General features: G+C 42.2%; 34 protein-coding genes (1 of these 34 running past the window's edge). 21 read left to right on the forward strand and 13 right to left on the reverse strand.

Annotated features, from left to right (window positions below; translation table 11 throughout):
- Positions 1–500 carry the start of a chromosome segregation protein SMC gene (gene smc, locus G9Q97_RS22235; protein WP_166151053.1) on the reverse strand. Its footprint begins 3,061 nt before the window's first position, so the window shows 500 of its 3,561 coding nt (coding positions 1–500); it begins with the start codon at positions 498–500; its stop codon lies beyond the left edge, outside the window.
- 139 nt (positions 501–639) lie between these two features.
- Positions 640–1,068 carry a response regulator gene (locus tag G9Q97_RS22240; protein WP_166151055.1) on the reverse strand — a complete coding sequence of 143 codons (429 nt, stop codon included), beginning with the start codon at positions 1,066–1,068 and terminating at the stop codon, positions 640–642.
- A gap of 655 nt (positions 1,069–1,723) precedes the next feature.
- On the opposite strand from G9Q97_RS22240, the gene G9Q97_RS22245 reads away from it, so the two are divergent.
- A complete protein-coding gene (locus G9Q97_RS22245) occupies positions 1,724–2,191 on the forward strand; it encodes a bactofilin family protein (protein WP_166151057.1) in 468 nt (155 codons plus the stop codon).
- A 26-nt stretch (positions 2,192–2,217) separates the two neighbouring features.
- Here G9Q97_RS22245 and G9Q97_RS22250 read toward each other — a convergent pair whose 3' ends face one another.
- Positions 2,218–2,760 carry a hypothetical protein gene (locus tag G9Q97_RS22250; protein ID WP_166151059.1) on the reverse strand — a complete coding sequence of 181 codons (543 nt, stop codon included), beginning with the start codon at positions 2,758–2,760 and terminating at the stop codon, positions 2,218–2,220.
- Positions 2,761–3,039: 279 nt separating this feature from the next.
- Between G9Q97_RS22250 and G9Q97_RS22255 the strand changes: the two genes are divergently transcribed.
- From G9Q97_RS22255 to G9Q97_RS22270, 4 genes are all read left to right on the forward strand, one after another.
- The gene (locus G9Q97_RS22255) at positions 3,040–3,540 is read left to right on the forward strand and encodes a hypothetical protein (RefSeq protein WP_166151061.1); all 501 of its coding nucleotides are present in this window, start codon (positions 3,040–3,042) and stop codon (positions 3,538–3,540) included.
- A gap of 54 nt (positions 3,541–3,594) precedes the next feature.
- Positions 3,595–4,791 carry an Nramp family divalent metal transporter gene (locus G9Q97_RS22260; RefSeq protein ID WP_166151063.1) on the forward strand — a complete coding sequence of 399 codons (1,197 nt, stop codon included), beginning with the start codon at positions 3,595–3,597 and terminating at the stop codon, positions 4,789–4,791.
- Positions 4,792–5,246: 455 nt separating this feature from the next.
- The gene (locus G9Q97_RS22265) at positions 5,247–6,263 is read left to right on the forward strand and encodes an NAD-dependent epimerase/dehydratase family protein (protein ID WP_166151065.1); all 1,017 of its coding nucleotides are present in this window, start codon (positions 5,247–5,249) and stop codon (positions 6,261–6,263) included.
- A 3-nt stretch (positions 6,264–6,266) separates the two neighbouring features.
- A complete protein-coding gene (locus G9Q97_RS22270) occupies positions 6,267–7,346 on the forward strand; it encodes a dihydrodipicolinate synthase family protein (RefSeq protein WP_166151067.1) in 1,080 nt (359 codons plus the stop codon).
- Here G9Q97_RS22270 and G9Q97_RS22275 read toward each other — a convergent pair.
- On the reverse strand, positions 7,331–9,139 hold the full coding sequence (locus G9Q97_RS22275) for a GDSL-type esterase/lipase family protein (protein ID WP_166151069.1): 1,809 nt from the start codon (positions 9,137–9,139) through the stop codon (positions 7,331–7,333). The two genes, G9Q97_RS22270 and G9Q97_RS22275, sit on opposite strands and share 16 nt — an antisense overlap.
- Positions 9,140–9,363: 224 nt before the next feature.
- Here G9Q97_RS22275 and G9Q97_RS22280 point away from each other — a divergent pair, with 224 nt between their 5' ends.
- The gene (locus tag G9Q97_RS22280) at positions 9,364–11,496 is read left to right on the forward strand and encodes a hypothetical protein (RefSeq protein ID WP_166151071.1); all 2,133 of its coding nucleotides are present in this window, start codon (positions 9,364–9,366) and stop codon (positions 11,494–11,496) included.
- Between the two features lie 98 nt (positions 11,497–11,594).
- Here G9Q97_RS22280 and G9Q97_RS22285 read toward each other — a convergent pair whose 3' ends face one another.
- The 3 genes from G9Q97_RS22285 to mtaB all read right to left on the reverse strand — a co-directional run bounded on the left by G9Q97_RS22285 (position 11,595) and on the right by mtaB (position 15,843).
- Positions 11,595–12,299 carry a 3-keto-disaccharide hydrolase gene (locus G9Q97_RS22285; protein ID WP_166151073.1) on the reverse strand — a complete coding sequence of 235 codons (705 nt, stop codon included), beginning with the start codon at positions 12,297–12,299 and terminating at the stop codon, positions 11,595–11,597.
- Positions 12,300–12,333: 34 nt separating this feature from the next.
- The gene (locus G9Q97_RS22290) at positions 12,334–14,424 is read right to left on the reverse strand and encodes a BNR-4 repeat-containing protein (RefSeq protein WP_166151075.1); all 2,091 of its coding nucleotides are present in this window, start codon (positions 14,422–14,424) and stop codon (positions 12,334–12,336) included.
- 96 nt (positions 14,425–14,520) lie between these two features.
- The gene (gene mtaB / locus G9Q97_RS22295) at positions 14,521–15,843 is read right to left on the reverse strand and encodes a tRNA (N(6)-L-threonylcarbamoyladenosine(37)-C(2))-methylthiotransferase MtaB (protein ID WP_166151077.1); all 1,323 of its coding nucleotides are present in this window, start codon (positions 15,841–15,843) and stop codon (positions 14,521–14,523) included.
- Between the two features lie 234 nt (positions 15,844–16,077).
- Here mtaB and G9Q97_RS22300 point away from each other — a divergent pair, with 234 nt between their 5' ends.
- Positions 16,078–18,240, forward strand: coding sequence for a glutamine synthetase III family protein (locus G9Q97_RS22300; protein WP_187357745.1), 2,163 nt, complete (start codon positions 16,078–16,080; stop codon positions 18,238–18,240).
- Positions 18,241–18,557: 317 nt separating this feature from the next.
- Here G9Q97_RS22300 and G9Q97_RS22305 read toward each other — a convergent pair whose 3' ends face one another.
- Both G9Q97_RS22305 and G9Q97_RS22310 read right to left on the reverse strand, forming a co-directional pair.
- On the reverse strand, positions 18,558–19,031 hold the full coding sequence (locus G9Q97_RS22305; protein WP_166151079.1) for a hypothetical protein: 474 nt from the start codon (positions 19,029–19,031) through the stop codon (positions 18,558–18,560).
- A gap of 96 nt (positions 19,032–19,127) precedes the next feature.
- Positions 19,128–20,135 (reverse strand): zinc-binding alcohol dehydrogenase family protein, encoded by a 1,008-nt coding sequence (locus G9Q97_RS22310; RefSeq protein WP_166151081.1) that lies wholly within the window; start codon positions 20,133–20,135, stop codon positions 19,128–19,130.
- A gap of 244 nt (positions 20,136–20,379) precedes the next feature.
- Here G9Q97_RS22310 and yiaK point away from each other — a divergent pair, with 244 nt between their 5' ends.
- Genes yiaK through G9Q97_RS22325 form a run of 3 tightly spaced genes read left to right on the forward strand, consistent with a single transcriptional unit; the run spans position 20,380 to position 22,914 of the window.
- Entirely contained in the window at positions 20,380–21,396 is a 1,017-nt protein-coding gene (yiaK, locus tag G9Q97_RS22315) for a 3-dehydro-L-gulonate 2-dehydrogenase (RefSeq protein ID WP_166151083.1), read from the forward strand.
- A gap of 47 nt (positions 21,397–21,443) precedes the next feature.
- On the forward strand, positions 21,444–21,947 hold the full coding sequence (locus G9Q97_RS22320; protein ID WP_166151085.1) for an AAA family ATPase: 504 nt from the start codon (positions 21,444–21,446) through the stop codon (positions 21,945–21,947).
- Positions 21,937–22,914 (forward strand): phosphotransferase, encoded by a 978-nt coding sequence (locus tag G9Q97_RS22325; protein WP_166151087.1) that lies wholly within the window; start codon positions 21,937–21,939, stop codon positions 22,912–22,914. Before G9Q97_RS22320 ends, G9Q97_RS22325 begins: the two co-directional genes overlap by 11 nt.
- Before the next feature lie 39 nt (positions 22,915–22,953).
- Here the strand turns inward: G9Q97_RS22325 and G9Q97_RS22330 are convergent, their stop codons facing one another.
- Complete coding sequence (locus tag G9Q97_RS22330) at positions 22,954–24,420, reverse strand: pyruvate kinase (protein WP_166151089.1); 1,467 nt, start codon at positions 24,418–24,420, stop codon at positions 22,954–22,956.
- A 212-nt stretch (positions 24,421–24,632) separates the two neighbouring features.
- Positions 24,633–26,015, reverse strand: a complete 1,383-nt coding sequence (locus G9Q97_RS22335; protein WP_166151091.1) for an MBL fold metallo-hydrolase — start codon at positions 26,013–26,015, stop codon at positions 24,633–24,635.
- Positions 26,016–26,394: 379 nt separating this feature from the next.
- Between G9Q97_RS22335 and G9Q97_RS22340 the strand changes: the two genes are divergently transcribed.
- From G9Q97_RS22340 to G9Q97_RS22355, 3 genes are all read left to right on the forward strand, one after another.
- On the forward strand, positions 26,395–26,616 hold the full coding sequence (locus tag G9Q97_RS22340; protein WP_166151093.1) for a FeoA family protein: 222 nt from the start codon (positions 26,395–26,397) through the stop codon (positions 26,614–26,616).
- Between the two features lie 3 nt (positions 26,617–26,619).
- Complete coding sequence (gene feoB, locus G9Q97_RS22345; RefSeq protein WP_166151095.1) at positions 26,620–28,731, forward strand: ferrous iron transport protein B; 2,112 nt, start codon at positions 26,620–26,622, stop codon at positions 28,729–28,731.
- 232 nt (positions 28,732–28,963) lie between these two features.
- Positions 28,964–29,593, forward strand: a complete 630-nt coding sequence (locus G9Q97_RS22355; protein ID WP_166151099.1) for an MCP four helix bundle domain-containing protein — start codon at positions 28,964–28,966, stop codon at positions 29,591–29,593.
- A gap of 10 nt (positions 29,594–29,603) precedes the next feature.
- On the opposite strand, the gene G9Q97_RS22360 is transcribed toward G9Q97_RS22355, so the two are convergent.
- Together G9Q97_RS22360 and G9Q97_RS22365 are read right to left on the reverse strand one after the other, a co-directional pair.
- Positions 29,604–30,632, reverse strand: a complete 1,029-nt coding sequence (locus G9Q97_RS22360; RefSeq protein ID WP_166151101.1) for an LLM class flavin-dependent oxidoreductase — start codon at positions 30,630–30,632, stop codon at positions 29,604–29,606.
- 261 nt (positions 30,633–30,893) lie between these two features.
- Entirely contained in the window at positions 30,894–32,000 is a 1,107-nt protein-coding gene (locus G9Q97_RS22365; protein ID WP_166151103.1) for an alkene reductase, read from the reverse strand.
- A gap of 293 nt (positions 32,001–32,293) precedes the next feature.
- On the opposite strand from G9Q97_RS22365, the gene G9Q97_RS22370 reads away from it, so the two are divergent.
- From G9Q97_RS22370 to G9Q97_RS24910, 8 genes are all read left to right on the forward strand, one after another.
- Positions 32,294–32,899: an RNA polymerase sigma factor gene (locus G9Q97_RS22370; RefSeq protein ID WP_166151105.1), complete on the forward strand. Its 606-nt coding sequence runs from the start codon at positions 32,294–32,296 to the stop codon at positions 32,897–32,899.
- A gap of 238 nt (positions 32,900–33,137) precedes the next feature.
- The gene (locus G9Q97_RS22375) at positions 33,138–34,094 is read left to right on the forward strand and encodes a FecR family protein (protein ID WP_222852062.1); all 957 of its coding nucleotides are present in this window, start codon (positions 33,138–33,140) and stop codon (positions 34,092–34,094) included.
- A 143-nt stretch (positions 34,095–34,237) separates the two neighbouring features.
- A complete protein-coding gene (locus tag G9Q97_RS22380; RefSeq protein WP_166151109.1) occupies positions 34,238–37,588 on the forward strand; it encodes a SusC/RagA family TonB-linked outer membrane protein in 3,351 nt (1,116 codons plus the stop codon).
- Between the two features lie 41 nt (positions 37,589–37,629).
- Positions 37,630–39,447, forward strand: coding sequence for a RagB/SusD family nutrient uptake outer membrane protein (locus G9Q97_RS22385; RefSeq protein WP_166151111.1), 1,818 nt, complete (start codon positions 37,630–37,632; stop codon positions 39,445–39,447).
- Positions 39,448–39,568: 121 nt separating this feature from the next.
- Entirely contained in the window at positions 39,569–42,973 is a 3,405-nt protein-coding gene (locus G9Q97_RS22390; protein ID WP_166151113.1) for a VCBS repeat-containing protein, read from the forward strand.
- Between the two features lie 50 nt (positions 42,974–43,023).
- Positions 43,024–45,135: a thioredoxin domain-containing protein gene (locus G9Q97_RS22395; RefSeq protein ID WP_166151115.1), complete on the forward strand. Its 2,112-nt coding sequence runs from the start codon at positions 43,024–43,026 to the stop codon at positions 45,133–45,135.
- Positions 45,122–46,585 carry a vanadium-dependent haloperoxidase gene (locus G9Q97_RS22400; protein ID WP_166151117.1) on the forward strand — a complete coding sequence of 488 codons (1,464 nt, stop codon included), beginning with the start codon at positions 45,122–45,124 and terminating at the stop codon, positions 46,583–46,585. Before G9Q97_RS22395 ends, G9Q97_RS22400 begins: the two co-directional genes overlap by 14 nt.
- A 133-nt stretch (positions 46,586–46,718) precedes the next feature.
- Positions 46,719–46,900 (forward strand): hypothetical protein (locus G9Q97_RS24910; RefSeq protein WP_222852066.1); only part of this gene is annotated, 182 nt, incomplete at its 3' end.

Below are 46,900 nucleotides of genomic sequence, written 5' to 3' on the forward strand. Positions count from 1 at the left end.
ATTCCTGCGGCCTCCTCAAATAAATCCCTTCTTGAATTGTTTTTATCGTTGAGCAGTTCATCGATCATTTTTAATTCAATGATGGCATAGCTATTGGAATTGATGCCTGTATCCAAAAACAGGTTGGTGATGTCTTTCAACCGGCAGGTTACTCCATTGAGCAAGTATTCACTTTCTCCAGAGCGGTAATACCTTCTGGTGATGGTAACATGGGTGTATTCTGTGGGCAGTAGGTTTTTGGTGTTCTCAAAAGTCAGGGAGACCTCTGCCATATTCAGTGGTTTGCGGTTTTTTGTCCCGTTAAAAATGACATTTTCCATCTTGTCGGAACGGAGCATTCTGGTTTTTTGCTCGCCCAATACCCAGCGGATGGCATCTACCACATTTGATTTCCCACAACCATTTGGCCCAACAATACCGGTGATACCCTTATCAAAATGGATCAATACCTTGTCACCGAAACTTTTAAAGCCTCTAATCTCTAGTTTGGAAAGCTGCATGCAGGTTCATTTAATGCCAAACAAATTTAACCCAATCCCCGCAATTTGCAAGGAAGCAGGAGCATGGATATCGAAGAAAAAATCAAGTCAGGGGATTAGCGGACTTGTCCGGTTGATCGGGTTTGCTATGGTTCTTCCATCAATTGATGGAATCTTTATTTTTGGTGATGACAATGTTTTTATCGAACAGATTGTAGATCTCGGTAAATACCTGTGGATATACGGGTTTTTCAAGGTAACCGATTACCTGTGGATATTTGTTGGATCTGGCTTTGTCTGCAGGGTCAGTGGAAGAAGTCACCATGACCACCTGAATTTTGTTTTTATAGGTTTTTTCCTGCAGCAATTCCAAAAATGACCATCCATCCATTACAGGCATGTTGATATCCAGAAAGACCAAAATGGTATCAAAATCATCTTTCCTGTTTTCGAGAATCTGAAACGCAAGTTTTCCATTCTCTGAAGTATGTATCGGGCCGTTAATTGGTGATGTTTTGACAATTTTCTTTATATAATGTAGCGTCAAAATATCGTCATCCACAATTATGGTTTCAAGTTTCTGTTTCATGCTGCAACTTTAATTTAACCCGGAAATCCAGCTTTTAAAATTTAATCTTCTGTATTTCGAATTTATGACTTAATACAAGATAAACAAAACCGAATTTAAAAAAATAAGGTTTGAATTCAAAAAAATAACCTGTATTCAAATATATATAAACGAAAAAATATTAATTATAATTTTAAATTGTTTGGCAGGTATTGTGTTTTGGCCTGTTTGCTAAAAGTTTCAATTAAAATGGTTTTTATCATTGGATAAACCTCACTCATAAAATCTTTAAACTAAAGTGGTCTGAATAAAAAAAATAATGGAATCGGGATAATAGTTCTAGATTTATGCATTTGGGTACCTGTTTATTGAGCTTCATATCGGTAGGTTTTGATTAGTGAAAATAAATATTAAAATAAGTATATAATATTTTATTGCCTTTTAAGAATAAATTTGATAAATGGCCTATTAAATGAGTATAAATAACAATGAAAAATTAAAAACCAATAATATATACGGTAAAAATAATTTAAATTACTAGAAAATGCTTTGTAAAATTATTTCTTGCACATCATTTTTTTAAGTTCTATATTTAAAATATAATTAGAGATTATTGTATTATTTGAACTAGGTAAATTAATCACTTAAAGCGTTTTTAACTAAAAAAGAAAAGATCATGTGGACCTCAGAAAAAAAATCCAACCCTGCTATGGATGGGCCAAGTTCAACCTCCTTTTTTGCTCCTGGGTTCAGGATGATAGGAGACATCGATTCCAGTAATGATATTAGGGTTGAAGGAATCATCCAGGGCAACCTGACTACTACCAAAAAGGTGATCATAGGCAAGACCGGACAGATCATTGGCAATGTTAAAGCCAGTCACATTTCAATTTTAGGGGAGGTTGTAGGTGAGGTTGTGGCTACAGACATCACCATCATTGGTGAAACTGGTGTAGTTCATGGTTCGGTACTTTCCAATAAAATAAAAATTGAAACCGGGGCTGAAGTGGAAGCTTGTATTAAGAAATACAGTGAAAACAAAGAAATGAATAAAACTGAAAAAGAGGATAATAAGAGTAAAATTGGCAAAATAAAAGACAACAGTCTCCATCCACAGCTGATGAAGGAATCTATTGAAAACTGAGCTAGGTCATATAGCGTGCTAAGGGATCAATTGTCCCTTAGCGCTGTTTCTTTTCTAAAATTTTGTTCTCCCAATACCATTTCTGAAGCCAGCTTTGCGATTTTTTCTAAGCTGCGGTTTTCCGGTAGGGATTCGTTCAATACTTTTATTATTCTTCCTTTTTGATTCAGAAAGTAGACGGGATTTTTACTTTCCGGTTTTTTCAAAACAGGCGATTCAATTAATTCGGTTTCTTCATTCTCCGTTTGGTAAAATATAGGGAAGATCAAATCCTCACTCACATAGGAATTAACCCAGTTCACAGAATTAAGGTGTTCATCAAATGATTTACAGTTAAATCCGATCAAGTGAAAATTCAGGTCTTTTAGCAATTTTAACCTCTCCAGAAACGATTTCTTTTCCAAATTATTCCTTGGGATTATCTCTGATGGGTTGATGTATACAATTGTCTTTTTGTCCTTTATCATCGATTGGAAGAAGACGTTTCCAAAATGGGTTTTCACAAGTAGATTCGGAAAATCGCTTTGCTTTTCAATTTCGTGGGGGAATATTTTTTTAGTTTTCATCATGGGTAGGGTTCTTTTGGTAGCAATCATTTTGTATTATGAATATAATAAAAAATGATTGAAATATTAAGAGATATAATGACTTTCCTATTAAAAACTGATTTAAATCATTTAATAATCTAATTAATAATAGCCCAGATCATAATACTAGATTCGCCTTTACTTTTTTAACAAGTTGCTGACGGGTCCATTTCTGGTCTGTTTTTTTTAAGGATGCTGCCTGCAGAAATGTTCGATCGAAACGATTAATTTTGTACCTTGATTTTTCAAAGCAACAATACTATGGATTCAGGAACGATATTCTATATCATTGCCATCATCATTTATTTTATTTACACTTCTTTTGCCAAGAAGAAAACCCCTGAAATGGAGAATGATCCGGAGACAACCGAAAAGGCCCCTAAGAAAGGTCCTTCATTTGAAGAGTTGCTCAGGGAAATTCGGAATGACCAGTCAGAGAGAGAAAGGGATCTGGAATACGATGGTGAAAAAGAGGTTACGGAACCGACACCTGAATTTTCCAGAAAGCCGGCTAAGCCGGAACATGCTAAAATTCCCGAAATTGAGGGTTCTTATAAAGATCCGTACCGGGATATCAAGCAACCCTTGGTAAAATTGGATGATCAGGTGGATCTGGAGGATGACAAAAAGATCCTGGGTGAGGTAGTGGATGTAGCTGAAGAATATTCAGGAAGGAGCAAATATGCCAGGATTTTAAAAAATACCGACTCTGCCAGAGATGCGGTGATATTAACTGAAATTTTCAACAGAAGACATTTTTAATTGCCATCAGTCTCAGTAAAAAAGCAATTCCCTGATGTATAAATCTATTAATCTGTGATTATTCGCTGGATAAAATCCCTGGGGCCGGGATTGATTACTGCCGCTTTGGTGTTTGGGCCGGGAAGTCTTACCATTACTTCCAAACTAGGGGCAGTTTATGGCTATCAGTTACTTTGGGTGATCCTTGTAGCCGTTGTTTTAATGTTAACCTTTACCGGGATGGGGGCAAGGATTGGCCTGGCTGCAAATACTTCCCTGATCAATCTATTCAGAGAAAAGTGGGGAAATGCAGCAGCATGGATTGCCGGATTTGGTCTTTTCTTTGTAACAGCCTCTTTTCAGGCAGGAAATACCGTTGGCGCGGGTCTGGCTCTTTCCGAATCCCTGGGTGGGGCAAATGCCCAATGGATTGTATTTATTTCATTATTGGCGATTTCATTGCTGTTTTTCAAGAGTTTTTATAAAGTATTGGAAAAAGTGATGATTCTGATGGTGGCCATCATGCTGATCTCTTTCCTTCTTACGCTTGTCCTGGCTCCTCCTGATTTTGGAGAGGTAGTAAATGGATTGATTCCTGCCATACCCAAAGATTCTTTTGTTTTGGTCATTGCCCTGGTAGCATCCAGTTTTTCCATTGCTGGAGCATTTTACCAGTCCTACTTGGTCCAGGAAAAAGGCTGGAATAAATCTCAAAAGCAAGAAGCCCTTACCGAAAGTTTTACAGGAATAATGGTTTTGGGTATCATCTCATCTATGATCATGCTGAGTGCGGCCACAATTTTGTATCCTAAAGGTGTGGGAGTAAGTTCAGCCGGTGATATGGGACTTGCTTTGGCACCGGTTTATGGTCAGTTTTCCTTTCTGGTATTTATGCTGGGTTTGTTTGGGGCTTCTTTCTCCTCCTTACTTGGAAATGCCAGTATAGGGGGTACACTCCTGGCGGATGCCTTATCCCTTGGAAGAGACCTGAACGGCCTTCCTGTTAAATTACTGATTTCTCTGGTGATTGTTATCGGAGCTGCAGTGGCACTCATTTTTGGACGCCTTCCGCTGGAGCTGATTGTTTTTGCCCAGGGGATCACTATTTTTGCCGTTCCATTCATAGGATTTGGTTTGTTTCTGATCGGAAATGATGCTAATATCATGGGCGAATTGAAGAATAAAAAACTATCAAATATTCTTGGGGTACTTGGCTTGCTCGTTTTGCTTACCCTGGCGGTTAGCAACGGTATAAATTTATTTTTGAAATGAATAGTACCCGAATCATATTTGAAATTCAAAACTATGGTAAACCTTATGTTTAATTCATTAAATCAACCATGTTGAAATCCTCGCACACAGGGATGATTATTGGCCATGCGCATTTCCACCGAAAAAAATAGGGTCAGGCCAACCCGACTTATATGAGGGTATTTTATGAGCTTTGAAAATCAAAATATAATCCAATGAAATCGAGCCTGCCTACCGGACAGGCAGGCATGACGAGAACGTCAAACAGTGGGATGATTATAAAGCATATGAGATTCCCTGTCCGACTACAGGCGGGCGTCTGACCGCTAAAAATAATTTATAAACAGGTGAAATCGACACGAGTAAAACCATCATTAAATACACAGGGCAATCGATTATATCAATCGTCAAAGATTCCCCGTTCGACTGGCGTTATCCGGGCGGACATATGACCGCTAAAAAACTATGATAATCAAATGAAATCCATAGCAGAACTTGAAGAAAAACTCAGTAGCCCCTCTAAAGCGCTCATTAATGACTTAAGAAGGATTGAGGGGGACATTATTATTTTGGGAGTAGGAGGAAAGATGGGACCCAGCCTTGCAAAACTGATCCTAAGAGCTGTTAATTCTGCCAACCTGAAAAAAAAGGTAATCGGTGTCTCACGATTTTCAGACGCTGGCACAAAGGCCGATCTTCAGGACCACGGCCTTCAGTGTATCAGTGCCGATTTATTGGATGATGAAGCGTTACAGGCCCTTCCCCATGCTGAAAATGTAATTTATATGGCAGGGAAAAAATTTGGAACCTCCGGAGATGCACATACTACCTGGGCCATGAATGCCTACCTTCCCGGCCGGGTTTCAGAAAAATATAAAAATTCGAGGATGGTCATTTTTTCCAGTGGAAATATTTATCCTTTTGTACACTATGCCTCCGGCGGTGCCACGGAAGATACAGCCCCAGAACCTCTGGGTGAATATGCCCAATCATGCCTGGGCAGGGAAAGGATATTTGAATATTACAGTCATCGCTATGGTATTCCCATGCTCATTTACCGGTTGAATTATGCCATTGACATGCGTTATGGAAACTTACTTGAAATAGGGAAAATGGTTTCCGAGGGACAAGCCATTGACCTGAGAAGCGGACATATGAACGTCATATGGCAAGGGGATGCCAACGAAATCGCCATCCGAGCGCTCTTACACACAAGCAGCCCCCCAAAACTGCTTAACGTCACAGGCCCTGAAACCATCAGTATTCAACAGGTGGCGGGTATTTTTGGAAGGATTTTCGGGAAGGCTCCGGTATTTAAAAATGAACCGGACCCTTATGTATTACTCAACAATGCTTCCCGCTGTCACCGCATGTTTGGGTATCCCAGCACATCCTTGCTTGAAATGATAGAAATGACCGCTGAATGGATACTTCAGAAGGGAGAAATACTAAACAAACCTACCCATTTTCAGGAACGAGAAGGAAAATTCTAAATCATGAATCAAATAGACCCCCAAAAAAACAAGTATTTGCAGGAAGGCCTGGTCATTCCGGCCCATCCATTGGCCCTGGACTCCGGCAGGAAATTAGACGAAACCCATCAACGGGCGCTTAGCAGGTATTACCTGGCCTCCGGAGCTGGAGGTATGGCTGTAGCCGTGCATAGTACCCAGTTTGAAATCAGGGATAAAAAACATGGGCTGCTGGCGCCTGTACTGAAAATGGCCATGGAAGAAGTGCAAGCAGCAAAACTGGAAAAGCCTTTTTTGATGGTTTCGGGAATTGTTGGGGATACAGATCAAGCCCTGGAAGAGGCCTACCTGGCCAAAAGTCTGGGTTATGATTTAGGCTTATTGAGTGCAGGGGGGCTGGGCGACTGGTCAGAAAGTAAATTGATAAAAAGGGCAGAGAAAGTCGCTGAACTGATTCCCCTTTTTGGCTTTTATCTACAGCCCTCAGCAGGAGGGAGGCTGCTCAGCCATGAATTCTGGAAGGATTTTGCAGCTATCCCAAACGTGCAAGCGATAAAAATGGCGCCGTTTAACAGGTACCAAACCCTGGATGTGGTAAGGGCTGTATGTGCCTCAGAAAGACGGCATGAAATTGCCCTGTATACGGGAAATGATGACAACATAGTGGCCGATTTGCTCAGTTCATTTTCCTTTATGGTGGACGGGCAGTTGGTGACCAAAAGGATCGTTGGTGGATTACTGGGCCATTGGGCCGTTTGGACCAGTCGGGCAGTAGAATTGTTGGCCAGGATAAAGCATTGTCTGGAAAGAGATGGGGAGGGATTAGCTGATCTCCTGGCTTTAGGTGTGCAAATAACAGATACCAATGCGGCAATATTTGATCCAAGCAACCAGTTCAAAGGTTGTATACCAGGTATTCACGAGGTGTTGCGACGGCAAGGTCTCTTGCAGGGAAGGTGGTGTTTGAATCCACAGGAAACACTTTCCCCTGGTCAAATGGAGGAGATAGAAAGGGTCTGTTCAGATTACCCCGAATTAAATGATGATGAATTTGTTCTCAAAAATCTTTCTCAATTTTTAAATCAAAATCAAGGGGCAAGGTAATATTCGAAAAAAGAGTAGATGATTTCATTGGACTCCTTGTTGGGGGAATGTTCTTTCCGATTGCTCATACCTACCCGGTTTTTTACACCGAAGAGTTCATTGGCTCTAAGGCTGTAATTCAGGGGAACCCAACGATCTACGGGATCTTCGGCACCCCCGGAAACCAAAAATGGTCTTGGGGCCATGAGTACATGAAGTTCATGCAAATCCATTTTATTCTCCAGCAATTCCGGATACAGGCCCTTTGCCGGGTTGTCTTCGGTCGGTAATCCTCTTTTTCTCCAGGGTTTTGGGTGGTATCCCAGGTACCATGGTTCCCAATAATTGATGTTTGGTTTATTCTGATCAAAAACAATACCTGGATCAGACCAGGCTGCAGCAGCATATTTTTCAAACAAACAGGAAGCGAACATCGCCCATTTTCCTCCATAGGAATGACCAGTGATGCCTATTTTGTCCGGATTTACCTCCGGTAGACTGGCCAACAAATGCCAGGCATTTCCTGCTGCATAGGCAAGCATGGATAAGGGTTGTACAGTGGCACTGTCTATATGGGGGTAGTAAATGGAATAGGTTTCATTTTCAGTAGTTTCTGTGGTGCCCAGGGAAAGGGTGACAAAACCCCTTTTGGCCAGTTGCAAAGCAAAATCCCTGTCGGGCTTCCCCTGTCCTATGGCTGTTTCCGGTTCATAATATACCGTTACCACAGCAGGGTTGTTTTTAGCACCATAGGGTATTGATAAATAACCTTCCGTCATTTGCCCCGGAACCCATTCAAATTTGATCTTTTTTTGTACAAAACTTTCTTCTTCCACCGTATGCAATACTTCAAAAGAAGGTGTGTTGATCATCTCGGGCCATTGACCCATGTGGTCGTGCCATTTTTTAAGGATCTCCTTTCTCCTTTCCTTCCAGTCTGCGAGGTCATTTACCACTGTGCCGTCCTCAAAAACGAAAGGATCACTGAAATCCCCTTCTACATCCTCATATTCATAAGGCACTGAAAAATAAGGTGCCAGTTCATCCCACTGGATCATTTTTTTCAGGTAGGCAGGAAAAGTTTGCCCCTCACTGGTGCCACTGCCTTCCACTCCCTGACCGAAAATAATACTGTCACCAAAAAAAACCATTTTCTTCTTTTGGTTGATTTTTTGGGTCGCTACCAGGAAATTAAAAATCTTTTCGGCAATGATCCGGTTGCCCTCACTGGTGGGATGCACCCCATCCGGTTTACCTGAATTCGCCACATTCATGATCAGGGATGCTTTTCCGGGATTCGGGGATTCTCTTTTGATGAATTCCTGATAAAGATCGATTGTTTTAAGACCGTTTGTTCTGGCCAGATCGGCAATGATCTCATTGGCTTTTTTTATTTTTACCAGGGGAGGAGAATCAAAAAAATCCAACTGGTACCTGTTGGAAATGGCATTGGTATCCACCGGGATAAGGTTTAGTAACACGGTTTCTATTCCTGCATGCTGTAGCCTGGTAATGATCTTTTGGTAAGCTTTGCGATAAGTTCCGTAATCCAAAAACTTATGCAGGTTGATCATGTCATGAATGCCTACCATGATGAAAACCATATCCGGATTTTCGCTGATGACATCCTCATCCAATCTTGCCAAAAGGTCCAGGGAATTGTTGTTTCCCGCTCCTTTGTTGATGATGCTCCATCTGGGTGCAGACGCCTCTTTGTCCATTAAGGTAGAATCCTTTACAAAGGCAGTCTCAGCCAAAGATAAATTCAAATTGGCCAGAAAACAGGCGATAAGGAAAAGATATTTGAAATGCATTTTTAATAATCTAAACCATGTTTTTTTAAATTTAAGAATTTCAAACTTAATTAACCAAGTAAAAATTATTATTTCGTAGTGTATCCTAATTATTTGTCAGCCAATATTTTATAATTTAAAATTATTCGGGGTTTTTTACCATTAATTTCTACCAATCCATAAATTTCAGAAATGTGAGGATAAATGTATATTGCCTTTTGTTTTTAACCAGTTTTCCATTTTCTATGTTAAGGTCCTGTTTTATTTTGTTGGTTTTCTATGCTTTGCTTTCTTGTAGCACAGGAAATTCGGAGGTAATACATGTTGTCGGTTCAGCCAATAATGATTTGGTACAATGGCTTGAGGGTGAAGGTTTTCAACTGAAATTCCATGAGGATCCCCTGGATGCGGCAGACCGCATGGGAAGAGGGGCCATCTTACTGCTACTTGCTGAAAATTACCCTCAGGAAAGGGTGGATATTCCGGAAGGGTTGATCGCTTTATTGGAGGAAAAGGAAATACGTTATTACCTGGAATACCCCTCCGATTTTGATGGGCTGGAAAGTACGGGGGAAATACTACAAACCAGGCTGGAAAGGGGAGTGGTGGTAGCGGATGATTTTGGTGACCAACTTCCGCCCATGCGGATTTTGGGCATAAACGATTGTCACCTGATCCCTGCAGCCGTAGATGATCCTTTATTGGTACTGGCAAAAGTGGCCGGTTTGGATCAAGCTGCTTATGGGCTGGAGGGGGTGCCGGTTTATCCTATATTGTATGCAAAAGGATCTGGTTTCATTGCCTTGACCAAGCTTTCTGATTTTGCAAAAGGGCGGTTTGGTCCCCAGGACCATTGGAAATCTGTGTGGGGCCACCTGATAAGCCAGCTTAGCGGCAAAACGTCATTTTCTTTTGATACATGGCCAAGGTATCTGGAACCGAGTTTTGATGAGAATGAGCCACTAGCCGATAAGGATAAAGTAAATAGTGTTAAAAGAGGAGTGGACTGGTTTTTTAAGGGGAATTTTTTCATTCATGAGGATTGGAAGGACAGGTGGTTGGAATATCAGGGAGATGGCACCAATCCGGTGGGTCCACCTGTACCTGGCTATTTACCAACAGGTGATGGCAGGGAAGGATTACTGGAAGGTCATTCTTCCAATATATACCATGATGGTAGCCAGCAATACCGCTACTGGATCAGGGCAGATGTTCAGGGGGAAGGGGCCTATGCCCTGGCCGCTGCAGGTAAGCTTTTGGATGAACAGGAATATGATAAGCGGGCAGTGAACCTGATCAACTTTCTGTTTCGGGAAAATTTACGGGGAGGGCCCAGGAGTCATCCGGATTCAGCTGCTTTTGGGCTGATAGGTTGGTCCCATACCCATCCTCATGTATATTATGGAGACGACAATGCCCGGGCAATTTTGGGCATTCTGGGAGCCATGGCACATCTGGAAAAGCAAGATTGGAATCAGGAAATACTCGAAGCCATATTGGGGAATTTCAGAACCACCGGTAAGAATGGATTCAGGATTAACCGTATTGAAAACCGCGATCTTCAACGGGAAGGCTGGAAGCATTACTGGAACAGGGATATCGTCAATCCTGCCCCACACTTCGAATCATGGATGTGGGCGGTATACCTTTGGCTTTATGACAAAACCGGCTATGAGCCCCTATTGGAAAAGACCAAAACCGCGATCAGGATTACCATGGAGGGCTACCCGGATGAATGGTTGTGGACAAACGGGATTCAACAGGAACGGGCACGGATGATTTTACCCCTGGCCTGGCTGGTGAGGGTGGAAGATACACCCGAACACCGGGAGTGGCTGGACACTGTGGTAAGCAAACTTTTGGAAAATCAGGAAGCCAATGGGGCAATCAGGGAAGAATTGGGGGGAACGGATAAAGGCAGGTATGGCAGGACCCGTTCAAATGAGGAATATGGCCTTCATGAGGCCCCTTTGATTTTTGAAAACGGAGACCCGATTGCAGACATGCTGTATACGAGCAATTTTGCTTTTTTCAGCCTCAATGAAGCTGCCCATGCTACCGGTAATCCACAATATCATGAGGCATTGAATAAACTTTCGGATTTCCTTACACGGATTCAGGTAAAAAGTGACCGCTTTTATGACCTGGATGGGGCCTGGTTTCGGGCGTTTGACTTTGACAAATGGGAATTCTGGGCTTCCAATGCAGATGTGGGATGGGGTGCCTGGGGTACGCTCACCGGTTGGACTCAAAGTTGGATTGTGGCCACACAGGTGTTGGTTTTGCAAGAGCAGAGCTATTGGGATTTGACTCAGGAATCTGATATCGCAGCACAGATGGAGAATCGCCTTGATCTCATGTTGGAGGATTATCAATAAAAACCAAAAATCCACAAAATCATCAGGTTTTGTGGATTTTTGAGTCCCCCAGCTTACCGGCAGGCAGGTGTGACCACAAAAAGCATTGCCAATACTGGTTAGGGCTTTTTGATTTTGATGTTTCTGAAATAAACTTTATCTCCATGGTCGGTTAGGAGTATATGGCCCTCTTCCAGTTCCCCATACCGGGCATCATCTTTAAATTTGTTTTCCTGCTTTTTATTCAGGAAATCCCTGCTGCCCCTTTGATACGTCACTACCTTTTTTCCATTCAACCAGTGGGTGACTTTATTTCCCCTGGCCACAATTTTTCCGGTATTCCACTCACCATGAGGCCGGAGAGTTTTGTTTTTGGGAGGATAAAAAAGGTAGGCAGCAGCAGTGGAACTCAGACCGTTTGGGTCTTCTTTTATTCCAGGATAATTAAAGTCGTCTATGATTTGGTATTCCGGACCGTTGACCATCATTTTACCGGTTTTTTCGTTGTAGATGGTGTCTACAAAATATTTAATGCCACTGTTGGCTCCTGCTGTAAGGTTAAATTCAAATACCAATTCAAAATCAGAGAATTTTTCCCGGGTTATGATATCTCCACCGCCCTTGCTATCCAAAAATAGCTGGCCATCTGCCACCTTCCATCCTTTTTCGGGAAATGAGCTGGATTGTTTACTACGCCATTTTTCAACGGAACTCCCATCAAATAGCATCTCGTATCCATTGGATTGGGCCAATGAAGGTGAAACAGGCAGTGAAAAACAAACAGCTACAAGGAGAAAGACTAAATGTTTTGGGTATTTCATCATTAAATTAATTTAGGGGGTTATCTTTTTTATTGGTTCATTTTAATGCCCAATCTATGGCATTTTCAAGTAATTGGAGGAAAGCGGGATGCGTGAAGTCGGTTGGGTAGCCCAGGGAGGTGTAAAACACTTTACCTTTTCCCGATTTCCTGGTGTAGGCAACGGGTGCTTTTAGCCCGGCAGAGCTTCCCGTAAGCAGGATCCTAGCCCCGGAGTCTACACTTTCTCCCATCAGGTACAGATTGCCCTGGCTTGTCCAGGGCTCCTCGGGGATACCCTTTAAAAGCCCTTTTCCTAATTTCTTCGCTGGCAAAACCTCCGTTATTGCGGTTGCCGGGCCATAACCCTGGTTTTCATGCCCCAATACCTCCGGGACAAATTCCCGCCAATCCTCAAATCCGGCAGGAATGTTATCTTCTCTTAGAGAAAAAGCATGATTGGCGGTTCTGATGCCCAGGACTGGTTTGCCTGCATCAATGTGTTTTTTTATCAATGCCATTTGGGCACTTGAAAGAGCAACTCTTCTTAAAAAAAAGACCAATAAATCACTGTTGCCGATATTTTCGAGCCCCGGTAAATGGAAGGCGTTTCTTTCCCCTTCACCGGTAATGACCTGAGTTTGGTATCCCTTTGCTTTGCCCAGTTTCATCGCATAATAGGGAATGGTCATATCTGCCGCATAATTGTCGGGATCTCTGCTGGTCAAAAAGGTGATTTTCTTCTTTCCCGCTTCCAACGTATTCTTTGCTTGAGGCAGAACCTTTCCATAGACTTTCAATTGGTAATCCCGGTAGCTGCTGTAGCGACCAGAAAGCCAAAGGACGATTTCTCTGTTTTGGTCTGCCAGGACAATCGGCCGTATATTGTCTGCTTTGGATTGGTAGGTTACCGGACTAAAGTGCCAGCTTTGATGCTCGTCCAATCTTTCTGCCCTGAAGATTTCATACCTTCTTTCGCCATCCACCAGCATGGGTGATCCTGTTACCGGATGGGCATCTGCCGAAAAATAGAGTACATTTTTATTTCCGGGGTGGAGGCTGATCAGTCCGGTATATTCATTTTCCCCGGGATACAACCGGCTTCCTGCAAATGCGATTTCCTCTTCTATCCATTCGCTGCCATCCCAACGGGCATAGTGATAGCGGTGGTCAAAACCTCCCAGGGAAGTATGAATGGTTTCGCCCCTTGTTATGGGGTCTTTGGTAACAGAAAAAACCAAATAAGGGAAACCCGATTCATCTAGCTGAAGGTCACTGGTCCAGGCCACATCTGTCCTTGTATTCAGGTCTCCGTCATAGATTAGGGTGAAATCCGAAGGCTTCAAATCACTGGTATCGGCGGTACTTAACGGGCCCACCAGACTTCCATCTGATCGATAGGCATTTCCATTCTCCAGGTAACCATGGTAAATGTTGTTATTGAAATGGCGCGGATGACCATCCGTGGTAATGAAGTGTATCCGCCGCTGTCCATCGGAAGCATATTTGAGATAGGATCTGCCCTCAAACTGAAATAGCCTTCCTCCAAATTCCCAGCTTTCCCCTTCATCTCTGGAAAGCAGGTAATGCGGATTGTTCTCATTGCCCCTGAAAAAGTTAAAGGTTTCTCCAGTGGCTTCCAGGTAAAAGAGATTGGCATAGCAAACCCTTCCATTGGTTTCAAAAACGGATTCATCCTGCCACTTCCTTATATCCAGACCCGACTTGGTGCTTCTGTACCTCACCAGGCTGTCTATGCTGTGACCGGCGTAGACCGTAAGTAATTTCCCATCAGGCCTGAGCATGAGGGCTCCCACATTGTGGTCATCTGGCGGCAGGGTGCCCCGGGTCAATGTTTTTGTAAATGTTTCATTATTGGACAAATCCCACTCGCTGACCGTGTTATAGCCCTCGGCAGTAACTCCCGTAAAAAAAACCTTGTCCTCCACCAATAAAGCACGTTTGTCCTGAAACCAGCACCAGCTGCCATCCTCTGACAATAGTTTGGGCTGAAACGGATCCTCATTTTCTCTCAGGGAGTCCTGGGAAAAACAAAATGTGGAGCTGATATAGAAAAACAAACATGCAAAAAGAAAGCATGTTTTGCCAGATATTAGGGGAAATTGCCAAATTTTGATCAAGGATATCATGGGGTTAATTTAAACTATCCTTGCCAATTCATCATAGAAAATGGGATAAAAAACCTCAAAATTAATTCCAACGGTATGCAGCCGGATGAAATCTCCTTATCCATGAGCCATCAAACCGTTTTCGGGTTCCAAAACTTCCACTGTTCCTTTCTCATTGATATCACTTAAGGTGACTTCTTTTATTTCATTGATCAGAAGCGGATCATATTTGGCACTGATCCTGATATAGTTTTCCGTAAAACCATGCATTTTACCCTCCTCAATGTCCTCTTCAAAAAGAACCTGGAAGGTCTTGCCCAAATTTTCTTCATAAAATGCCCTTCTTTTCTTTTCAGACAAAATACGCAGCATTTTTGAGCGTTTATTTCTGATTTTCATGGGTACAACATCCTCCATTTCAGCTGCCCTAGTATTAGCCCTTTCTGAATAAGTGAAAACATGGAGGTAAGAAACAGGCAGATCTTTCAGGAAATTGTAGGTCTCCATGAACAATGCCTCTGTTTCACCCGGAAACCCTACGATCACATCTGTCCCGATACAACAATGGGGCATAAGGCTTTTGATCTTGTATACACGGTCTTCATACAATTCACGAAGGTATCTCCTGCCCATTTTCCGAAGCAGGGTATTACTTCCGGATTGCAATGGTATGTGAAAATGAGGAACGAAATGTCTGGATTCAGAAACAAACTGAATGGCCTCATTGGTCAAAAGGTTGGGTTCAATAGAAGAAATCCTAAACCTGTCAATTCCTTCTACCAGGTCCAGAGAGCGGATCAGGTCTAAGAAGCTTTCCTTCCTTTTTCCTCCTTCTATGCCAAAATCCCCAATATTTACCCCTGTAAGGACCACTTCCTTTACATCGGTATTTGCAATTTCATTAGCCGTGACCAGGATATTTTCAATAGAGTCACTTCTGCTTTTGCCCCTGGCCAATGGTATGGTGCAAAAGGCACAACCATAATTACAGCCATCCTGTACTTTAAGAAAAGTACGGGTCCGGTCATGCATGCTGAAGGCATGGTTGAAATCCTGTGCTTCTTTGATCTCAGAGGCAAAAACCTTTGCTTCCTGACTGGCAGCAAAACCATCCAGTAATTCGATAAGCCTGAATTTTTCTGCGGCCCCCAATACCGCATCCACCCCTTGAATGGTAGCTATTTCACGGGGTTTTAACTGGGCATAACAACCGATAATGGCAACAAATCCATCGGGGGAAATTTTTTTGGCCTCTTTAACAATCTTTTTACATTTTTTATCTGCATTTTCGGTAACCGAGCAGGTATTGATAATGAAAATATCCGGTTTATCCTCAAACCCCACTTTTACATAGCCTTTTTTCTCGAACATCCTGCTGATAGTGGAGGTTTCGGCATAGTTTAATTTGCAACCCAGTGTATAAAATGCTACTTTTTTCAAATTTCAAACCATTTGATTTTAACATCCAAAGGTAAGGATTATTGACGAATTTTCCATTTTCGTAAAATTTGATTTAAAATCTGGTTTTTCTACCTCAATTGATGGCTATTTGTCCTTTATTTTATGTCAAAAGTGTAATTTTCTTGTTAGTGACCTCAATTTCTGACCATTTTTGTTAAAGATTCATTTATTTTTCTAATTTTGTAAGTAGTTTTTAAACCATAAACTAAAACAATGGCAACATTAAGACAAAAAGCATTAATGAAGGTGCAGGGAAGACCACAGGTTTCTGCAGTTGCGCCCTCCTTAAAAATTTCCGATTATTTTGGATCGCAGGTTTTTGGCTTGAAAGAAATGCAGGAAACCTTGGCGACACCTGTTTTCAAGAAAGTCAGCACCGCTATCGACAAGGGGACCAAGATAGATATGTCCACCGCAGATGAGGTGGCTACTGCTGTAAAAAGTTGGGCTCTATCCAAAGGAGCCACGCATTATACACATTGGTTTCAACCTTTAACCGGATCGACTGCCGAAAAGCATGATACTTTCTTTGACGCCATGTCAGGCATGGAGAAATTCAAGGGGAGTGCGCTTGTTCAACAGGAGCCCGATGCTTCATCTTTCCCGAGTGGAGGCATAAGGACCACTTTTGAAGCCCGTGGATATACTGCCTGGGATCCAAGTTCTCCCATCTTTATTTTCAATCAGACCCTTTGCATTCCAACAATCTTTGTTTCTTTTACAGGGGAAGCCCTGGATTTTAAAACCCCACTCATCAGATCAACTGAAGCCATCAATAATGCTGCAGTTGAAATTTGCCAGTATTTTGACCGAAATGTAAAGAAAGTAAATCCTTCTTTGGGAGTAGAGCAGGAGTATTTTGTAATAGACAGGGCACTTTATGCGACCCGTCCGGATTTGGTGATGGCGGGAAGAACCGTTTTCGGTCATAATCCAGCCAGAGGCCAGCAATTGGATGATCATTATTTTGGATCAATTCCATCCCGGGTGAAGGAGTACATGAAGGACTTCGAAATCGAAGCACTTAAATTGGGTATTCCTGTTTCCACCAGACACAATGAAGTGGCTCCGGGACAGTTTGAGGTAGCACCATTGTTTGAAGATATCAATAAAGCTACCGATCATAATCTTTTGTTGATGGATGTGATGGAAAAAGTAGCTGAAAAACACGGGCTAAAAGTACTGTTTCACGAAAAGCCTTTTGCTGGACTGAATGGTAGTGGCAAACACAACAACTGGTCCCTGATCACAGATACAGGTGTCAATCTTTTTCAGCCAAGTAATTCGGCCAGAGAAAACCTCCAATTCCTTTGTTTTCTGGTGGCAACCCTGAAAGCCGTTTATAAAAATGCTGATTTATTGAGAGCCAGTATTGCATCTGCAGGTAACGATTTCAGGCTGGGAGCCAATGAGGCACCACCTGCAATTATTTCTGTTTTCCTTGGATCCACCCTCACCGGGATTTTGGATGAGTTGGAGAAAAACGGAAATATAAAAATTGAAAAAGGTGACAATATGTACATGAAACTTGGAATTTCTAAAATTCCAGAAATCATATTGGACAACACCGACCGTAACAGAACTTCTCCATTTGCCTTTACCGGAAACAAATTTGAATTCCGGGCTGTAGGTTCCAGTGCCAATCCGGCCGGTCCAATGACAGCTTTGAACGTGATTGTTGCAGATGTTTTAAAAGAACTTAAGAAGGACATCGACAAGGAAATAGAAGGCGGTAAGGAAAAGAAAATCGCCATTGTAAATGTATTGAGAAAATACATTAAAGAAAGCAAGAAAATTAGGTTTGAAGGAGACGGCTATTCTGAGGAGTGGGAAAAAGAAGCGGAGAAAAGAGGGCTTTCCAACCTCAAAAGTACTGCAGAGGCACTGGATATATTATTGTCCAAGCAAGTTACTGACCTATACAAGCGGCACAATGTATTGAATGAAAAGGAACTGCATGCCCGTCATGAGATCAGATTGGAGAATTATGTCATGAAGGTACAGATCGAATCCAGGGTGATGGGAGATCTTGCATTAAACCATATCATCCCTACGGCGATCCGTTATCAAAATCAGCTTATCGTCAATGCCAATGGTCTAAAAGGATTAGGATTAGACCACCGTGCTGCCATAGAGACTATTGAAGAAGTTTCAAAACACATCGAAGCCCTTAAGTCAAATGTTAGCAACATGATTGAAGCGCGAAAAAGGGTAAATAAGGTAGAGGATATTACCGAAAAAGCCAAATTGTACAGCTCTGAAGTGAAAGATGCTTATTTTGATAAAATAAGATATGCGGTTGATAAGATGGAACTGCTGGTAGATGATGAATACTGGCCTTTGGTGAAGTACAGGGAGATGCTCTTCCTGAAGTAAGAGTCATTGATTATATTTCAATATTAAAGCCCGGAGTTTTTCCGGGCTTTTTTTTTGACCAGGGTAGGGATTGTAATTTTGGATTTAACCCGGAATATGCATTTGGATTCGTATTAGATAGGTTAATGCATATTTCGCATCTAATTACCTGGGGTCAATCAAAAAAAATCGCAGCCCTGCCTGTTGGGCTTTCGGATGGTTATTAAAGCAGTCTTTTCAAAGGTCGTTTATAGGTGTTCGTGTCATAAAAAAAAGGTGATTGTTTCTGAAAACCGCAAAATTTTCAGGTGTTGGCGAAGCATTGAATCACTAAGACTTTAATAACTGTAAAGAGGAATGTACCAACTGATGTATTTGTCTTCGAATTTTGTCAGACAATCTCTGTTATTTTCCACTTTCATTTTTCTTTTGATTACCTTTTCCAATTTTTCGAAATCAACGGCATGCTTTTCCGGATCATTTTCACAGATAAAATAAAGCTCCTGCACATCACCGCGAATATCAATGTATACCCTGCTTTGAATTTTTATGTTTCGAAACAAGGTTTTGGTGTCTTCATCAAAATAGGAGGCAATATGATCGAAATTTAGTTCTTTGCTCAAGTCCGTTGATGAGCAATCCAGGCTTAATCCTTCGGTATCTATTCGGGTATAATCCATAGCTTTCATTTTGATCACATATGCCCGGTTGGTTTTTAGAACTTCATAGCCAGCCTGCACTTGCCCTTGACTAATTGAAGGAAAAGTTACCAATCCTGAAATTGTGAGTAGCAACAGCAATAACTTATTCATAACCGAATCGTTTCTTAATTTCAATCTGGTAATTTTCAAAAGGAATAACAAAAACCTCTCCACAATCGGTACAAAGTTTTTTTTAATGGTCCGAAATTAAATGCTTATCATGGCTTTGATCACCTGGTTGGATGGAAGGGTCAGGTGGGTAAACTTTTCAGGAACCTCATCAAAGCCCAAATCATGGGTATGGTAATTTTCTGTAGGGAACTTTTTCAAAGCTAAAATTTTCATTACCTCAAGGAAATCAGCTTTGGTTGCATTTCTGCTGCATAACAAACTCAGTTCTTTGGCATGGATGGAAGGATGATGGAAACAAAGCTGATCTTTATAAAGACCTACTAAAATATATTTTCCGCCATGGGCAGCGAAAAATGGCCCCGATTCCATGGCTTGTTTGTTTCCTGTAGCATCAAAAACAGTATTAAAACCGGCTCCAAATTTTGTCTTATAACCGGGATCCGATACAAGTTGTGCAGCATCAATGGTGTTTTCTGCATGGAAATGATCTTTTGCCAATTTAAGGCGTTCCGGATTGGTGTCCAATGCCGTAACCTTCGCTGCTGCATGGTGCGCAAATACCATTATGGCCAGGCCAATAGGGCCACAACCCATGACCAGTATTTCCTCCCCGGCCTGAACTCCGGCCCGCCTTACGGCATGAGCCGCAACGGAGAGCGGTTCTACCATGGCCATTTCTGTCCAGCTCAATTCAGGGCTGGGAAGTAAAAGGTGGGGGGGAAGAGACATGTATTCCTGCATGGCTCCATCAATGTGCACTCCCAAAACCTTGAGTGTTGTGCAACAATTGGTTTTTCCCGACAAGCAGGCATTACATACGCCGCAATGAATGTAAGGTATTACGACGACAGGATCTCCAGATTGAAAACGGGAACCATTGGACTGACTGATTGTCGCGGCAATTTCATGACCTAATATGCGGGGATAGCTAAAAAACGCCTGATTTCCGGCAAATGCATGCAGGTCCGTTCCACATACCCCGATTGTTTTGATTTTAACCTGTACCTCATGCTGTGCCGGGGCTGGTACCTCTATGTGCTGTTGTTTCAATGAGCCGGGCTGCTCACAACGGATTGCCTTCATGTTTTCTGGATTGCATTTATCGGATGCTATCTGTAAAAGTAAAGAAAGCCAGGGTAAGACCCATAAAACTTTTAAAGAAATTCATTTAAAGCCTCCTGTAGGCTCGATTAAAAGCTTATATTTATTCATCATCTTTAAAGTGGTCTATTCCTTATAATCATTGCCAATGATTGTATATTGAACTTTTAAGAGCTAAAAAAAATCCCGTTATTGGTAGCTCATCTTTATAAAGCGTTTGAAATAAATGAAAAATAATATACGCATCCCATTTGTGCAATTGGAATCAACACTGGGTGCAATTCTTCAAAAATCTGGATTTGATTCGGAAAAAGCCTCAGTTTGTGCCACTCTCTTTGCCAAAGCCAGTTTGGATGGGGTGGCTTCTCATGGGTTGAACCGTTTTCCCACCTTTCTTGAACAGGTCAGGAAAGGACATGTGAAGGTGGAGGCCATACCAGAGCAGGAATTTTCTCTTCCGGTGATGGAACGCTGGGATGGAAAGCTCGGACCGGGGATGTACAATGCCCATTTTGCCATGGGCAGGGCCATTTCGATGGCCACTGAAAATGGCATGGGCTGTGTGGCTTTAAACAACACCAATCATTGGATGAGAGCGGGGAACTATGGCTGGCAGGCGGCAGAAGCGGGATGCATTGGCATTTGCTGTACCAATACCATTCCCAATATGCCTGCCTGGGGCGGAAGCGAGCCAAAATTGGGAAATAATCCTCTGGTAGTAGCAGTTCCTTTCAGAAATGAAGCGCTTGTGCTGGACATGGCTATGACACAATATTCCTATGGCAAAATGAGTATTTTTGAGAAGGAAAAGGCTTCCATGCCCTATGCCGCAGGTTTTGATAGCAAAGGCGAACTCACAAAAAACCCCATCCATGTTTTGGCAAAACAATTGGCTTTACCCATTGGCCTATGGAAGGGGGCAGGTTTATCTCTGATGCTGGATTTGCTGGCTTCCGGATTATCCAATGGAAAGACTACCCGGGAAATTGGACTGCAGGGGGAAGAATACGGAATCTCTCAGTTTTTTCTATGTTTCCATCTGGAAAAATTGGGAATTGCTCCCCTTGAGTTGGACAAAAAATTGGCAGAGGTAGTAGAAGATTTGAAGGCTACCGCCGTATTTGAAGGCATGGAGGTGAGCTATCCCGGCGAAAAATCTTTTCAAAGAAGAAAGGAAAATCTGGCATTGGGTGTACCTGTAGCGGCGGAAATATGGGAAGAAGTGCTGCAAATGAATGGATAATTTCGGTGAATGGTTTTAATAAATCATTGGGTTAAAATTTCTTTTGAATGTTACTATTGGTAATGGGATTACCTGGGTCTGGAAAAAGCTATTTTGCCAATAAGCTGGCAGCTGAAACCGGTATGACCTACCTGAGTAGTGATCAGGTTAGGATGGAAATGGGATTAAGAGGCCAATACAGTAGCCATGACCGGCAAAAGGTTTATGACGAGATGGCAGCGAGGGCTCAGAAATTTTTAGAAGCGGGCAAATCGGTTTTGGTGGATGCCACCTTTCAAAGGAATGAAAACAGGTTGACATTTCAGGATATAGCCCTGAAAATGGGACAATCCTTTATCTGTATGCGGGTTTGGGCTGAGGAGGATTTGATTGAAAAACGACTATCAAAAAGCAGGGAGGAAAGCGATGCGGATTTTTGGGTATATCAAAAATTGAAAAGGAACTTCGACCCGATAATAGGTAATTACCTGGACATCCAATCTGAAGACGGTAAAATAGCTGGTATGATACAAAAAGCAGTTAAATATTTAGAAAACCGAAATGAAAGCTGAGGACATTCAATTACTGGCAAGTGAAGGGCTTTACATGGGCCGAAGGATTGAAGGAGAAGTAGTAGAAACCCATATTTCCTGGGTCATTTTAAGCCATAAGTGGGTCTTTAAAATCAAAAAACCGATCAGGCTTTCATTTCTGGATTATTCCAGCCTTGAATCAAGAGCTTATTTTTGCGACCAAGAGATTCAATTGAATGCTCGGTTTTCTTCCATTTATATCCGGAGCTGTCCGATTACCTGGAATGATGGGAAATGGGAAATGAATGGAAAAAGAGGAGTCATTCATGATTATGCCGTAATGATGAAACGTTTACCGGAGGCTTACAGGATGGATAAGATGTTGCAATCAGGAGAGGGTGCTCCCTTTCTGATCGAGAAGCTTGCCAATAAAGTAGCCTTATTTCACCGCAGTCAGCCCTCCGACAATTCGCTATTCAATGTAAAGGAGGCGAGGGGTATTTTTAACGATATTCTAAATAATGCCCACAAATATTCCGATGAGCAGGAAGAATTTCTTCAAAAGGCCGTCCGATGGAGCGATTTGTTTTTGGAGAAACACAGCAGGAGATTAAGGGAAAGGGCCAGTTTGGGTTGGGTGCGTGATTTGCACGGAGACCTGCACACGGGCAATGTCTTTCTGACCGACCCCCCGGTTATTTTTGATTGCATTGAGTTCAGTAAAAGCATGCGTACCATAGACCTGCTTTACGAGGTGGCCTTTATCTGCATGGATCTGGAGCGTTTTGGCAAAGATGATTGGTCGGCTTTGTTTTTGGAAACCTATCTTAAAAAAAATCCTGTGCTGGATCCTGATAAAGATGCGGCCATATTTATTTATTTCAAATGTCTGAGAGCCAATATCAGGGCCAAGGTGCTGAGCCTTGACCCATCTGACAAAAAGGAAAAACAGGAAGCACAAAATGCCTACTTTAAATTGATGGAATGGTATATAAGCGAAATTTAAAAGTCCCGCACTTTGATTTCCTGATGTACGGGCTATAGGCTAAGAAGATTGAATGAATTTTTTTGCCATGGCAAGAGAGCCCAGTGTAAACCTTTTTTTATTTCGCCTGTCACTGGTACGTTGCATGATTTCTTTCAGGGTTTTCAATACGGAAATGGTATGCTTACCCTTATTGATCATGATACACTCTGCCAGGGACGCAAGGCCGGCATCGGTTATCTCTGAGCGGGTGGGCATTCCAGATTTATGTAGATTTTCCAATACCTGTGTTGCCCATACTACAGGTACATGGGCAGCTTCGCAGATCCAGAGGATTTCCTCCTGAATTTCTCCCATACGTTCAAAACCAATTTCTACGGCCAGATCCCCTCTGGCAATCATGATTCCACAAGGGGGATGCCTCATGCCTTCCAAAAGCAATGCCGGTAAATTGGCCACTGAATCCGGAGTTTCGATTTTATACACCAGGTCAGGACGGCGACCACCTATTTTTTGCAACTCTTTCCGAAGATGTCGAATATCCCCTGTGTTTTTCACGAAGGAATAGCCAATGAGGTCTGCATGACTGCAAATAAAAGGCAGGCATGTCTTGTCATAATCGGTCAAAGAGGAGATGTTGAAGGTGGTGTCCGGAAAATTGATGCCTTTCTCTGATTTAATCTTTCCTTTTTTGGAAGAAACCCTGTCCAGGACCACAGCTGCATTTCCACTTTCGGTTTGAGTGACCCTTCCTCCGATCTCCCCGTCATCAATGAAAACCCGGTGCCCGGGTACCAAAGAAGAAATAATGCCCTCCTCATTCGGATGCAACACGACCTGATCCTCGCTGAAATGGTCCATGTTCTCGGAAAGCCAGATGGTTTCCCCTACGGATACTTTAACCTTTCCTTTCTTTTTGCCCTTACCCAATAATACGGTTCTGATTTTTGGACCTGCCAGGTCCATGTGTATCTTGCAATGCTTTCCTGTCTTTTTTTCTGCCTCTCGAATTTGGTCAATCATGGCTTTCCAGACCGTTTCATCATCGTGGGCGCAGTTGATTCGGGCCACATTCATGCCCTGGACCATTAGGTTTTCCACCAAATCCGGATCATCGGCAAAACCCGTGTCAAAGGTTACCATTATGGTCGGTACTCCAGGATTTTCTGGTGAACCAAATAAAACCTGGCTGTTTTCGGCCAATTGAGCCTGGCTGTAAGTATAGGTGCAGGGGTTGAGTTCCTCCGGCTTGTAGTGGTGCCCAAGGCGTTCGCGAATGACCTGAATTTGCCTGTGAATATGGTTTTCTGAGTTGGATAGTGCGGAGAGGCCGTACAAATGCAGCTTTTCCTGCAAAGCTTTCCTGTCCTCACTTCTGAAATAAAGGTATTGGATCAGGTTTCTGGCAGCTGCCTGGGAGCTTTCAGGAATCCCTTCCAGGTATTTTTGATGCTTTTGGCTGGTTTCTAGTATGGCTTGCTCCAGTATAGCCAGTTCATTATTTATTTGTTCCAATGCTGTTTTCATCCGGGGTAAATATAGAAGTTATTACCGGCATTTTGATCCCCAGAATGGTGCCAAAACAAGGTTTCAACCGAAAATAAATCCGATTATCAAATACCCCTCTTTTTCCCGCTGCCAAATGTTGAGTTATACAGCTTGATGGAAATGTAGAATGAGCCTAAAAAAAAGCGGACCACCCATAGGATGACCCGCCTTTCTGCTAGATGCCTGTTTTTTTAGTTGCTGCTCCAGTCTTCCCAGCCTCCGGCATAGTTGGAGACATTATCGAAGCCATTGGCCCTAAGCAGAGAATAGGCGATGGCTGCCCGGCCACCACTTTGACAATGGACAATTACCGGCTTGTCCCTGGAAACTTTATCCAGGTTCTGGTCCAGCTTACCTACAAAGAGATTTTTCGCCCCTTCGATATGGCCTTTTTTGTATTCAGAGGCTCCCCGCACATCAATTACCTGCACGGTTCCTTTTTCTAGCTGCTGCTTAACCTCTTTTTTATCGATGGCCTGGTAATGTTCCAAGGCTTTTCCTTCAATGTCGGCCAATTGTCCGGGAGTAATGTATCCTTGTATGTTATCCAAACCGATTCTCATCAATTTGCGGGTAAGCTCCTCTACCTCATTTTCTTCGGCGATCAGCACAAAGAATTCATCATAATCCATGTACCATCCCATCCAGGTGGAGAAGGTATTGGTATTCGGGATGTTCAGAGAACCTTTCAGAAAACCCTTGGAAAAAGCTTCAGGTGTGCGAACATCGATGATTTTTAACCCTCTTTTTTTGGCATTTTCAAATGCCTTTTGGTTAAGGTTTTCGATTTTCGGTACTTCGGTCAATAGCTTTCGGTCAACTTTGTTGAGCTTTTTCATCATGGCAAAATACCGGGGAGGTTCAGGTTGATCAGCCAAAAGCTCTTTGCTGAATGCTGCTTTATCGGCTAGCAACTGCAAAGCCCAATTCCTGATTTTTTCATAGCCAACCGTGGAGACGGGTACAGCTCCCAGAGATTTTCCACAGGCAGAGCCGGCTCCATGACCAGGCCAGACCTGAATAAAGTCTTGTAGTTTGTTAAATGTCTTAAGGGAATCGTACATTTGGGCTGCGCCAATATCCTGGGTGCCTTTCAATCCTGCAGCTTGTTCAAGCAAATCTGGTCTTCCCACATCCCCTACAAACACAAAATCGCCCGTGAAAAGCATTACCGGTTCCCGCGTGGCGGGATTGTCGGTAAGCAGGAAACTAATACTTTCCGGGGTATGGCCCGGAGTATGCAACACTTCGAAGTCCAGATTGCCCAATTTTACATGATCCCCTTCCTTCAGTTTGTTGTGGGGAAATTCATATTTCCAGTCTTTATCTCCCATATCGGAAAGGTACATCTGCGCACCGGTCAGTTTGGCCAGCTCCCGGGAACCACTTAGAAAGTCAGCATGGATGTGTGTTTCCAAAACATGCGTGATTTTCATATTATTGGCCCTGGCTATTTCCAGATAGGTGTCCACATCTCTTTTTGGATCAATCACAGCGGCTACACCTCCTGCCTGACATCCTATTACATAACTGGCTTGCGCCAAACTTTTGTCATATACTAATTCGAAAAACATCGCTATTTTTTTAGTTTATCGTTTATTCATTTTTCATACGGGCAGACCAGAAGTAGGTTTACCCAAATCTTATGCAAGTTTAAGCATTACTGATTTCCCGGGATGTGATAATTATTACGGAAGCCATATACCGCCATAAAAATAATTGAATCCGGTTTATGAAATTGAATGGGCTTGTTTTGACGGAGCTTTGCATGAAACCCCGGCAATTCTCTCCTTTTGGATGGAGCTGGTGACGGATGTAATTAAAAGAACTGAGTTTGCTATTATTATTTATTCAATCTAAATAAAGGCTGAAATACTTATTATTCCGCAAAAAATATATTAAAATTGCCTTTTCAAATCATCTAACGGAATTGGTCTTTAATTCAAAATGCTCATGACTGCAACCGGACTTAAAATCAACCAAACATACGAAATCGAAGGTATCTCTGCATCACCCCTGATGGTAAGGATGATGGAAATGGGGGTAATGCCCGGCAAAAGCATCAGTCTTCTCCAAAAAGCTCCATTTAAGGGGCCCATGGCATTTTTAATCGAAGGAAATATTCTCGCATTAAGAATAGAAGAAGCCGACCTTATCCAAATAAAAGGATCCTAATACATGGAAGTGTCAGAAAAGAAAGCTGTAAAAAGTATTGCTATCATAGGTAACCCCAATGTAGGTAAATCGAGTATTTTTAATCAGCTTACCGGATTAAATCAGAAGATAGGAAACTATCCGGGAATGACGGTAGACAAAATGATGGGCTATTTTCAGATAGGAAATAAAAGCTTTGAGTTGATAGATTTACCAGGTACCTATAGTTTGTATCCCAAGTCTGAGGATGAAATCATTGCACAAAAGGTATTGAACGGTATTGGGATGGAAAAGCCTGATGCGGCATTGGTGGTATTGGATGCTTGTAACCTGGAGCGCAGCCTTCTATTGGGAACACAAGTATTGGATTTGGGCATCCCTATGGCATTTGTGGTCAACATGAAAGATTTGGCTGAAAAGCGAGGGCTTTCCATTCAGACTTTTGCATTGTATAAGGAATTGGGTGTTCCCGTGGTGCTGACAGATGCAAGAAACAACCAGGGGCTGGAAGCAGTCCGGGACCTCTTATCCAATGATGATTTTGCAGTAGGAAAACCATTTTATGAGTTGGGTTTTGCAGAACTGTTGGAAGAAGTCAGGCTGAAATTCAGTTTTGAAACTCCCTATCAGGCATTTCAACAGTTGGTGTTTGCGGGGTATGACCCAATGCTTGACCAGGAAAGGAAACAGTGGTTGGAAGATAAAGCCAGGAGCCATGGTTTTGACAGCCAGGTTCAGCAAGCCAGGGAAACCAATCAACGCTTCGAAAAAATTAAATCCACGCTGAGCAGGACCCAATCTTCAGGCAGTGGTAAGCCCAAAAAGTTTCATGCCACTTTGGATAAGGTATTGATGCATCCTGTTTGGGGGTATGTTACTTTTTTAGGGATTATGTTGTTGATTTTTCAGGCCATTTTTGCCTGGGCCGAAGCACCAATGGATTTAATTGACGGTGTTTTTGCTGCCTTGAGCGGATGGGTTTCGGATACGCTTCCTCCGGGGGTTTTAACAGACCTGCTTTCTGAAGGTATTATCACCGGAATAGGAGGAGTAGTTATTTTTATCCCTCAAATTGCGCTATTGTTTGGATTTCTGGCTGTATTGGAAGATACGGGATACTTTTCCAGAGTGGTTTTTCTGATGGACAGACTCATGCGACCATTTGGATTGCATGGAAAGAGCATTGTCCCCCTCATTTCCGGAATGGCCTGTGCCATTCCCGGGATCATGGCCACCAGAAATATCAGCAATACCAAAGAAAGATTGATTACTATTCTGGTAACTCCATGGATGAGTTGTTCTGCCAGACTCCCGGTTTACATCATATTGATTGGACTTACCGTACCTGATGAGGCCTGGATGGGGATAAACCTTCAGGCTTTCGCCCTTTTGGTAATGTATCTGATAGGCGCTGCTTTTACCCTTTTGGGAGCTTTTGCCTTAAAATTTGTATTGAAGTCCCAGGAAAAAAGCTTCCTGATGACGGAATTGCCCATTTACAGAATGCCTCGCTGGCAGACGGTATTGCTGACCATGTTCAATAAATCGAAGATTTTTGTTTTGGAAGCAGGAAAGGTAATACTTGCCATATCCATTGTGCTTTGGGTCCTGGCCAGTTATGGGCCTTCCGGAGAAATGGAAGCCATTGAAGCTGAGGAGAAAGCCATGTTGGAAAATGTAGTGGGGGAACAAAAGTTTGAATTGACCAATGAATTTGCGTCCAGGAAGCTGGAGGCTTCCTACATTGGGATTTTGGGAAAAGCCATCGAACCAGCCATTCGGCCTTTGGGCTATGATTGGAAGATTGGGATTGCTTTATTGACTTCATTTGCAGCCAGAGAGGTTTTTGTCGCCACTGTAGCTACCATCTATAGTGTGGGAGAAAATGTAGAGGATGAGTTGACCATTAGAGAAAAGCTGGACAAGCAAGTGCATGCCGACACCGGAGAAAAGGTGTTTACCCGGGCTACAGGATTTTCTCTAATGGTATTTTATGCGCTGGCCATGCAGTGCATGAGTACGGTTGCCGTGGTTTACCGGGAAACGAAAAGTTGGAAATGGCCGGTTTTGCAAACTATTGGTATGACGATTGTGGCCTATCTGGGTGCATTGATCACCTATCAAATCTGGAGTTAATCATGTGGCAGGAAATTATTGTGGGCATATTGTTTACTGGAGTTATCTTCTTCTGGATTTACCGGACCTGGATTAAAAAACGGGTAAAGGGCCAGAATGGCTGTGGCTGTGACAAATGTGGATAAACTCTTTTGTGGATTGCTATTTTTTTTTCCTTTTTAACGATTACATTTGACGCTGGTTTAATTTTCCATTAAGAAATGATACGGGTAAGGATCCGGTTCTAAAATTCATGAAGTGGACATACAGTGTAAAAAATAAAATAACAGCAGCAAGCTTGTTATTTGGGGTAATCGTGGTTGTTTTGCTGATCAATTTTAATCAACGCAACCAAATTGAAGAGCTGAAATCTGCCTTTGAATCCATTTACAGGGACAGGCTGGTTGCGGAAAGCTATATATTGGATTTCTCGGAAAAGCTTCATGACATGCATGATGCGATCAACGATCCGACTTTACCTTTTTTAAAAAAACAGGAAATCGCCAACAAGATTCTTAATGAAATCGATACCCTCAATCATTTGTATGAAGCTACCCGACTGACAGATGAAGAGGCCCGGTATTTTGTGCACTTTACAGGACTCACCCATGAAATGGACCTAAGGTTAAAAGCAGGTGATTTGGATAGCGAGGAACCGATGATCCGTTCAGCACTTTTAGACCTGCATTCCCTTTCTCAAATCCAATTGAATGAGGCAGATAAATTAAAATCAAAAACAGACAAAATTTTTTCCATGGGAAGCATCCTGTTGCAATTTGAAATGGTGGTTCTGATCATTATTGGCTTATTGATACAGGCTTTGTTTTTTGCTTCAAAAACCAGCAAGGGATTTAAGATTCCGGAAAACCCCAATTTAAACTAAAATAACGCACTCATGCATGATTGTTCACCAAATGGTCTGCCTGGAAGGATTGTATGGCAGCTGCAGTAAGCTCAAAAGAGTACAATCGCTTTTTATGGTCATATAAATTGGTGGTTACCATCAGTTCATCGATTTTATGCCGGTTTACAAAATTTTCCAGTCCGGCTTTGACTGTTGCCTGACTCCCAATAAAGGAATATTGCATCATGTGCTTTAAGGCGGCGGCCTCTTGCATGGACCAAATTTGATCCATATCTTCTACAGGTGCTGACAAAGGGTAGGAGCGTCTGCGGATGATTCCCAATGCCATTTGATAAAACGAACTGGCCAGAAATTGGGCTTCATCATCCGTATCCGCAACGATTACATTGACACAGGCTATCAGATAGGGCTTGGGGCAATTCGTTGAAGGCTGAAAATTGTTTTGATAATAAGCCGATGCCTGCTGGAAATAATTGGGAGCAAAGTGACTGGCAAAAACATAGGGCAAGCCCCTGGATGCAGCCAGGTAGGCGCTGTCCATGCTGGAGCCAAGTAAATATATGGGCACAGTTAATCCCTCCGCAGGGAATGCCCTTACTTCAGCGTCCAAATTGTCTGCCGAGAAAAATTGTTGTAACTCCTCCAGGTCCTGAGGAAATTCCTGGACGGTTTCCATTCTTCCGCGCCTCAAAACTGCTGCGGTTTTTTGATCCGTACCCGGAGCTCTCCCCAGACCCAGATCAATCCTTCCTGGATACAAAGTGGCCAAAGTGCCTATTTGTTCTGCCACCATCAAGGGGCTGTGATTGGGGAGCATGATTCCTCCTGACCCAACCCGTATACGCTGGGTTCCCTGAGCTATATAACCCATCAAAACTGTGGGAGAAGAACTTCCCACATGCGGCATATTGTGGTGCTCTGCCAGCCAAAACCTATTGTAGCCCCATCTTTCTGCATGCCTGGCCAGGTCCAGGCTCCTGGAGTAGGCATCTGAGGCATCATGGTCCTTTTTTAAAATGGCCAAATCAAGTATGGAAAAGGGAGTATTTGTAGACATAGGTATTAAAACTATAGAGACCTTTTTTTGGTTCCTGCTTCTAATCAAGGAAATAAAAATCCACAGATTGAGGAGTACCGGAGGGAAAATGCCACAAACCAGTAATTAATTCCTTCATTCGGTCGATTTTTTAAAAAATCAGAATTCACCCGATTGTTTGCAGTTTATCTATCTAAAGTGCGGGTACATTTGCTAATTTCGGAGAAAACTAGAAAGCCATCTCAGAACAGAAATGGCTTTCTAGTTAAGGTAAATCTAAAATTAACTTTGTGCTGTTTCTGCCAATTTGGGATAGTCTGTATAGCCCTTTGAACCCGGCGTATAAAAGGTATCCTGATCCCAATCGGCCAGCGGCGCATCCTGCCTGAATCTTTCTACCAGGTCCGGATTGGAAACATAAGGTTTGCCATAGGCTACCGCATCTGCCAATCCTTCACTGATAAAGCGGTTACCCTTTTCCTTGTCAAAGCCAGCGTTTATGATAAGGGTACCTTTAAACAGGGGGCGGTACCTTTCGGCAATGTTTGTTTCTGCGTAAGGAATTTCTGAAACATCGTTAAATGGCTCTGAAAGGTGCAGGTAAGCCAGGTCGTAGTCGTTAAGTTTATTGATGATATGATCGAAGGCAGGTATGGTCTCCTCGTCCAAGCTCATGCCAAATAAACCATGAAGCGAAGGATTTAATCTCAGGCCAATGCGGTTTTCCGGTATCTCTTTTTTGATGGCATCAATGATCTCAAAAAGGATTTTCGTTCGATTGGCGATGCTGCCTCCATATTCATCTGTCCTGACATTAGAGGTGCGGTTGAAAAACTGGTGCAAGAGGTATCCATTGGAGGAGTGTATCTCTACACCATCAAAACCCGCCGCCCAGGCATTTTTAGCCGCTTTTCTAAAGTCCTGAATCGTTTCCTTGATTTCTTCAAGGCTCATTTCTTTTGGTGTTACCGTTTCCTTAAAACCCTTTGGGGTGAAGGCTTTGGAATTGGGATTGATGGCTGAAGGGGCCAGGGGTAGTTCCCCATTGTGAAAGTCCGGATGAGAAATCCTGCCCACATGCCATAACTGTATGAATATTTTACCTCCCTGCTCGTGTACGGCAGATGTCACTTTTTTCCAACCCTCAATTTGAGCAGCAGTATAGATACCGGGAGTATTGATGTACCCCACTGCTTTTTTGGAAATTTGTGATCCCTCTGTTATGATCAGCCCGGCGCTGGCCCGTTGGGAGTAGTAATCAACCTGAAGTTCAGTTGGCGCATTGTCAGGATTATCAGCCCTGCTTCGTGTCATAGGGGCCATGACTACCCTGTTATTGAGTAAGAGGTCACCCAATTTTAATTTTTCCAATAACGGTTGCTTTTCCATGTATATAGTTGGTTTTCAATCTGTGAAAATAATTTGATTGCTGCATTAAATAGCAATTAAGCAAAACAAACATATTAATGTACCTACAACCTATGTTTATACATAATAGTTTCTTTTTAGGTAAAAATTGAAATGAGAATAAGAATTGAAAAAAGTAATCAAATTTCTTTCCAGCTACTTAAAGGTTTGGTATTTTAATATTTTGAAATTCTTTTCGTTTGTAAGTAATTTATTTTTCAAATTATCGTATGTTTGATATATTCAATTAAACCCATTTTATAACCGTATGTTCAATGAAGTTTCACACCCTAAAAGACATTGAACTTTGGAAATTGGTGGCAGATGGTGATCAAACCGCCTTTGATCATATTTATCTGACCCATGCCAAAGACTTATACAAATATGGTTTTCGATTCACGCAGGATACGGAATTGATCAAGGACGTAATACAAGATGTTTTCATTCATATTTGGGAGTCCAAAAATGTTCTTTTCATCAATAAATCTATAAAATTCTATCTTTTTTCATGTTTCAGGAGGGAGGTAATCAAGCGTGTCAACGTAGCCTGTAAATACGAGAGTATTGAGGATTACCATTCTAAAATTTCCTGGGAAGTATCGTTTCAGGAAATTTTAGAGGAAAATCAGATCAGCCTTGATTCTACCCATAAACTTAGTCGTGCAATTGACGCTTTACCTTTAAGGCAAAAAGAGGCGATTTATTTGAGGTACCTTCAGGAATTGACCTATGACGAAATTTCTGAATTAATGGGAGTTCAAATTCCTTCAATCTACAATTTGATATTTAAGGGAATCAAATCCTTAAAGACCGTTTTGTCCCACAGTGATTTTACGTCGAAAGTTATTTTTTTATTCTTTTTTAATTTGCATTGGTATTAATTAAATTGGTTAAAATACTTATTTAGGTTTAATTTATTGGTTAATACCTCAAGTATTCCAAAAAAATATTAAATTTTTTTGGAATTGGAGATGAGATTTGTAGCACTATTTTCTCTTTAATACATATAGCAGAAGATTAATGAAGTCATACAACACAATAGAAGATTTTTTGCAGGATAAATCATTTTTATCCTGGGTATTACATGCTGATACTTCGAGCGGTTGTTTTTGGGAAAAAATGGCTTCAGATAAGGAGAAGGGAATAATTTTACATCAGGCCAGGTTAATTTTGCTGGAATTTCAAGCGACCGGGGAGGATTGGGAAGAACAGGATCAACTTTTGTTGCTTTCCAGTATCCACCAAAATATTCAGCAAGGAAAACCGGGGAGGGGGCATTCCACAATTAAATCAGAGCATTCCGAGAAAAATCATTGGAGGGGGATTTCTATGCTTTTGTTTGTGATTTTCATTTCAATGATGGGGTTTTTGGCATTTGATGTGGTAAAGTATCATACAGAACCAGCATTGGAAAATACTGAAAATAAGCCACATTGGATAACCAAATTCAATCCAAAAGGGCAAAAATCAAAGATTCATTTGCCAGATGGCAGCACGGTAATTATCAATGCGGATAGTGAAATCAAGTACAGGAGTGATTTTGGTGTGAATAATCGGGAGATTCATTTGACTGGAGAATCATTTTTCGAAGTGGTCCCGGATAGTTTATTGCCTTTCCGGGTATTTTCCGGAAAAGTCATCACCACTGCCCTTGGCACTTCCTTCAATATTCAATCCTATAATCCCGATAAAATTAAGGTTCAACTTGCTACAGGAAAGGTGGAGGTCGTGAATGAGTTGCTGGAAAATCAACTTGTTTTTCTTCAACCAGGAGAGGAAGTGACATCGGTTGGAAACCAAAAAATTACCAAGAGTAAATTTAATCCCAAAAAAGCTTTTTCCTGGAAATCAGGTGTTTTGTTTTTTGACAATGCCTCGCTTTCTGAATTTGAACTAACACTAGAGCGATGGTATGGGGTAGAAATTTCTCTGGAGAATAGGCCAAAACAAAAATTAAAAATATCGGGGGAATTCAAGGACAGTTATTTAAGTAATGTTTTGGAGTCCGTTGGATATGCATACGGGTTCAATCACATCATTGATCAAAAAAAAGTTAAGTTAGTTTTCGAACATTAATCAAATTGGATGAAGAAAACGGATCGATAAAAAAACAAAGCCAATGATTTCTCATTGACTTTGTCCGGCAAATAGAAAGATTTATCAGATGTTACCTATTTGCCTTTGTTTTACTGCAAACTCACAATAAAACACCCAAATTTATGGAAAAATTATTACATGCCCTATGTATGATAGGAAAATACTATTTGTATGGATTTCTGATCCAGATGCTTTTTTTACCACTGATCTATGCGGCACCGTCCAATGCCCAGGGTTCACTGGATATTAAGCAAGTTCATCTGAGTTTAGACCTTGAAGATGTTTCTTTGGAAGAGACTTTTTCTGAGATAATGAGGTTAACGGAGTTTTCTTTTATTTACGACGATCGTTTGCTTGAAGGCGCAGATCAGGTGAGCATTCAAATTAAGGATCAGACATTGGAAACTGTTTTGTTATCCCTTTCTTCTTCCCACCAATTGGCCTTTAAACAGGTGGATGATAAAATCAGCGTAAAATTTTCGAAATCAAAAGACAGGTCCAGAGCTGTGCTCGTTGAAGTAACGGTTACTGGTACGGTTGTGGATGCCAATGGTGACCCCATACCAGGGGTGACGGTATTTGTTCCCGGGACCAACTCAGGAACAGCCACCGATATGGATGGAAAATATTCAATAGTCGTTCCCGAGGGCTCCTCCCTTGTCTTTTCCTTTATTGGATTTGAGAGTCAGACGGTAGAAGTGGGAAATCAAACCACTATTAATATTACCATGGAACAGAGTGCACAGGCACTCGATGAAGTTATTGTTCTCGGTTATGGTACCCAAAAGAAATCCGAACTTACCAATGCAGTGGTTCAAACCTCCGGTGAGGAGGTTAAAAAATCATCAGCGGTATCCCTCTCCAACGCCCTATCGGGAAGATTGGCAGGCTTATATGTCAACCAGCGAAGTGCCGTTCCGGGTTTCGATGATGCGCAAATCCTGGTAAGGGGATTCAATACCACCAGAAATAATTCCGCATTAATTGTAATCGATGGTGTAGCTAACGCAGATCCTGATGGGCTCAACCGTTTGGACCCGAATGATATAGAATCCATTTCTGTGCTGAAAGATGCCTCAGCGGCAATTTATGGAGCCCAATCCGCTGGTGGGGTAATTTTGGTTACTACAAAACGAGGAAAGACAGGGAAACCATCTTTTAATTTTTCCACTTCCCATTTGTTCCAGTCGCCTACCATGAAGGTTAAGTCGGCAGGAGTTTTTGACTATATGGATGTTTTGAATCGGAATAGGGTACTGGAAGGTGGAGGAGCAGTATTCCCGGACGATTTGGTGGAGTCTTTCAGAAATGGAAGCCGCCGTGCGGAAGATTGGTGGGATGCCCTGGTAGACCCTCCCGCAATCATTTCCAGGCAATCATTAACCATGCGGGGTGGATCTGACAGGATTAGGTATTTTACTTCTGTAGGAATGGTTAATCAGGGAGGTATTCTCCGCGCCGATGATATTACCAAGCTCAAACAATACAATGTGCGTGCAAACCTGGACGTAACCGTTACGGATGATTTAGAAGTTGGAATTGATTTGTCGATCCGACAAAAATTCACTCAATCTCCTCAAGGCGGCTCAGGTGCTATTGGGGCTTTTGCTTCCACCAGTCCCTTGCAGGAGGCTTATATTGGAGGGGATTACAGATATCCTGGAGAAGGTTGGTCTCATTTAAATCCTGCCGCCCGGCTTTTAAGTCCTGGATACAGAAGAAATACAGGAGATGTAGCCAATGGTACCTTCAGGTATAATTACAAGATTCCATTTGTGGAAGGCCTGTCGGTGGACGGTTTTGCCTCTATTGTGAAGACTTTCAATTACAATAAATCCTTTGACTACGTATGGGATTATTACGAGAGAAACTCCGAAGGAGTTATTGTAAAAAGAACCTCGCGTACTGTTGAAGATATCGGGTTAAGGGAGGATTTTAACCAAAGTACAATGATAACCCTGAATTCAAAAATTGCTTATGATAGGGTTATCAAAACCAATCACAGGGTAAGTGGATTCATCGCTTATGAGCAAATGACCTATGATGATAATTTCTTTTGGGCGCAAAGGTTAGGATTTGATTCCCCCCAAATTGACCAGCTTTTCGCAGGTAGCGAAAACAGGAGTCAATGGAACAATAGCGGAGGTGCCAGCGAAAATGCCCGGCAAAACTACTTTGGACGCTTAAATTATGAGTTCAGCAACAAGTACTTGTTTGGTTTTAACTTCCGGTATGATGGATCCCCCATTTTTCCAAAGGAAACCAGATGGGGCTTTTTCCCGGGCTTGTCGGCAGGATGGGTAGTAAGTGAAGAAGCATTTATGTCGGACAACCTTTTTAGTAATTTAAAACTAAGAGCATCCTGGGGTAAATTGGGAAATGACAGGGTAGACCCTTTTCAGTACATTGGCCGGTTTGGATACGGACCTGGTTGGGTAGTAAATGGTGCCGATGTACGGGGAATAGCGGCCCTGACAACTCCAAACCCCAATATTACCTGGGAAGTTTCCGAATCGACGGATATTGGATTGGAGTTAGGTTTTTTGCAGGATAGATTGACTTTCGAAACGGATGTCTACCGAACATACACGACCAATATCCTGGGCAGAAGGCAGGCCTCTATTCCAGGCTATACCGGCCTGATTTTACCCGATGAAAACATCGGCGAGATGAAAAGTCATGGAATAGAATTCCAATTGGGTTTTAGGGAACATTTTGGGCAGGTCAATTACAGGGTAAGTGCCAATTATTCCTATAACGACAATGAAATCATATTCTTTGACGAAGTACCTCAGGCTGAGCCCTATCAGAATCTGGAAGGAATGCCTATAGGTTCAGAACTGGTATACAACGCCATAGGCATTTACCGTACACAGGATGACCTGGATTCCTATGTCAGTTATCCCAATGCTACATTAGGGAGTTTGATATTCAATGATTTGAATAACGATGGTGTCATTGACGGCAATGACCGATACCGCTACAACATCAACGCATTTCCCAGGTCTCAATTTGGCATGACCATAGGGCTTGATTATAAAAACTTCGACCTGACAATGTTGCTTCAGGGGCAAGACGGGGGTAAGTTCAGGCTTGACAATGGCTTTGATACGGGAGCCAATGGAAATGGATTGGCTTATGTGGCCAACAATACTTATGATTTGGAGAATACGGATGCAATCCTTCCTAGAATACGGCCGGTGGGTTTTGCCGCACAAAACAATGATTTCTGGTATCACAATGCCAGGTGGGTCCGCTTTAAATCTGCTGAGTTGGGTTACAATTTACCAGGACCACTTATGGACAGAATCGGTATTTCTGGTTTACGGGTGTATTTATCAGGGGAAAATCTATTCATGATTTACAATAATCTGGCGGAATTTGGTGCAGGTGATCCTGAGTTTCTCAGTGGTAAAGGGGGTACATACCCCAATATGAGAACTCTGGGTTTTGGTCTTAATCTTTCTTTCTAATGAAAAACGTTATGAAAATCAGCATTAAAACAAGCAGCCTGATGAAAAAATTTTATGTCATACTGCTAACTGGATTTGTTTTCTCCGCCTGCAACGAAGACCTTCTTGAGGTAACTCCCCTGGATGCCATCTCTGAAGAAAATGTATTTACTGATCCCACTTTTCTACAGAATTATGTATATAATATGTACAACGGGATTAAACCTCATTGGAGGCCAGGTAGCGGTGGCTATATAGGTATGACCGATATAGCAGTTTCTGCTCCGGATACGCACGACAGGGCTGCTGGAATACGCCAATATTTGGAGGGAAATATCACCCCTGACAATGTCACCCAATTGACCAATATTTGGGCGGAGCAATATGATTTTATTCGTAGAGCCAATATTTTCTTTGAAAAAACCGAAGGATCAAGTATTGATGCAGAACTACTTGACGGAATGAAGGGAGAAGTACACTTCCTACGGGCCTGGATGTATTTTGAGCTGATCAGAACCTTTGGCGGGGTGCCATTAATTACAGAAAGCTTTAGTCTGAGTGATGAGTCTTTTGATGTTTCCAGAAATACTTACGAGGAGTGTGCCCAGTTTGTATTGGATGAAGCTGATTTGGCCATTACCCTGTTAGATGGTGTAGCCCCGGCCGCCGGTAAAATAAGCAAAGAAGCCGCTATGGGATTAAAGGCCCGAATGTTGTTGTATATGGCAAGCCCGCTTAATAACCCGACCAACGACATGAGTAAATGGCAGGCAGCAGCTGCAGCGACAAAGGCCGTGATCGATGCGGGTTTTACCCTACACGAAAATCACGAGGAGTTGTTTCTTCAGCCTCTTGAAACGAATGAAACTGTTTTTGGCAGAACGTATACAGCCGGATCCAGAATCCCGGATTGGGGTTATAATTATGACTATTGGCCAAGTGGCTTTGATGCCCGGCAGCGACTTATGCCAACCCAGCATTTTATCAATATGTTTCAAATGGAAAATGGGGAATACCCTTATTTGGCTGATGGAGTGACAGTCAACCCCAATTCCGGTTATAACGAACAAAATCCAAATGTAGACAGGGATCCCAGGTACTACAGTTATATTTTATATCCAGGTGCAGGGCCGGTAAATATTATCGATGGGTCAAAAAGTACGCAAAGACTATACGAATATTGGGAGGATGCAAATCCTAATCCGGACAACCAACCCCCCTATGAAAATCCGAACAAAATTGATCCCATAAATAACCAGACGCTTTTTGATTTTGGGAGGGATTCAAAAACCTATTGGGTAAAAGGACTAACTCCCTTTCACTGGAGGGTTCAGACCGGCTATACGTTTAGAAAGCTCTTGGATTTTCAGGGCCCAAGGGCAAGTTTTGATTTTGACTACAGCCAAACGACGATTTTCATGCGATTGGCAGAATTTTACCTCAATTATGCCGAAATTCAGATGGCTTTGGGTAATGAAGATTTGGCCAGAGAATACATAAATAGGGTAAGGAAAAGACCCTCTGTCAATATGCCCGAAATTACCAGTTCTGGTGAGAATCTGATAAGGGATTATCGCAATGAACGTGCCGTTGAATTACATCTGGAGGACATGCGATTTTGGGATTTGTTGCGTTGGAAAGCTGCACCCGGAAATATCGACATCAATCCAATAAGAGGGCTAACCAGTGTAACAATGGATTGGTCCACAGCGGAAGAAGGTGATTTAATGGGTACCTTAAACTATACCTATGGCGAAGTACCCGAGGTGGATCCCCGCTTTCCCTGGCCCGGAGATTTCTATTATAGGTTTCCAATTCCCAGAGAAGAAATTCAACGCAGCAATAATAATATTGAGCAAAACCCCGGATATGAAGATTGATAAGTTGGTATAGTTGTTAATAGAATTTTTCCACAGAGACGAAAGCACAATTGCGCTTTCGTCTCTGTGGAATTTTGCCTTAGCAGTTGCGTAAGTTCGTAATTAAATGATCCTGTCTCAGATGAATAACTTATTGTGTTTTAGTTTAGTTTTTAATAAAATTTCAAGCATATGGCGTAGGCCACTCTTTATTGCTTTGTTCTTTTTTTTGCTGGGTTGTGAAATACCTGGCGATGAAAACCTCCTGTTCGACGAACTTTCCATTCCTGCCACCGGGATAGACTTTTCGAATAATCTGACGGAAAATGATTCCATTAACTATTTTAACTACATGTATATTTATATGGGAGGAGGAGTGGCTGTAGGGGACTTTAACAATGATGGCCTGCAAGATCTTTATTTTACAGGAAATATGGTCCCAAACAAACTTTACCTCAACAGAGGAAATATGAAATTTGAGGACGTTACCGAACTGGCTGGTGTTGCAGGTGATGACAGGTGGATGACGGGGGTCACTGTTGGTGACGCAAATCAGGATGGCTGGATGGATATTTATGTCAGTGTTTCAGGTAAATGGACAACAACAAAAAATTTATTGTTTATTAACAATGCCCAGGAAGGTGACATCCCCACCTTCACCGAAATGGGAGAAGCTTACGGATTGGCGGACGCTGGAAATAGCACTCAGGCTGTCTTTTTTGATTATAACGGAGATGGTCTTCAGGACCTGTATGTAATAAATTATCCGATTGTGCCTTCACGCACAAGTATGATGGAGTACCTTACCTACCGTAATGCTGCTCCCTATCACCGCAGCGACCGGCTGTACAGAAATGAAGGGAATGGAAACTTTACTGAACGGACCCGCGAAGCAGGACTTGATAAATACGGATTGTCCTTGGGTGTATCAGTTGGAGATTTTAATCAGGATGGTTGGCAAGACCTGTATGTGTCCAATGATTTTAGTACCCCCGATTTCTTTTACATCAATAATCAGGACGGGACCTTTACAGATTTAAATCTGGAACTAACCAATCATACCTCCTATTTTGGAATGGGAACAGATGTGGCTGATTTCAATAATGACGGTTATTTGGATATTTACCAGGTGGATATGATGCCCAAAAGTTACCGAAGGGCTAAGGAAAACATGGATAGCATGGATCCAGACCGTTTTTATTCCATGGTAAAGAATGATATGCACCACCAATATTCTATTAATACACTCCAACTGCATATGGGTAATGACAGCAATGGTTTGCCGCGTTTTGGAGATATCGGGAAAATGGCTGGGGTATCCTCCACAGATTGGAGTTGGGCCTCTCTATTTGCTGATTTTGATAACGATGGTTATAAGGATATTTACGTAACAAACGGTGTAAGAAGAGATATTAACAATAGTGATTATTTCAGAAGTGATGAGGTGCAAAATTTCGAAGAAGGAAATTCACTTGATCTGACCAAAAAGATTCCATCTGAAAAAATCAAGAATTTTGCCTTTCAAAACAAAGGAGATTTAACCTTTACCGATGTATCAGAACGCTGGGGCATAAATTTTAACGGCTTCTCCAATGGAGTGGCATACGCAGATCTGGATAACGATGGGGATTTGGATTTGGTAATCAATAACCTGGATGATCGGGCAAGCATTTATGAAAATAATGCCAGTGAAAAGGATAATGCTAATTTTTTACAAATTGAGTTAAAGGGGAATGCCGCAAACACTTTGGGTCTTGGAGCCAAAATTTGGTTGGAAACGGATGCAGGAACCCAGTACCAGGAACTGACGCTTACCAGGGGTTTTCAATCTTCTGTAGACCCAATCATTCATTTTGGAATTGGAAAGGCAGTTTCAATCAAGAAGATCAGGGTTCTATGGCCCGATGGCCGTCAAAGTCTGCTGGAAAATATTCCCGCAAACCAAAGAATCACCCTAAATGATTCCGATGCTGAGGAAGCTATGCCTGCTAAGTCGGTTTCTCAGCCTGGTTTTTTCAGCGACATTACTACCCTTACCTCCTTAGATCACCAGCATACAGAAAACACCTTTGATGATTTTCAATATCAGGTACTGTTGCCACACAAAATTTCGGAGTACGGGCCCGGACTTGCAGTTGGGGACATCAATAATGACGGGTTGGATGATTTTTATATCGGAGGGGCCTCTGGTCAAAGTGGAAAAATGTTTGTACAAAATCAGGACGGAACCTTTACTGAAATTCTTAATGAACTATTGGAAAAAGATAAGTTCCAGGAGGATGTAGGGGCCTTGTTTTTTGATGCAAACGGAGATGGCCTGTCTGATCTTTATGTGGTATGCGGTGGCAACGAACTTCGTAAAGGAGATGCCTATTATCAGGATAAGTTTTATATAAATAGGGGAGATGGCTTATTTGAAAAATCAGAAAAGGCTCTGCCTATCATGAGAGAAAGCGGATCGGTAGTAGTTGCCTCGGACATAGATCAGGATGGAGACCTGGACCTTTTCGTAGGAGGGAGGGTAACACCTAGAAATTATCCCCATGCCCCAAAAAGTCAAATTTTAAGAAACAATAGTAGTGAGGGGGAAATAAAATTTGATGATGTCACAGAAGATGTTGCCCCTGATTTACTGGATTTGGGAATGGTGACTCAGGCAAAATGGGTAGACGTGGATGGAAATAAATTGGATGATTTAATGCTGATCGGTGAATGGATGGGAATAACCTACCTTCAAAATAAAGGAGGTAAATTTATCAATGCTTCAAGTAATGCAGGATTGGAGGATACCAAAGGTTGGTGGTTTGGACTTATTGGACAGGACTTTGATAATGATGGGGATGTTGATTTTATTGTGGGCAATCTGGGAAAAAACTACAAATACCAGGCAAGCCAGACATCTCCTTTCAGCCTTTATGTCTATGATTATGATAATGACAGTAAGGATGATCTTGTCTTAAGTTATTTAGACAAAGGAGTGAGAGTTCCTGTCAGGGGGAGGGAATGTTCCTCCCAGCAGATTCCAGCCATAAAAGCAAAATTTAAGGATTACAAATCCTATGCCTCTGCCAGTTTAGAGCAAATTTATACTACTGAATATTTGGAGAAATCCACACATTATGAGGTGAAAAGTTTTGCCCATCAATACCTGGAAAACCAGGGAGACGGTACATTCAGGATTTCCCCATTGGATACTTTCTCCCAAATATCCTCCATCAATACACTTGTGCCCCTGGATATCAATCAAGACGGCCACCAGGATATTATCTATGCTGGTAACTTGTACGGATCTGAAGTGGAGACGCCACGAAATGATTCCAGTTACGGGGGACTCCTATTGGGTAATGGAAATGGGGGATTTGAAAGCCAAATGCCTTATCAAAGCGGATTGATGATACGGGGAGAAGTGAAATCAGCAAAAAAAATGAATTTGGCAGGAGGGGATGAGGGGATTTTATTTGCCAAAAACAATGACTTTCTTCAGCTCATTCGAATTGAAAAAAATGAAAACCTAAATTTAACCGCGATTTCTCCGGTTAATCCTTAACCTCTGCTATTGAAATCCGACTTCCCGTGAAAATGCTTATTGCCAAATATATGAAGAAGTCTTCCATAATAAATCATTTGTTTTTTGCCGTTTTTATTGTTTTGGTGGCATGTGGCAGGGGTAAGCAAGTGGATGTGGTTCGTCCCAATGGCAATGCCCTCATTCATGAAACCAGCCCCTATTTATTGCAACATGCCAGTAATCCGGTTGATTGGGTGCCATGGAGCAAAGATGCCCTGGCGCAGGCCAAATCAGAAGGAAAGCTAGTATTGGTGAGTATCGGATATGCTTCTTGTCATTGGTGTCATGTGATGGAGTCCGAAACATTTGAAGATCAGGAAGTGGCAAACTTGATGAATAAACATTTCATCAATATCAAAGTCGACAGGGAAGAGCGTCCGGATGTAGATAATGTGTACATGACAGCCCTCCAGTTAATTACGGGGAGCGGAGGCTGGCCGCTTAATGTAATCACCTTGCCCAATGGGAATCCACTGTATGGAGGCACTTATCATACCAGGGAACAGTGGATGCAGGTTTTGCTTGATGTAAATAAATTTTATACAGAAGATACACAGAAAGCCGAGGAATACGGGGAAATGCTGGCAAAGGGTATTCAGGAAACCAACAAGATTGTTCCGGTAACTCATTCCGATGAAACGAGTGCAGCTAGTTTACAAGAAAGTATAAGTAAATGGAAAACAACCTGGGATTTAGAATGGGGTGGGGATAGGGGAGATGAAAAATTCATGATGCCTACCAACCTTTCTTTTTTATTGAATTATTCTTCAATAAAAAAGGATGAGGAATCCATGGAGCATGTTCAAAACACGCTAAACAAAATGGCACTTGGAGGAATATATGATCAGGTAGGAGGAGGTTTTTTTAGATACAGTACGGATACATATTGGAAGGTTCCCCATTTTGAAAAAATGCTATATGACAATGCCCAAATGCTGCGCATTTATTCCACCGCAATGAAGGAATTTGATACCGATCTATACCGGGACATTGTTGTTGGAATCACTGATTTTCTGGAACGTGAAATGAAACACCCTTTTGGAGGCTATTATGCTGCATTAGATGCAGATACGGAGGGGACTGAAGGAAAATATTATTTATGGCAAGAAGCGGAATTGAAAGCGGTTTTGGAGAATGATTTTGATTTATTTGCTGCTTATTATTCCCTCCCATCTCAGCGGATGATGGAGGATAATTCCATTGTGCTTTTCAAGGATAAGCAGGATAAGGTTTTTGCAAATGACCATGGAATTTCTTATGCTGAATTCCGGGATTTAAAATTAAAGTGGAATTCACTTCTTTTGGGAATTCGGCAGAAGCGCATTGCTCCCCGAAAAGACGATAAGGTAATCACCTCATGGAATTCCCTGCTCATGATAGGATTTTTGGAGGCCTATAGTGCTTCGGGGAATGAGGCCTTTTTGAATAAATCACTTGAAATACTTGAATTTCTAAAAAAATATTCTCTCAGGGAAAACCAATTGATTCATTCCTACAAAGAAGGAGGCAGTCATGTGCCCGGATTTCTGGAGGATTATGCTTTTCTTATTGAGGCATTAATTAAATTGTATACCCTTACCCTGAATCAGGATCATTTGGATCTGGCAGTGAGCCTAAATTCCCATGTGATCGATACTTTCTCGGATCAGGGTTCAGGTATGTTTAAGTTCAATCAAAAAGAGGAATTGATATCCCCCCTTGTGCTAACCCATGATGGTGTCTTGCCTTCTCCCAATGCTTCTATGGCTTTGAATTTGTTTCATTTAGGCCATATTTTAGGTAAAAAAGAGTTTTTGGAGAAGTCGAAAAATATGGTGGCCTCCATGATGCCAAACATCCTTTCCGACGGTCAGGCATATGGGAAGTGGAATGAATTATTGATGCATATTTCCCTTCCCTACATGGAGGTAGCCGTGGTTGGTGAAAATTCAAAAACATTGATCCAACAATTGCATGAGAAACACCTGCCCAACACTTTGATTGTAGGGTCGGAAAAGGAAAATGGATTGCCCCTGTTCAATAATAGGTTCTATGCGGGCAAAACCATGATTTATGTCTGCAGAAATAATACCTGTAAACTTCCGGTGGCTTTACCGGAAGAAGCTATTGATTTAATCCACACATCTTATGAAGAAATGTAAGCTATATTCCTTTTATGTCGTGGTTTGTTTGGGTCTTCTCACTGGTTGCGGCACCAATGCTTCAACAAAATTGAATCAGGGTCCTTTAGGAGAAGATAACCTGGCCTATAAATGGGCCCAAATTGCACTGGAAGCCACTGCTAACGATACCGAGAGATTTAATCCCCGACCGACGGTTACTTCCCGTTATTTGGCCTTGATTTTTGTCTCCATGTTTGATGCCTGGACTGCTTATGATAACAAAGCAGTTCCTGTCTATTTGAAAAATGTTTCCAGGCGACCTGAGGAGGAAAGGACTTTGGAAAAAAAGGAAGTTGCCATCAGCTATGCCGCATTTCGTGCACTTATGGAATATTTTCCGGGAGATAGCCTGCTTTTTACAGGTTTTATGCTGGATTTGGGTTTGGATCCCGACCTGTCTTCTAAGGATCCCAAATCTCCTGAAGGCATCGGGAATTTGGCAGCTTTTTATGTAATATCTTCCAGAAAAGGTGATGGTGCCAACCAATATGGTGAAGAACCTGGGTCTACTAAAATCCCCTATTTTGATTATACCGGATACAAACCCGCCAACTCCGCAGATGTAAATTCGGACCTTGGCAGGTGGCAACCGAAATATTTTTCTGATGGCAAGGGAGGTAGGTTTGCGCCTCCATGTTTGACGCCTTTTTGGGATAGAGTTAAACCAATCGGGCTAAAATCAGCAGACCAATTTCGTCCCGGCCCTCCTCCCGAAATCGGATCCGAAAAGCTCAATATGGAAGTTCAGGAAGTGGTGGATGTTCAATCCAATTTAACAGATTATCAAAAGGCATTGGTAGAGTACATGCGGGATGGTCCCAAATCTGTACAGCAGGCAGGTCATTGGCTGAGATTTGCACAGGATGTTTCAAGACGAGACAAGCATACCCTTGATCAGGATGTGAAAATGTATTTTTATAACCAGGTAGTGGCCATGGATGCTTTTATCGCTGCCTGGGATTCCAAGATGTATTATGATTATGCAAGGCCTTTTGCCTTGGTTCATTCACTTTATGAAGACCAGCTGATCTATGGATGGGCAGGGGAAAAGACAGGAATGAGCCAGTTGCCCGGGAATCAGTGGCGGCCGTATTCGCCTGAGGTTTTCCTTTGCCCCCCTTTTCCAAGTTATGTTTCAGGTCATAGTGCCGTTAGTGGTGCCTGTGCAGAGGCATTAAGATTATGGACAGGAAGTGACGAATTTGGTGAAAGCGCAACCCTTGTGGCTGGAGCCATGACGGAGCCCGATTTTTTGGGAGATACAGTTGTTCTGCATTTCCCTACGTTTACCGAAACAGCTGAAATGGCCGGCTTTTCCAGGGTTTTAGGTGGGTATCACATTCAATCCGATAATTTGGAAGGACTGGAACTAGGTCGGAATGTTGCCAATGAGGTATGGGGTTTTTATAAAGCCCACGTAGGGGATTAGTTGGTTTGGCTTTAAAATGAAAACGATTGATTTGGAAAGGGTTTTGTTAATTTTCCGGTTAGTTTTGATCGGAGCAAGATGAGATTTCCCATTTTTTCTCTCTTTATAGTAACAAAGTTTATTTCCGTAATCGATGAGAATAATCAGTAGTTTAATTTTATTAGTTTTTATTTCAGGTTGTCATAAAGGTCAAAAGAATGGGGAAATACTCGATTCAGGAGATCAGGTCAGCTATAACTTTCATGTCAGGCCGATCCTTTCGGACAATTGTTTTGCCTGTCACGGGCCGGACGAAAACAAGCGTGAGTCCGGTCT

The organism is Cyclobacterium plantarum (genome assembly GCF_011290685.1).
Classification (GTDB): Bacteria; Bacteroidota; Bacteroidia; order Cytophagales; family Cyclobacteriaceae; genus Cyclobacterium; species Cyclobacterium plantarum.

Excerpts from the sequence above, each read along its gene's own strand:
- G9Q97_RS22240 (WP_166151055.1), bottom strand. The coding sequence starts at position 1,068 with ATGAAACAGAAACTTGAAACCATAATTGTGGATGACGATATTTTGACG.
- G9Q97_RS22245 (WP_166151057.1), top strand. The coding sequence starts at position 1,724 with ATGTGGACCTCAGAAAAAAAATCCAACCCTGCTATGGATGGGCCAAGT.
- G9Q97_RS22250 (WP_166151059.1), bottom strand. The coding sequence starts at position 2,760 with ATGATGAAAACTAAAAAAATATTCCCCCACGAAATTGAAAAGCAAAGC.
- G9Q97_RS22255 (WP_166151061.1), top strand. The coding sequence starts at position 3,040 with ATGGATTCAGGAACGATATTCTATATCATTGCCATCATCATTTATTTT.
- G9Q97_RS22265 (WP_166151065.1), top strand. The coding sequence starts at position 5,247 with ATGAAATCCATAGCAGAACTTGAAGAAAAACTCAGTAGCCCCTCTAAA.
- G9Q97_RS22270 (WP_166151067.1), top strand. The coding sequence starts at position 6,267 with ATGAATCAAATAGACCCCCAAAAAAACAAGTATTTGCAGGAAGGCCTG.
- G9Q97_RS22275 (WP_166151069.1), bottom strand. The coding sequence starts at position 9,139 with ATGCATTTCAAATATCTTTTCCTTATCGCCTGTTTTCTGGCCAATTTG.
- G9Q97_RS22280 (WP_166151071.1), top strand. The coding sequence starts at position 9,364 with ATGTTAAGGTCCTGTTTTATTTTGTTGGTTTTCTATGCTTTGCTTTCT.
- G9Q97_RS22285 (WP_166151073.1), bottom strand. The coding sequence starts at position 12,299 with ATGATGAAATACCCAAAACATTTAGTCTTTCTCCTTGTAGCTGTTTGT.
- G9Q97_RS22290 (WP_166151075.1), bottom strand. The coding sequence starts at position 14,424 with ATGATATCCTTGATCAAAATTTGGCAATTTCCCCTAATATCTGGCAAA.
- G9Q97_RS22300 (WP_187357745.1), top strand. The coding sequence starts at position 16,078 with ATGGCAACATTAAGACAAAAAGCATTAATGAAGGTGCAGGGAAGACCA.
- G9Q97_RS22305 (WP_166151079.1), bottom strand. The coding sequence starts at position 19,031 with ATGAATAAGTTATTGCTGTTGCTACTCACAATTTCAGGATTGGTAACT.
- G9Q97_RS22310 (WP_166151081.1), bottom strand. The coding sequence starts at position 20,135 with ATGAAGGCAATCCGTTGTGAGCAGCCCGGCTCATTGAAACAACAGCAC.
- yiaK (WP_166151083.1), top strand. The coding sequence starts at position 20,380 with ATGAAAAATAATATACGCATCCCATTTGTGCAATTGGAATCAACACTG.
- G9Q97_RS22320 (WP_166151085.1), top strand. The coding sequence starts at position 21,444 with ATGTTACTATTGGTAATGGGATTACCTGGGTCTGGAAAAAGCTATTTT.
- G9Q97_RS22325 (WP_166151087.1), top strand. The coding sequence starts at position 21,937 with ATGAAAGCTGAGGACATTCAATTACTGGCAAGTGAAGGGCTTTACATG.
- G9Q97_RS22330 (WP_166151089.1), bottom strand. The coding sequence starts at position 24,420 with ATGAAAACAGCATTGGAACAAATAAATAATGAACTGGCTATACTGGAG.
- G9Q97_RS22335 (WP_166151091.1), bottom strand. The coding sequence starts at position 26,015 with ATGTTTTTCGAATTAGTATATGACAAAAGTTTGGCGCAAGCCAGTTAT.
- G9Q97_RS22340 (WP_166151093.1), top strand. The coding sequence starts at position 26,395 with ATGACTGCAACCGGACTTAAAATCAACCAAACATACGAAATCGAAGGT.
- feoB (WP_166151095.1), top strand. The coding sequence starts at position 26,620 with ATGGAAGTGTCAGAAAAGAAAGCTGTAAAAAGTATTGCTATCATAGGT.
- G9Q97_RS22355 (WP_166151099.1), top strand. The coding sequence starts at position 28,964 with ATGAAGTGGACATACAGTGTAAAAAATAAAATAACAGCAGCAAGCTTG.
- G9Q97_RS22360 (WP_166151101.1), bottom strand. The coding sequence starts at position 30,632 with ATGTCTACAAATACTCCCTTTTCCATACTTGATTTGGCCATTTTAAAA.
- G9Q97_RS22365 (WP_166151103.1), bottom strand. The coding sequence starts at position 32,000 with ATGGAAAAGCAACCGTTATTGGAAAAATTAAAATTGGGTGACCTCTTA.
- G9Q97_RS22370 (WP_166151105.1), top strand. The coding sequence starts at position 32,294 with ATGAAGTTTCACACCCTAAAAGACATTGAACTTTGGAAATTGGTGGCA.
- G9Q97_RS22375 (WP_222852062.1), top strand. The coding sequence starts at position 33,138 with ATGGCTTCAGATAAGGAGAAGGGAATAATTTTACATCAGGCCAGGTTA.
- G9Q97_RS22380 (WP_166151109.1), top strand. The coding sequence starts at position 34,238 with ATGGAAAAATTATTACATGCCCTATGTATGATAGGAAAATACTATTTG.
- G9Q97_RS22385 (WP_166151111.1), top strand. The coding sequence starts at position 37,630 with ATGAAAAAATTTTATGTCATACTGCTAACTGGATTTGTTTTCTCCGCC.
- G9Q97_RS22390 (WP_166151113.1), top strand. The coding sequence starts at position 39,569 with ATGAATAACTTATTGTGTTTTAGTTTAGTTTTTAATAAAATTTCAAGC.
- G9Q97_RS22395 (WP_166151115.1), top strand. The coding sequence starts at position 43,024 with ATGAAGAAGTCTTCCATAATAAATCATTTGTTTTTTGCCGTTTTTATT.
- G9Q97_RS22400 (WP_166151117.1), top strand. The coding sequence starts at position 45,122 with ATGAAGAAATGTAAGCTATATTCCTTTTATGTCGTGGTTTGTTTGGGT.